Origin of the sequence: Mesorhizobium sp. UC74_2, assembly GCF_042701485.1 — a bacterium.
In the GTDB taxonomy this organism is placed as follows: Bacteria; Pseudomonadota; Alphaproteobacteria; order Rhizobiales; family Rhizobiaceae; genus Mesorhizobium.
Window position 1 is genome coordinate 567,527 of the sequence record NZ_CP170562.1, and the last position, 57,671, is coordinate 625,197.

A 57,671-nucleotide genomic window follows, 5' to 3' on the forward strand; every position below is an offset into this window, starting at 1 on the left:
CCGGAACGCGGCCAACACGTGCAGCAGATGGTGCGCGGCGTCGGCGATGATGCGCAGCGTGCCGGCACGCAGGGCGCGCGACTCCGACAGCAGGTCATTGGCCTGCTGCTCGTTGTCGAACATGCGGTGTGTGATCTCGAGCAGCCGTTCGCCCTGGGCAGTCAGCGTGACCTGCTTCTTGTGGCGGTTGAAGAGCAGTACGTCATACTCTTCCTCCAGCTTGCGTACCTGGTCTGAAATCGCCGGCTGGGTCAGGAACAGGGCCTCGGCCGCGCGCGAGAAACCGCCGCAGACGGCGACATGGTGAAAGGCCCGCAACTGCACGTACCGCATGGCATCATTCCATAAATAGAGACGATGCAACCATAGAAACTAACGAATTGACTTATGTAAAGGCCGCGCCGATGTTTTTTCGACGAGAGGATGCCGGCCATGCATTTTTCCCTTCTCCTGCTCCATCTCGCGGGAGCGACGCTGTTGCTGCTCTATGCCGTGCACATGGTGCGCACGGGCATGGAGCGCGCCTATGCCGGACTGCTGCGCCGGCTGTTCGGCGAGGCGAAAGGCGGCACCATCCGCGCGGCCGCCGGTGGTGCCGCGATGGCGGTGATGCTGCAGAGCTCGACCGCTGTGGCGATGATCGCCTGCGGCTTCGTTGCCAGCGGCCTGCTCGCCGTGCCGGTTGGACTGGCGCTGCTGCTCGGCGCCGATTTCGGCTCGGCGCTGGTCGTGCGCATCCTGTCCTTTGACCTTGGCTGGCTGGTTCCGGTCTGCCTCCTTATGGGCGGCATCATGCATTTGAAACTCTCCGCTGAGAGGCTGCGTGAAACCGGGCGCATGGTGCTCGGCATCGGCTTCATCCTGTTGTCGTTGAGGTTCATCGGCGAAGCGACCGGGCCGCTGCGCCATGCTGAATTGCTGCCGGTGATCTCCGGCTACCTTGCCGACGACGCCGTGATGGCCGTGCTGCTCGGCGCGCTGTTCACCTGGCTGATCCACTCAAGCATCGCGGCAATTCTCATGATCTCCGCCTTTGCCGCCCAGGGCGTTATTCCGCTCGAAGCCGGCCTGCCGCTGATCCTTGGCGCCAATCTGGGCAGCGGGCTGATCGCCTTCTGGCTGTCACGCGGTATGGACAGGGTGGCGCAGCGGCTGCCGCTGGGCAATCTGCTGTTTCGCGCAGCTGCTGCCGCGATCATGCTTGTGGCAGTGGAGACCTTCGGCGTGCCTGCAGTCCTGCGCGCGCTGGATCCCGCAACGGCCCTGGTTGATTTCCATCTTGCCTTCAACGCCGTGCTCGCTCTGTCGTGCCTGCCCTTTGTCAAGCTGGTCGCTCGACTGGCGGCGCGCGTGACGCAGGAACCGGGGGGCGAAGGGGAGGCGGACACCGCCCGGCAGCGGCTCAGCGCGCTCGACCGCTTGGTGATCAGCAGTCCGACCTTGGCGCTGGCCAGCGCGACACGCGAACTGCTGCGCATGGGCGAACTGGTCGAGCAGATGTTTCGGCCGGTCATGGACATGTTCCGCTCAGGAACACCCGAACAGATCGCCCGGCTGCGCGGCATCGACGATGAGATCAACGACACGCATACCGGCATCAAGCTCTACATCGCCGAGGTCAATCGTGGTGAGCTGACGGCGGACGAAGCGCGGCGTGGCATCGAGCTCACCGACGTTGCCATCAATTTCGAATATGCCGGCGATATCGTCGCCAAGAACCTTCTGTTGCTGGCATCCGAGCGAGCCGAGAAGGGGCTGCAGTTTTCCACCGAAGGCTGGCGCGAGCTCGACGAGCTGCACGCCCGCGTTGTCGAGAACACGCAGCTCGCTCTGAATGTGCTGATTTCCAGCGATGTCGCCTCCGCGCGCCAGCTGGTCGCCGAGAAGGAGCGTATCCGCGCCATGCAGCGCGAGAGCCATGAGCGTCACCTGCGTCGGCTCCAGTCGGGCAAGATCGAGAGTATCGAGACCAGCGACATCCATCTGGAAGCCGTGCGTGCCTTCAAGGAGATCAATTCGCTGCTGGTGGCGACGGCCTATCCACTGCTGACCCGTACCGGCGACCTCGCCAGTAGCCGTCTCGTGCATACAGGTTGATCATAAGCCTAGATTATCTTCGGATACAAAATAACGATTTTTCAGATATCTGCTTCTCTGCAACAATCCTCACATCGAAGCGCCATATCGTAGCGCGGTGGAGGACAGTCGATGCGAGCCGAATTTTCGCCTGTAGAAGGTTTCGATCCACCGGCCCTGGGTGAGCCCTACCTGCTGACGCCGGGTCCGCTGACGACATCCTATGCCGTCAAGCAGGCGATGCTGCGCGACTGGGGTTCCTGGGACGGCGATTTCCGGGCGATGACCGCGGATCTGCGCCGACGCCTGCTTGCGCTGATCGGTGATGGCAGGGGCGAATATGACTGCGTGCCGATCCAGGGTTCTGGTTCCTTCTGCGTCGAGGCGATGCTTGGCTCCTTCGTGCCGAAGGATGGCAAGGTCCTGGTTCTCGCCAATGGTGCCTATGGGCTGCGCGCCGCGCAGACCATGCAGTATCTCGGCCGCGCCTGCACCTTGATCGACAAGGGCGACTATCTGCCACCACGCGGCGACGAGGTGGGTGCTGCCCTCGATGCCGATCCCGCCATTACCCATGTTCTCGCCATCCATTGCGAGACGAGTTCCGGTATCCTCAACCCGGTCGCCGAGATTTCCGAAGTCGTCTATGCCAGGGGCCGCAAGCTGCTGATCGATTCCATGAGCGCGTTCGGCGCCATCCCGCTAGAAGTCGGCAGGATCCGCTACGAGGCGATGGTCTCCTCGGCCAACAAATGCATCGAGGGCGTGCCGGGCTTCGGTTTCGTCATCGCCAAAAAGAGCGAATTGGAAAACGCCAAGGGTAACAGCCACTCGTTGTCGCTCGATATCCATGCGCAATGGGCGGCGATGGAAAAGACCGGCCAGTGGCGGTTTACCCCGCCCACGCATGTGGTGGCGGCTTTCCTCGAAGCCTTGCGCATGCATGAGGCGGAAGGCGGGGTTGCCGCCCGCGGCGCGCGCTACAGGAAGAACCGTGACGTCATGGTCGAGGGCATGCGCGGACTCGGCTTCGAAACCCTGCTGTCCGATCGCTGGCTGTCGCCGATCATCGTCACCTTCTTCTGCCCGGCTGACGGCAATTTCGTCTTCGAGCGCTTCTACGAGCTGATGAAGGACAAGGGCTTCATCATCTATCCGGGCAAGCTGACGGTGGTCGATTCCTTCCGGGTCGGCTGTATCGGCCGGATGGATGAAAACGTCATGCGCCGCGTTGTCGAGGCCGCCCGCCAGTCGCTGGCGGAAATGGGCGTCGCCAGTGCCGCACCACCTCAGGCCGCCTTGGCCGAACGCGCCAAGCTTGCCGCCTGATCGAAACAGCAAAAACCCAAGGACCCCTCCCAATGAACCAGATGTCCCCCGTCACCGTCTCCGCCAATGGGCGCGACTATGCCTGGCCGCGGGTGCCGGCCATCGCCATCTGCCTGGACGGCTGCGAGCCCGCCTATCTCGATGAAGCCATCAAGGCCGGGCTGATGCCGGCGCTGGAGCGCATCAAGCAGCGAGGCACCGTGCGCACCGCGCATTCGGTGATCCCGAGCTTCACCAACCCCAACAACCTCTCCATCGCCACCGGTCGCCCGCCGGCCGTGCACGGCATCTGCGGCAATTATCTCTACAACCCGGAAACGGGCGAGGAGGTGATGATGAACGATCCGAAGTTCCTGCGTGCGCCGACCGTGTTCAAGGCCTTCTACGACGCCGGGGCAAAGGTTGCGGTGGTGACGGCGAAGGACAAGCTGCGCGCGCTGCTCGGCCACGGCCTGGCCTATGACGACAACCGCGCGATCTGCTTCTCCTCCGAGAAGTCGGACACCACGACGAAGGCCGCCAACGGCATCGACAATGCGTCGGCCTGGCTCGGCCGGCCGGTGCCGGAAGTCTATTCCGCCGAACTTTCCGAATTCGTCTTCGCGGCCGGCGTCAAACTGCTCAGAGAATTCCGGCCGGACGTCATGTACCTGACCACCACCGACTACGTGCAGCACAAATATGCGCCGGGGGTGAAGCAGGCGAATGATTTCTACGCCATGTTCGACCGCTATCTCGCCGAGCTCGATGCGCTGGGTGCCGCCATCGTCGTCACCGCCGACCACGGCATGAAACCGAAGCATCATCCCGACGGCACGCCCAACGTCGTCTATGTCCAGGACCTGCTAGACGAATGGCTGGGCAAGGATGCCGCCCGCGTTATCCTGCCGATCACCGACCCGTATGTCGTGCATCATGGCGCGCTCGGCTCCTTCGCCACCGCCTATCTGCCGAAGGGCGCCGACCGCGCCGACATCATGGCCAGGCTCGCCAAGGTGGAAGGCATCACCGTCGTGCTCGGCCGCGAGGAAGGCTGCGCCCGTTTCGAACTGCCCGAGGACCGCATGGGCGATATCATCATGGTCTCCGGCGAGAACAAGACCATCGGCACCAGCGCACACCGCCATGATCTGGCAGCACTCGACGAGCCGCTGCGTTCGCATGGCGGCCTTACCGAGCAGGCCGTGCCTTTCATCACAAACCGGGTGCTGCCCAACCAGCCCGAAGCGCCGGCGCTGCGGAATTTCGATGCCTTCTATTATGCGGTGATGGCAGCCGGCGCAGTGAGGACAATGCCATGACCAAGGCAGAAACCTCCATCAAGGTCCGCCACGAGCCGATGCGCATCGCAGGCCGCAAGGTCGATGCCGACGACGTCATCGAAGTGCGCTACCCATGGGACGATACGGTGGCCGGCACGGTGCCGGCCGGTGGCGCGGCGCATGCCAGGGAAGCCTTCCAGATCGCGGCCGAATACCAGTCAAAACTGACGCGATACGAACGCCAGAAGATCCTCTTGAAGACAGCCGAATTGCTTGACGTCCGCAAGGACGAGATTTCCGATCTCGTCACGCTGGAGCTCGGCATTTCCAAGCAGGACTCTCTCTATGAGGTCGGCCGCGCCTATGACGTGTTCACGCTGGCCGGCCAGATGGCGATCCAGGATGACGGCCAGATCTTCTCCTGCGATCTCACCCCGCACGGCAAGCAGCGCAAGATCTTCACGCTGCGCGAGCCGCTCAAGGCGATCTCGGCGATCACACCGTTCAACCACCCGCTCAACATGGTGGCGCACAAGGTGGCGCCGGCGATCGCCACCAACAACTGTGTCGTCGTCAAGCCGACCGAGCTCACGCCGATGACGGCGCTGGTACTGGCCGACATACTCTACGAGGCCGGCCTGCCGCCGCAGATGCTGTCGGTCGTCACTGGCTGGCCGAAGGATATCGGCGACGAGATGATCACCAATCCCAACATTGAGCTGATCACCTTCACTGGCGGTGTGCCGGTCGGCAAGCTGATCGCCTCCAAGGCGGGCTACCGGCGCCAGGTGCTGGAGCTCGGCGGCAACGATCCGCTGATCATCCTCAACGATCTCTCCGACGACGATCTCGCCAAAGCGGCCGACCTTGCCGTCGCTGGCGCCACCAAGAATTCCGGCCAGCGCTGCACGGCAGTGAAGCGCATCCTGGTACAGGAAAAAGTGGCCGACCGTTTCGTGCCCATGGTGCTGGAACGCGCCAAAAAGATCGTCTTCGGCGATCCGATGGATCTTGCGACTCAACTCGGCACGGTCGTGCATGACAAGGCAGCCGCGCTGTTCGAGCGCCGGGTCCATATGGCGGCCGAGCAGGGTGCGGAAGTGCTCTACAATCCAGGGCGCAAGGGCGCGCTGTTACCGCCGATCGTCGTCGACCACGTGCCGCATGCCTCCGAACTGGTGATGGAAGAAACCTTCGGCCCGATCGTGCCGATCATCCGCGCACCGGACGATGACGATGCCCTGATCGCGCTGTCCAACTCTACTGCCTTCGGCCTGTCGTCGGGCGTGTGCACCAATGATTTCCGCCGCATGCAGAAATACATTTCCGGCCTTCAGGTCGGCACCGTCAACATCTGGGAAGTTCCGGGCTACCGCATCGAGATGAGTCCGTTCGGCGGCATCAAGGATTCCGGCAATGGCTACAAGGAAGGCGTCATCGAGGCGATGAAGTCCTTCACCAACGTCAAGACCTTCTCGCTGCCCTGGTAGCAACAATCGGGGCAGGGGCACGGGCCGCTGCTCCACATGCAATCGAAGAAAGCTGCCATGGCGATCGTGCACACCGAAGGGGAGTCCAACAAAGCACCCGCCCGCAAGGACTGGGACGCGCGCCAGGACCATGCACCGTCGCGCGCGCTACTGCGGCGCGACGCCGATGCCTTCCTGCACCAGTCGCTGTCCAGCCCCTGCGTGTCGACCATTGCCAAAGCCGAGGGCATCTGGATCGAGGACCTGGCCGGCCGGCGCTACATGGATTTCCATGGCAACAGCGTCCACCATATCGGCTATGCGCATCCACGCCTCATCGCCACGATCAAGCAGCAGCTCGACGAACTCTCCTTCGCGCCGCGCCGTTTCGCCAACGAGCCGGCTGTCGAACTTGCGGAAAAGCTCGGTCAGCTGGCGCCGGCCGACCTGTCGAAAGTGCTGTTCACCACCGGTGGCTCTGACGCCATCGAAGTGGCGCTGAAGATCGCCCGTGCCGCCACCGGGCGTTTCAAGACGCTGTCCTTCTGGGACGCTTTCCATGGCGCCGGTTTCGGCGCGGCTTCTGTCGGCGGCGAGGCGACGTTCCGTTCGCAGATCGCCGGACCGTTGATGACGGGCGCCGAGCATGTCGCGCCCTGGGCAAGCCGCAACTGCGCCTATGGTCATGACAGCCTCGAGGCTTCGGCCAGGGCTTGCGCCAACATGATCTCCTATGTGCTCGGCCGCGAGGGCGACTTCGCCGCCGTCATCGCCGAACCGATGCGGGCGACGCCGCTGGCGCCTGCGCCAGGTTTCTGGAAGGCGGTGCGCGAAGCCTGCAACCGGCACGGCACACTGTTGATCTTCGACGAAATCCCGACGGGGTTGGCCAAGACCGGCAAGTTCTTCTCGCACCAGCATGACGACGTCACGCCAGACATCCTGGTGCTGGGCAAGGCGCTGGGTGGCGGCGTGCTGCCGATCGCCTCGGTCATTGCCCGGCGCGCGCTCGACGTCGCAGGCGATTTCGCGATCGGCCACTACACCCACGAGAAGAACCCGGTAACGGCGCGCGCCGCGCTCACCACCATCGCCATCATCGAGGAGGAGGGGCTGGCCGAGCGTGCTGCCGAACTCGGCGCCTATGCCATGGGGAGGCTTTCCGAGCTGATCGGCCGTTCCGCACATGTCGGAGAGGTGCGAGGCCGTGGCCTGATGATGGGAGTCGAACTGGTCGAGGACCGCGCCGGCTATCGGCCCGCGCGGGAGCTGGCGGAACGTGTCTATTACCGCTGCCTGGAAGAAGGCCTGAGCTTCAAGATCAGCGCCGGCAACGTGCTGACCCTGTCGCCGCCGCTGGTCATCGGCAAGGCAGATCTCGAACGGGCGCTTGCCATCGTCGAAGATGCCGTGATGGCTGGATGACCCGGTCGGCTCGCGAACAAAAAAGCAGGAAAGTGGGAGACGACTGTGACACAGTATGACTTGGCGGTGGTCGGGGCTGGTATCGTGGGGCTCGCCCATGCGCTCGCCGCTGCACGGCGTGGCCTGCGCGTGGTTGTCATCGACCGCGATGCCCAGGCCAACGGCGCCTCGATCCGCAATTTCGGGCTGGTCGTGGTCAGTGGGCAGGAGCCCGGAATTTCGCGTTCACGCGCCGAACGCACACGCGCCATCTGGCTGGATCTTGCCGCAGAGGCGGAGCTCGATGTCCTGCATCGCGGTAAGCTTGTCGTCGCGCGCAGGCCGGAGGCGCTTGCCGTGTTGCAGGCCTTCGCCGCAACCCCGGACGGCGCTGAATGCACGCTGCTGTCGCCGGCCGATGTCATCGGCCGCTTGCCGGCCCTGCGCGGCGCCAAGATTGCCGGGGGCCTCCACAGCCCGTTTGAATTGCGCGTGGAATCGCGCGAGGTGCTGCCGAAGCTGACCGCTTATCTCGCCGAACAGCTGGGCGTCGAATTCCGCTTCGGCGTCGCTGTCACCGCGATCGAAAAAGGCCTGGTCGTGACCAGTGCTGGAACTGTCCATGCCGCCAAGGTAGCGGTGTGCCCGGGCGACGACCTGACCAGCCTCTTTCCCGAGCGCATCGGTCAATATGGCGTGCGCCGCTGCAAGCTGCAGATGCTGCGGCTCGCCGATCCTGGTTTCCGGCTGGATTCGGCGCTGGTCTCGGATCTCAGCCTGCTGCGTTATGAAGGCTATGCGGGGCTGCCGGAGGCTGCGGCATTGCGGCAGCGTCTCGAAAGCGAGCAAGCCGGTGAACTTGCCAATGGTGTCCATCTCATCGTCACTCAGAGTGCCGACGGCTCGCTGGTGATCGGCGATTCCCACCACTACGGCACCACGCCCGATCCATTCGGCTCGGAAGAGGTCGACCGGCTCATATTGGGCGAATTCGTCCGGCTGTTTCCGGCCGCCCAACCGACCGTGACCGCACGCTGGACCGGAACCTATTCCTCCGCCCGCCACGCAGCATTTCGCGATGCCCCGCACGAGGACATAAGGCTGGTCATGGTCACCTCCGGCACCGGTGCCAGCACCGGCTTCGCGCTGGGCGAGGAGACGGTGGCGGAGTTGTTTGATTGAAGCCGGGTGTCGGACCCGCCCTTGCGAAGGCGAGGCGCTGGTATCTCCCCCTTGCGGGGAAGAAATCCAAGAGAGGGGATATTCAGCTGAGACCTCTCGCAGTCATCGTTACGGTCAAACTGATCCCGGCTTTCAAATGAAGGGCTGCTTGGAGCAGTCCTTGTCGACGTTGCGGCTGAAAATCCCCTCTCTTGCGATTGCTAGCACTTAGCCTGCGCCGCCCTAAAGGGCGTGCTCGTCTAAGATGCTGAAATCGCTTTCGCCCCCGAAAGGGGGACATAGAGACGCTGCGCTTCAGACCCCCAAACCCTCCATGACAACCTCATGACAAACATCAGCTAAACCTATTCCACCATAGAATAAATAGATTTTCCTTATCGTACGACCCTAATCTAATGTGGCTCATGGACGTCGCGTGCCGGCATCTCTGGGCCGGCACAGATGCCAGACCGGCGTCCCAATACATCGAAGAATGTGTCACCAGACGGGGAACCTAGCCATGAAATTGCGCATAACATCCGTGCTTGCAGCGCTTGCTGCAACCTTTGCCGCTTCGGCAGCGATCGCCGAGACCAATCTGACGGTCTACACCGCGATCGAGGCCGTCGACCTCGACCGCTACAAGGCGACTTTCGAAAAGGCCTATCCCGATATCAAGATCAACTGGGTGCGCGATTCCACCGGTGTGATGACGGCGAAGCTGCTTGCCGAGAAAGACAATCCGCAGGCCGATGTCGTCTGGGGCCTTGCCGCCACCTCGCTGCTGCTGTTGAAAAGCGAGGGCATGCTGGAGCCCTATGCGCCGGCCGGCCTCGACAAGCTCGACAAGCGTTTTGTCGACAGCGCCAATCCGCCGTCCTGGACCGGCATGGATGCTTATGTCGCCGCCATCTGCTTCAACACCGTTGAGGCCAAGAAGCTCGGCATTGCCGCGCCGAAAAGCTGGAAGGACCTGACCAAGCCCGAATACAAGGGCCATGTCGTGATGCCGAACCCGAACTCCTCGGGCACCGGCTTCCTCGATGTCTCGGCCTGGCTGCAGATGTTCGGCGAGAAGGATGCCTGGACCTTCATGGATGGCCTGCATCAGAACATCTCCGCCTATACCCATTCCGGCTCCAAGCCCTGCAAGATGGCCGGCGCCGGCGAGACGGTGATCGGCGTTTCGTTCGAGTTCCCCGGTGCCAAGGCCAAGTCCGCCGGCGCGCCGATCGACATCATCTTCCCCGAGGAAGGTTCCGGCTGGGAGGCCGAAGCCACGGCCATCGTTGCGGGCACCGCCAACCTCGAAGCGGCCAAGAAACTGGTCGACTTCTCGGTCTCGAAAGAGGCCAACGAGATGTACAATGAAGGTTATGCCGTGCTGGCCTTCCCGGGCATTGCCAAGCCGGTCGAACATTTGCCTGCCAATGTCGCCGACCACATGATCAAGAACGATTTCGAGTGGGCGGCCAACAACCGCAAGGCGATCCTGGCGGAGTGGGCCAAGCGCTACGACGCCAAGTCCGAGCCGAAAAGCTGAGCAATCCAGCCGGGCGCCGCCGAAAGCGGCGCCCGTTCTGCTTGAACACCAGTCGTTTCCGCTTGCACCAAAGATGGGCCACGAGATGAAACACGAGACCGTCACCGGAGCGGGTGCCGCTCCGCTGCGCCTTGAGCCACAGGCGTCTGCCGGTTCCAGCTATCTGGTCATCGGCCAGGTCTGGAAGACGTTCGGAGACTTCGTCGCGCTGAAGGGCGTGTCGCTGGATATCAGGGAGGGTGAGTTCGTCTGCTTCCTCGGGCCCTCCGGCTGCGGCAAGACAACCTTGCTGCGCGCTATCGCCGGACTCGACCTGCAGACGCGTGGCTCGATCCACCAGGCGGGCAGGGACATCTCCAACCTGCCGCCGTCGAAGCGCGACTACGGCATCGTGTTCCAGTCCTATGCGCTGTTCCCGAACCTGACGATCGAGAAGAACATCGCCTTCGGCCTGGAAAATGCCCGACGGCCGAAAGCGGAGATCCGGGCGCGCGTTGCAGAACTGCTTGCCCTGGTCGGCCTGTCCGAACAGGCGAAAAAATACCCAGCCCAGCTCTCCGGCGGCCAGCAGCAACGCATCGCTCTGGCCCGTGCCATGGCGGTTTCGCCGGGCTTGCTTTTGCTCGACGAGCCGCTGTCGGCGCTCGACGCCAAGGTGCGTGTCCATCTGCGCCACGAGATCAAGGAATTGCAGCGCAAGCTCGGCGTCACCACCATCATGGTCACCCACGACCAGGAGGAAGCGCTGTCGATGGCCGACCGCATCGTTGTGATGAACCACGGCGTTATCGAACAGGTCGGAACGCCGAGCGAGGTCTATCGCCATCCCAACACCTTGTTCGTCGCCGACTTCATCGGCGAGACGAACCAGTTCCCGGCCCGGATGATCGACAGTGAGACGGTCGGGCTCGTCGGGACGGAACTCGTTTGCGCATCCTGCGAAGTAACCCCGGGCAGCGATGTGACCGCGGTGATCCGCCCGGTCGATATCATTCCCCATTCGCTCGACGGGCGCGAAGACATCAAGACCCCGCAGAATCTGATCGATGTCACGGTGCTGGAGATGGAATTCCTCGGTGCCTTCTGGCGCTGCCGCCTGTCGTCGCCGCGCTTCGGCGAGCGTGTGCTGGTCGCCGACTTCTCGATCAATGCGGTCCGCCGTCTTGGCATCGAGACAGGCCGCGCCATGCGTGTCGAGCTGCCGCAGAACCGCGTGCTCGTTTTTCCGAAGGCGAGCTGAGATGAGCGCGGCAGCCCTCGACCTTCCCGCCGGCAGCACGCCGCGCCTGTTGTTGTCGTCCGACGATATCGTCAAGCGTGGCCTGATGCTGGTCATCGCGCTCTATCTGGTACTGGCGCTGGCCGCCCCACTCTATGTGCTGTTGTCGAAGTCGATGTCGACCTACCGTTTCGACCTCGACGTCTTCGAGATTGCACGCAGCGACGACAGCGGCACCGCCTTCGGTCCGGCGCGCACGGTCGCCGCGCTCAACGCCGATGCCAAGGCGATCACCGAGGCGCAGCTTGCCACCGGTTCTGACGGGAGGCTGTCGGTCACCGGCCTGTTCAAGGACTTCAGTTTCCGCAGCCCGCTCAAATACCGCATCCGCGGCACCACCGGGCAGTCCGCCTTCCTGGTCGGTTCGGACCTGAAGCGCGGCACCGACTGGGTGGAGGTCGATTCCAACACTTTCCGCCGCGTGATGCTCCGCCCGGCCCGCACCGTCGGCTTCGACAATTTCGTCGCCTATGTCTCGACGCCCTCGCTGGCGCAGGCGATCTGGAACTCGGTCTTGATGGGGGTCATCAGTACCGTGCTGGTCATCGGCATCGCTTTCGGCCTTGCCTATGCGCTCAATCGCAGCCGCATGCGCTTAAAGGGCTTGTTCCGGCTCATCATGACCGTGCCGATCCTGGTGCCGTCGCTGTTGCCCGGCATCGCGCTGGTCTATCTGTTCGGCAATCAGGGCCTGCTCAAAAGCTGGATGATGGGCAACTCGATCTATGGACCGATCGGCATCGTCATCGGCTCCGTCTTCTTCACGTTGCCGCATGCGCTGCTGATCATCTCGACGTCGCTCAGCGTCGCCGATGCGCGCCACTACGAGGCAGCGGCGGCTTTGCGCGCCACCAGATGGCGCACCTTCTGGACGGTGACTGTACCCGGCGCGCGCTACGGCATCGTATCGGCCGCCTTCGTGGTATTCACCATGGTTATCACCGATTTCGGCCTGCCCAAGGTCATTGGCGGCCAGTACAACATGCTCGCCGTCGACATCTACAAACAGGTCATCGGCCAGCAGAATTTCGAGATGGGCGCGGTGGTATCCGTGCTGCTCATCATTCCGGCTATTGCCGCCTTCTTTGTCGACCGCACCATCCAGAAGAAACAGGTGGCGCTGCTGTCGGCCCGCTCTGTGCCTTACGAGCCGAAACCGAATCGCGGCTTCGACTGGGGCTGCTTTGCCTATTGCGCGCTGATCGGGGCATTCATCCTGACGATGATCGGCGTGTGCCAGCTGGCGGCGATGGTGAAGTTCTGGCCTTATGACCTGACGCCGAGCCTGAAGAACTTCCGCTTCGACCTGATGGATGGCGGGGGCTGGGCCGCCTACCACAATTCCATCAAGATGGCGCTGCTGACCGCCTTCTTCGGTACCATCATTGTCTTCATCGGCGCCTACATGGTGGAAAAAAGTGACGGCTTCCGAGCCGGGCGTTCGCTGTTCCAGTTCCTAGCCATGCTGCCGATGGCGGTGCCCGGCATGGTGCTCGGCCTTGCCTACATCTTCTTCTTCAACAACCCGGCCAACCCGCTGCACGCCATCTATGGGTCGATGACCATTCTGGTGATCTGCACGATCACCCATTTCTACACCGTCTCGCATCTCACCGCGCTGACGGCGCTGAAACAGATGGACCGCGAGTTCGAGCCGGTGGCGGCTTCGCTGAAGCAGCCGTTCCACAAACTGTTTTTCCGCGTCACGCTGCCCGTTTGCCTGCCGGCGATCCTCGACATCTCGATCTATCTGTTCGTCAACGCCATGACGACGGTTTCGGCTGTGGTGTTCCTCTATTCGACGCAGACGCAGCTTGCCTCGGTGGCCGTGCTCAACATGGACGATGCTGGCGACGTCGCGCCGGCTGCCGCCATGGGCATGATGATCTTCTACACCAACATCGCCGCTCGTCTGATCCACGCGGCTGTGTCGCGCTTCCTGCTGTCGCGGACGCAGGTCTGGCGGGCGAGATAAGAGCCAGAGATTGCCTGCGGTTGCAGCGTGGAGGTTTTGTTTGGCGGTCTGCTAGTTCAGTCGTGAAGAGGGCTTCCTGATCCAAATCGGCATTCAATTCCCTCTGATCAATCCTGTGGATATGTTTACTCGCTCAACACCACCGTCATTTGCGCATTGGTGATTCTGGCTAGCGTCGGCTCAACCGGACACGGAGGGGCTGATGAGTCGGTTGCTGCTTGGCGCGACGTTTGTAGTCGCGGGGGTTCTCGGTGCGTGCAATCCTGGCTTTCCGGGCTGGTCCGATAGCGGACAGGCCTTTGCGCAATCCACTCTGGCTGGAACAGCGGGCGGTGGCTCCACGACGCCGGGCAGCACCGGCTTCAGCAATGGTGGTGCCGGCATTGGAGCAGGCGGCAAGTCTCAAGACAGCAAGCCGAATGGTGCGGCTTCGACATCCGCCAAGGATGAGAGCAGCGGCATAGCGAAGCCAAACAGCCAGGGTGATGCCAGGGGTGCCACCGCTCAGGATCGCGATCCTGATGCAGCGGCCAAGATCGGCAATGGCACCAGTAAGACCGCCGACAAGGACAAAGCCGAAAACAAGGATGCAGCCAAGGCCAAGGCGGAACAGAAGGCGGCTCCTGAGGCAGCGGCGATGGCCGCGGCTACCTCGGGTAGCGGTACGATCGGCAAGGATCCGGAGGCGATCGGCGCGCCGGCCAAGGTTGATCTGCCGAGCAGGGCCTCGAATGGCAGTCTTGGCTATTCCGTTGACATCGACGTCCCGGCCTTCCGTGGCCTCGAGCCGAAGCTGTCGCTGACCTACGATTCCTCGCGCAAGACGAAGCTTGGCGGGCTCTACCAGGGCTGGCTTGGTTATGGCTGGGGGCTGGACGGCATCGATGTCATTGAGCGGGCGAGCCCCGGCTACGGCATGCCGGTGTTCGACAGCTCCGACGTATTCCTGCTCAATGGCATGCCGCTGGTGCCCTGTGGCTCCGGCGTGTCGTCGCCTTCGTGTACGGCCGGCGGCACTCATGCCACCGAGAATGAATCCTATCGACGCATCAAGCAGCTTGGCTCGGAATACTCCAGATATTGGGAGATCACCGATCGTGATGGCACGGTCTCGACCTTCAGTTCGGTTGTCGCCGTATGGGGCAGCGCTCCAACCAACAACCTTGGCTATGCGTATCGCTGGCTGTTGACCTCGGTTCGAGATGTCCACGGAAACACGGTCAACTACAGCTACAGCTGTCCAGATTCACCAGTCTGCTATCTCAATGCCATTTCCTACAACGGCACTACAGTCACGTTTTACCGCGAGGCACGACCCGACCCCATCCTGATGGGTAGTGGCGAGGGCATTTCGGAGACAAACACTCGCATCAAATCGATCGCGGTGCGGGTATCCGGACAGCTACGTGGCGCCTATGCGCTGGCTTATGATCAAGCGCCGTTTTCCATCGCTTCGCGACTGGTACGCGTCACCCGTCATGGTTCGGATGCCAGTATCGACAGCTCCGGCACCATATCTGGAGGTGCTTCCAAGCCCATTGCTATCATGAACTACCAGGATGCGGGAGCTGAGTTCAACACGCGCAACATTGCCCTGTTCGGCAATGCCGTTTCCGGCGTTTCAATCCCGACCCAGGTCGGCGATCTCAATTTCGACGGCCGTGATGAAATTTTCGGCGATAGCATCACATCGAGAACCGTAAATAGTGGGGGACATGAAGGCAGTACCACCACCTATCACGACCGTACCAAGATCATCCATCAGTTCGCTACGGATGGTTCGCTTGCAGCGACAAAGTCACTGGACCTGGGTTCCGTTTCGCAGCCGGGATCCGGTTCGGGAATTCCGGTGCCTGGCTATAACTCGGAAGCCGGTCGTTTCATCCCCGGCAAGGCAACGATGGATTTTGCCGATGCGGTCATGCAGTACTACACCGATGGTCATTCCGGGCGCACCAGCTATTCAGCCGCGCGATCGATCCTGCAGACAGATGCACAGCTCAATCTAGTCAAAATCGCTTGTGGCAACGCGCTGCCTCCGGTGCCAATGCCGACAGGCTACGAGGCAACTTGCGGAACTCTTCCTCAGGGTGCCATGAACAATGCATCGGCTCCCTACAATTTCGTCGCCGACCATGACGGAGATGGCGTCGATACACTCTATAGCCAGGAAACCAGTCTTCCTGTTTTGGGCGTAGGTGACTTCCTGGGTAACGGCAGACAGGCGCCGCTCTTCATAGCTGGCGTCACAACGCGCAAGGGCGTGCTGTCGGGCGGCACCTGGCAAGTCGGAGACACAATTCCAGTGTCATGCTCTTCCACGCCCTATGCGGGGGCTGGAACCTGCGTGCTGGGTGACATCAATGGCGACGGCGCAACAGATATCCTTGGCTACAACGGCAACACTGGCGCCATTCAAATTCTGCTGTCGACCGGCAATGGCTTCAAATCCTTCAGTGTCAATTCCGCGGCTGGCCGCTCTGCGGTCCTGCGCGACTTCGACAATGACGGACGCATGGACCTGATCACTGTCGAGACGCCGGTGGCGCCTCCGACTGGGCCGGTCCTCTCCAACGGTCAGATGCGAGTGTTCTCGCTGCAGCCAGGCGGCGGAGCGTACTATCCGACGCCGTTCAATTCGTTTTCGCTTACTGGTACGACACTGATCGGCGATCTCAATGGCGATGGCTTGCCCGACTTCGTCAATCGCAATGGCGCCGGTGGTTTTGTCGATCTCGTCTATCTTTCCAGCGCGGGTGCCGGTACACCCAATCTGTTGCGCACCGTCACCACAGAGCTAGGCGGCACTGTAATCGCGAATTTCGCGCCGTCGACGCAGTGGCAGAACGACTACCTGCCGCAGGTCGTTCATGCGGTGACCAAGCTGAAGGTTTACGACGGCCGCGGGCAGGTGGCGGAAACGGACTATGCCTATTCCGGCGGCAGATACGATCCTGTCGCGCGGCGCTTCCTCGGCTTCGCCAGCGTGATCGAAACCAGGCCGGCGGGTAATGGCGAGATCAACCGCCCGACCGTCGAGACGACCTACCGCCAGGATCTGGCCAGCTATGGCCTGCCGTCGCTGGCCGTCTACAAGGACGGTTCCGGCGTCGAGCGTAAACGTGTCACAGAGGCCTACACTGTCAACGCCGTAACCAAACCCTACTGGGTGCAGAACACCGGCACGACGACCACCGAAACGGATGGTCCCATCGCGTTGACCCGCACGCTCGATCGCATTTTCGACGCGTGGGGCAACATCACAGAGATCAAGGACTACGGTCGTAACGATGTCAGCGGGGACGAGGCGTGGACGGTCTATGCCTACGCGCCGACACTTAGCTCCTACATCGTCTCCAAGTCGCGCTATGAGGCGATCCGGGATTCTTTTGATCCCAACGCGTTCCCGATCAAATACGACCTGTTCTACTACGATGGTTCGACAGACAATCTGGCGCAGCCGACCAAGGGCGACCTGACGTCGATCATCCATCGGGTGCGGGCCGATTCCAATCAGCCACTCTACCAGACCACCGAGACCTTCACCTACGACAGCTACGGCAACAAGGCATCGCACCTCGACGGTGTCGCCAACCGCACGGAATGGGATTACGATACGGCATATCGCCTCTATCCGGTGGCAGAGCGGGCGCCGAAATACTTTGCCAACGGCGCGTTGGCTGCCGACACGCGTTTCGTCTCGACGGCCACCTACAATCCTGTCTGCGGCTTGCCGGCGAGCAAAACGGACTGGAACGGCATCGTCACAACCTACAGCTATGATGCCTATTGCCGGCCCTCGGAAATCCGCAACACGGCCACCGGCTACTATGACAGGGTCCGCTACATCAACGAGGGCAATCCATCGGGTCAGCATCTCGTCACGTATTCGCCGCTGCCCAATGCCTCAGGTGAATATTACAGGCAGGCCTTTTACGACGGACTTGGCCGCGTCTGGCACGAAGACATGCCGGGATGTGATGCGCCGGGCGTCTGGACAATGGTCAATACGGAATACGACCAGCGTTCCAACGTGGCGCGCAAGTCATTGCCGCGTTGTTCGAACGAAACCGATCAATGGACAACCACGCGCTACGACTGGGCGGATCGGCCGACATCGATCGTCAATCCTGACAACTCCGAGCGGAGCTACACCTACTATCTATACTATTCGCCGCTGGTCCATTCGACGAATGTTACCTACGGCCTCGTCATCCAGAAAGACGAGCTCGGGCGCCTGAGCCACAATTTTACGAACAGCCGTGGCGATACGATCCGCCTGACAAATGTCATGGCCGATGGTTCCTATATCTCCGAGCATCGCAACTATGACGCCTTGCACCGGCTGACCAGGCTTGTCGATGACAGCCTCGCTACCTGGACCTACAGCTACGACATGGTCGGCAACCGGCTGACAGCCTCTGATCCCGATCTCGGCTCCTGGACCTACAGATACGATGCTGCCAATCGCCTGGTCGAACAGACTGATGCGCGCGGTGCAGCCACCACTTTGTCTTACGACCAAATGGGACGACTGCTGACCAAAACCGCAACCGCCGCGGGCGGCGCACCTGCCACGCTCACGCAGAACAGCTACGACCAGGTCGAGCCCGATTACTACAACATCGGCCAACTGACCCGATCAGTGAATGGTGCCGCGACACAAGCCTACAACTATGATGGTTTCGGCAAGATACGGTGGCAGACCACCAGCATCGATGGGTTGAGCCATTCCACCTACATGGCGCGCGACCGGTCCGGTCTTGTCGTCTTCCAGAACTATTCGCCTTCTCCGATGGATTTCGGAACCAATGCCGATCGTCTCGGCTACACCGGCGGCAACCTGTTGTATTCGGCTCCCGGCTACATCAATTCGATCAGCTACGAGGCCGACAACCAGACGCGGCAGATCGTCTACGCCAACGGCGTGAAGACGAACTTCAGCTATTCGCCGACACGACGCTGGCTGACCAGGGTGGTGACGACCGGGCCAAGCGGTTCGGTGTTGATGGACAACACCTATACGCGTGACCTTGCGGGGCGCATCATCGCCATCAACGGCGCGCCGACGGCGCTCGATCCCGCAGGCACCATCGAGGATTGGACCTACACCTACAACAACCTCGACTGGCTGATGACGGCCACTAACGTCGGTTATGTCAGCCTCGGCGAGACGTTTGCCTACAGCACCAGCGGCAACATGCTCTCGCGCAGCCGGGTTTCGGGCAACTATGTCTACCCCGACCCTGCAGCTCCGCGCCCGCACGCGCCGCTGACGATCGGTTCGCGTGGCTTCGCCTATGACGCCAACGGCAACACCATCTCGGATGGCACCCGCACGCTGGCCTGGGACGAAGCCAATCGGCTGAAGACGGTCACGCAGGGCTCTGCCATCACGAGCTTTGCCTACGGTCCAGACGGCGCGCGGGTGAAGAAGGCGTCCGCCTTCGGCACCACGCTCTACCCGAGCGCCGATGTCGAGATCGATCCGGCAACGCCCGGAGCGGAAAAGTACACCCGCTATCCGCATCCCGACATCAAGGTGGTGAACGGCGCCAAGTTCTTCCTGCATCGCGATCATCTGGCTTCCGTGCGCATTGTCACCGATGCCGCTGGTGCGGTTGTCGAAAGCACCGGCTATGCCGCCTATGGCGAGCGCCTGAACTCGGGCTTCCAGACGCAGAAGGGCTACATAGGCGAGCGTTTCGATCCCGAGACCGGGCTGCTCTATCTCAACGCCCGCTACATGGACCCGGTGCTGGGGCGGTTCATCTCGCCTGACGACTGGGATCCGACGCTGCCAGGGGTGGGCACCAACAGATATGCTTATGCGAAGAATGATCCGATCAACAAGTCAGATCCTAATGGACACCAAACTTTTGATGACGATCCGTACGGGATTGGAGCCGGTGAGAGAACGGCAATAGGTACAACGCTGCTTGACCAGGCTTCCAAGTTGGATGCAGCTGGCAAACCTGAAGCGGCGGCTGCGCTTCGGGCACAAGCATATGAGGCGCTTGGTACGGATCCGTCTGTGGCAAAAGCCGCAAAAGCTCCGTCCGCACCGAAAGCCGTAGACCAATCAACAAAAAAGGTGACCAATCCCTATGGCAGATTGGGGAAACCTGATCATCAGGCCAAGGTGAAAGACTTGGCTGCGAAGGCTCAAGCGGAGATTGCTGCAGGACTCCATCCCCCAGGTTCAAAGGTCGTTCAAGAAAGAGCTATAGTAGGATATAAGGACGTAACACGCATCCCAGACGTCCAAATTTTGGACGAGACCGGCAAAACGCGGAAGGTTTTCGAGGCTGAACGAAACCCGAATGGAAGCAGAAACAAAAAGCGCGAAGCGCAATATGATCAGAATGGTATAGAAAACGAAACGCACGGCGTCGGAATAGGCGAAGGTAAAGGTAAGTCGGACGGCAAGAAGGGGGGTGAATCGAAAAAGGCCTCTCAATAGGTTGTCGAACCTATCTTGCTTGGCATCCAGTTAACCGGAGACATGGTGGCTTACTCAGAGTATATTTTGACGAGAGCCGAGTGTGATGAAGCTTTGGAATGGCTTCTGCGTCAGGGCGGCAGGGTGGCGTATGACCTAGATGCAGACGGCCGCATATTATATTTGGTTCCAAATGCCATTCCTGACCTCTTGGCCGGGGATTCGGTTCAAGCTGCTGTCAAGCATGTGTCATTCGCTTCGGATGAGCCGACTGTAATCCGCTACAACAGCGGGGGCGTCTCTTGGTTTCAATTTCATGAACTGGAAGGGGATGGGCACTTAAAGGTTGAAATTCGTCGAATAAAACACGAAAGCCTCGACTGGTATCTTGTTTTTCTGGGCTATAGTTCATTTTACGCAAAGGAAAATGGAGAGAATTTGAGGCCGCATCCTGCGTTGGTCGGGCTCTATAAAAAAATATCAAGCATGCTGAAGAAAAAAGGCAAGAAAGAAACTTTTAGCGGTAGGGGTCTCTTTGTTTCCAGGCAAATTTCTGAAGATGCCGGAAATGACTACTACAATGTCATTGATCGTTTCCTTTACCCGTAGATACGTCATTCCTCTTCTAAATTTCACCGTTGAGCGCGATCATCTCCCTGGTACCTTCATCACGTCGCCATCGTGCACGGCCACAAACCTTTCAGCCACACGCTGCAGCTCCGCTTCCTGCCGTGCATCGAGGTGAACGATCCGGTCCATCGCGAACCTCCTAGAAGAGCGACCCTTGCGCCGCTGCCTGCGGGTATTTGATCTGGGTCGCAGGCTTGTCGACGATGATCAATGCATCATCGGCCGCCGTCTTCTGTAGCCCCTTGGCTTCCGACCACGGCGCGTTCGTCTAGACGCAGGCTTCTTCCTGCGTGGTGATGATGACCGGCAGAGCCTTTTCATGGGTCGGCTTGATAAGCGTATTCGGGCTCGTGTTAAGGAAACCTCCAGGCTCCTGCAGTGGTTTGCAAATGAACGCCGGCGAAGTCGGATTTGCCAAACAATCCCCGACTGCCTTCGATCGCGCAGTCTTCTCGTACCATCTGCCATTTTCCACATTCCCTGTGGAAAGCGCCTTCCTTCCCCCCTCAATTCAGCGCCCATCGACAAGAAGGGATAGCATGGTCCAATAGGGGAATCGGGTAAGCGAATGGCATGGGGCAGCCGGATCGTTTTATGCGTGGCGCTGTTTGCCGCGGGCTGTACGTCGCCGACCGGTGGCGACTTCTTTGCCGAGACGGTTGAAAGTCTTCATGCAAAGGATTCTCCCTTGCGTCCGGCAGGAGGCGGCAGCCAGCGGCTGGCGTCGTCCATCGGCTCGGGCAAGCGCTTTTCGGGCGCCCAGTACCAGGGATCCGGCAATTTCGTTTCCTATGGCGCGCCGGTTGCCAAGGTAACGGGTGACGGCAGTGGGCAGTTCGAGCTCAACCTCGTCAATGCGCCGATCACACAGGCAGCCAAGGCCGTGCTCGGCGATGCGCTGCAGGTGAACTACGTCGTCGACCCGAGGGTACAGGGCACCGTCACCTTGCAGACATCCAAGCCCGTCTCGCGTGACGCCCTGGTCGATATCCTGGAATCGGCGCTTGCGGTGAACGGGGCCGGCATCGTCAAGCGGGCCAATTCCTACCAGATCATGCCGATGGCCGAGACGCTGGCCAGCACGCCGTCGGTCAGCGTGCCATCGGTCACGCCTTCGGGGCCGGGGGTCAAGGTCCAGGTCCTGCAGCTGCAATACATCGCCGCCGACGAAATGAAGACGATCCTGGAGCCGATCACCCGGCAAGGCACTGTGCTGCGGGTCGACAGCACGCGCAACCTCATCACCGTTGCCGGCAACAATTCCGATCTCGAAGCAATCCGCGAGGCCGTCTCGGTGTTCGACGTCGACTGGATGAGGGGCATGTCGGTCGCGCTGCATCCGCTGAAGGCTTCCAAGCCCGACGCCGTCGCGTCCGAGCTGGAATCGATCTTCGGAACCAAGGGCGGTGCCGGCGGGAAGGTCATCCAGTTCATACCGAACAACCGGCTGAACTCGGTCCTGGTCATCACCTCGCGACCGGCCTATCTCGCCCGCGCGGCGAGCTGGATCGCCAAGCTCGACACGCTGGCCGAGACCAATGAAGAGCAGCTTTTCGTCTACCAGATCCAGAACAGGCCGGCGAAGGAGCTTGCCGAGGTGCTGAGTTCGATCCTCGGTGCGCAGAATGGCGGGGCTCGCAAGGCTGCGGCCGACAACGTATCTCCCGAGATGGCGCCCATCGCCATGTCCTCGGACGGCATCACCCCGGCGCCGTTGACCGGAGGCAGCGAACCGGTGCCGCAACTGGTCGCGGAGGAAGGTTCCGCGGGCGGGCGCATCAAGGTCGTCGCCGATACCGACAACAATGCGCTGCTCATCCAAACCACCGCGCGTGAATATCATCGCATCGAGCAGATCCTGGCCAAGGTCGACGTGCTGCCGACGCAGGTCATGCTCGAGGCGGTGATCGCGGAAGTGACGCTGAATGATGAACTGAAGTTCGGCCTGCGCTGGTTCTTTCGAGAACAACGGCATGAAGATTTCACTTTCCGACGTCGCCAGTGGCTTCGCCGGCGCATCGTTCCCAGGTTTTGCCTGGACCTATGCCAGCAACAATATCCAGGTGACCCTCAATGCACTGGCCAGCATCACCGACGTGAACATCGTTTCGGCGCCGACGGTCATGGCGCTCAACAACCAGAAAGCCATCCTGCAGGTCGGCGACCAGGTGCCGATCGTCACTCAGCAGTCTACCGGAACTGCGGGAGGCAACGCACCGATCATCAATTCGGTCGAGATGAAGGATACCGGCGTTATCCTGACGGTGACACCACGCATCAACAACGCCGGCCGGGTCCAGTTGGATATTGGCCAGGAAGTCAGCAATGCGGTTGAAACAACGTCATCCGGCATCGACTCGCCGACGATCCAGCAGCGGAAAATCCAGACCAGGGTGCTGGTCAATGATGGTGAGAGCCTCGCGCTCGGTGGCCTGATACAGGAAACCAATTCCATCAAACGCGCGCAGGTTCCGTTACTCGGGGATATTCCACTCCTGGGCAACGCCTTCAAGAACAAGACCGACGGCATCAAGCGCACGGAACTGATCATCTTCATCAGGCCTCGCGTCGTTCGCGATATCAAGGAAGCCCGCGATGTCACCGAGGAGTTCCGCGGCAAGATCAGCCTGCAGACCCCGATCCAGAAAAGGCGCGGCGGAAAAACCAAGGTCGAGCAGGACCTGAAGAGGCTCGCCTACTGATGGCTTTGCTGTCGCCCGCACTGCTTGCCCAGGGGCTTGTCCTTGCCGTGCTGCTCGCGGCGATCGCGGTGGTCGACGCGCGCCACATGATCATCCCGGATGCGCTCAATCTTGCTCTCGCCTTGACCGGCATCGCCTTCCACCTGCCGAACGGGTTCGTCGCCGTGAGCGGACAGCTTGCCTGTGCCGTTCTGGTCTTCGCCCTGATCTACGGCATTCGCTACGCGCACGGCCGAATGACCGGTCGGATCGGGCTAGGGCTGGGCGACGTGAAGATGATGTCGGCCGCCGCATGCTGGATCGGGCCGATGCTGCTGCCGATGCTGCTGTTCATCGCAAGCGCGGCTGCATTGGTCGTCGTCGGTTGCCAGGCCGTCGCGGGATTCACAACGGACCGCAACAGGCGCATCCCGTTTGGCCCCTTCATCGCCCTTGGCCTGGCCTGCACATGGGCATATGAACAGTTTTCCGCAATAGAGATCGGATCATGAGAACGGATCGAAAGCGCGTGACGTCGTGGATGGGGCGGTTTTCAAAGGGAACACGCGCCGAAGCCGGTTTCACACTCGTCGAACTGCTGGTGGTGCTCGCCATCATCGCGCTGATTGCAACGCTGGCGGCGCCGCAGGTGCTCAAATATCTCGGTTCTGCCCGGACCAGCGCCTCGAAAGCACAAATCCGCAATCTCGAAAGCGCGATGGAACTCTATTACCTCGACAACAGTCGGTACCCCAGCGACGAAGAGGGCCTGGGGGCGCTGGTTGCGGCCCCGCAAGGTGCAACCCGCTGGAATGGGCCTTATCTCAAGGGCAGTACCGGACTGAAGGACCCCTGGGGCCGCCCCTATCTCTATGCCTTGAAACAGGATGGCAGCGGCATCAGCATCAAATCGCTGGGGCGCGACGGCAAGCCGGACGGGACCGGCGAAGACCAGGATATCGGCAACTGATCCGGCTGGCGCGATGCCGGACAACCGTGCCGCGACTTGTGTCCAGAATTGCGCAAGAGGAGCCGGAGCGTTTCCGAAACAACCGGAACACTCTACAGTTCGGGCGATGAGCCTGAGTTTTCCGAACGCTGCGGGTCCGTCGTGGCCAGGTCGAGGCGTACCAGTCCATTGGACGAATAGGCCTTGCCGCCACGCAGGATTTCCAGCCTGATCCGGACGGCAAGGGGCAGACGCCGGAGGCTCTGCCAGGTCGGCAGCCAGTTCAGCCCGTCAGGGGTGTTTTCCAGATATTCGAATGACAGGCCGGTGACGTCGGCCAGGAGCAGGACCTCCTTCTTCGGATCCTCGGCCTGGACGCGTCTCGTTCTGTTCGCAAGCACGAGATCATAGCGCGTGCCCGTTGCGGTGTTCACGGGTTTTCGCAGGCCGATGGCGATCTGGCGCAATGCGTTGGTGCCGAAGCCGACGGGTTGGATGGCGTTGAGCTGAATCTCGGACACAGCGCCCTGAAGATAATGGACCTGGTCCGGATTGGATGGCAGCAACGGCAGGGGTTCCGCGTTTGCGATCGTTGTTTCGAGAAAGCGGACGGCGGCATTCACTTCCGTTTCGGCCTCCGATGCGCTGTCGATCCGCACGAGGGCGCCGGCCTGACCGATGAAAACGACCATCAGCGACGACATCACCGCGACGAGGATCAGCGCGACCAGCACCTCGACGAGCGTGAATCCCGCCGTTGCCGTTTCGTGACGCGGGTCGGGCGTGGCGGTGGCGCAGGCCTCACTCACGATGGTCATTCCGCGACGGGATGAAGGTCAGGAACGAAGCGCCGCTCCCGGCGATCCGGACCGCCGCCAGCTTCTTGCCGCCGACATCGATCTCCTGCAGGCTCCAGCCTTCGCCGGACTGCGCCGACGCCAGGGGGCCAGACGTCTCGAGGCCGGTCAGTTGTCCTCTTATTCGCAGCATCGCGTTGGTCTGGTTTCGGGCGGCAGCGAGGCTGCGCGCCGCCAGCACGATCGACTGGCTTGCGATCGCCAGGGTCAGGGCAAGTATGGTCATGGCGACAAGCGTCTCCAGCACGGTGAAGCCGGCTTCGCCATCCCTGGTCATGGCGCTTCCACGAGGCTGGTGGTGCCGGTCAGCCAGTTGACTTCAACCCTCGGATTTCTTGCCCGTCAGTTCTAGATCGATCACCATGCCCGATGAACTTCCGTTCGGAAGGAAGGTCAGCGTCGCGCCTTGCTCCGATGTCGTGGTCTCCAGGCCAGTCGTCAGTGTCATCCTGGTTCCGGCAGGCAGAATACGCCTGTCACCGTCCAGAAAACGGATGATGCGTGTTTGCGGGTTGAAGTCGATCCGCTGCGGCTTGCCGGCGGCGATCGCCAGGGTATGCGCGACCCGCAAGCGAGCGGCCAGTTCCTTCGACAGATGGTGCAGATCCGGCTCGTTTGACCGCCGCGACAGCGCCGGTACGGCAATGACCGCCATCAATGCAATGATCGCCAGCACGACCATGAGCTCGATCAGGCTGAAGCCGTCCTGCCGGCCATGTTCTGCACACATGGCGTTGGTCATTTGAGCGCCAGGTCGTTGATGGAAAGGATCGTCGTCATCACCGAGATGACAAGGCTGCCGACGAGCATGCCGAGAACGATGGTCAGGGTTGGCGTCAGGAGCTTCAGGAGCGTCTCGATACGTTTGGAAACTTCAGCCTGCTGCATTCGGGCAGCGCGCTCCAGCATCAGGGGCAGCGCGTTGGCATCTTCGCCGAGCGCCACCAGGGAAACGACCGCGTCACGGAACATCTTCGACCTGCCCAGGGCCTCGTTGAGGCGGGCGCCGTTGCCGACATCGTTTTCCAAACGGGCAAGGTCCGGCGCCAGCGGGCTGTTGCCAACGGTTCCGGTTGAAAGGCGCAGCGCTTCGGTCATGGCGACGCCATTGGCCAGTAGCAGCGCCAGCGCCTCCAGATAACGCGCGGTGGTGGCTTCCTTGAGCAGAGGGCCGATCCACGGAATACCCACATACCAGCCAAACAGCCTTTTCTTGAGATTGGCCGAGCGGCTTGCGGCGAGAATTGTCAGCAGGACAATGATCGCGATCAGAGGAAAGATGAACGGATAGTCGCTGACGACCGCGCCAAGCCCGGCCAGCAGGCGCATGGTCAGGGGCGGCGGCGTCGAAGCTCCTTCGAAGATCGGTTCAAGCGCCGGCACGAGAACGAAAGCCAGGACAAGCACGGCCCCTGCCATCACCATCAGCAGGAAGATCGGGTAGGCAAGGGCGCTGACAATCGCCGAACGCCGTTTTGCCCTTGCTTCATGGATCTCGGCCAGCCGCTCGCAGACCACAGGCAGCTTGCCGCTGCGTTCGCCGCTCGCCAGCAACGCGATCACGTCGGCCGGCGCATTGTCCAGGCTGGAGAATGCTTCGGCAACCGATCGTCCCGCTGTCGTCAGATCGAGGATGCCTTGCAGGCTCCTGCGCCGCGAAACGTTGGTTTCACTGGCGATGATCGCCGCGATGGCCCGGTCAATGGTGAAACCGGCATTGAGCAGGACCGACAGGTCGGAAAAGAGCTTGCCGAGGTCGACGGGGCGCGAGAAGAGCGACTTGGAAGATGACCGTCCGAGCGTCTGCCTGTCGCCGACTGCCGTCAGTTGGTAGGGCCTCAGACCTCGCCGCGCCAGTTCGCGTGCCGCCTCCTGCGCGGTGCCGGCGTCCAGTGTTCCGGCGTCGTGCTTTCCGTTGGCGAAATAGGCCCGGTAGGCAAATGCCGGCATCAACTGTCTCCACGAAGATCGATGACGCGCCGAATTTCCTCCTCGGTGGTGATGCCGCCTTCCACGAGGGCCTGTGCATGGCTACGCATGGGAACCAGCCCCTGCTCGACCGCCAGGTTCTGGATGTCGAGTTCGCTGCCCTCAGTCTCGATCAGCGCCGCGATCTCCTGTGAGACGCGCAGGATTTCATGGGCAACGGTTCGACCGCGATATCCGGTTCCGTTGCAATGCGGGCAGGATTTGGCGGCTGTCTCATCATGCGTGCATGCCTTGCAGACCCGTCTCAGCAACCGCTGCGCGACGACGCCCCGGATGGTGGCGCCGAGCAGATAGCCGTCGAGCCCCATGTCGCGCAGGCGCGTCAAGGCGCCGGCTGCGCTGTTGGTGTGAAGGGTCGAAAACACCAGATGCCCCGTCAACGCCGCCTGGATGGCAATCTGGGCGGTTTCGCGATCCCGGATTTCACCGACCAGGATGATGTCCGGGTCCTGGCGCAGGATCGATCGCAGCGCAGTGGCGAAATCGAGGTCGATCGCCGGATTGACCTGAAGCTGGGTGATCCCGGCCATGCGATACTCGACGGGATCCTCTACGGTGAAGATCTTGACGTCGGCTCGCGAGCATTCCGCGAGAATGGAATAAAGCGTCGTCGTCTTGCCGCTGCCCGTCGGGCCGGTGACCAGAATGATGCCGTTGGGTGCCTGCGAGAGGCTGCGTATCTGCGCCTGTGCGCGATCGTTGAATCCCAGGCGATCCAGCTTGAGTTCCACACCGCTGCGGTCGAGAATTCGAAGCACGATGGTTTCGCCGTAGATGGACGGAACGATCGAGACACGCAGGTCGATGTCGCGCCCGCGCACGGCAAGCCGCATGCGGCCGTCCTGCGGCAGCCGTCGCTCGGCGATGTTGAGCCGTGCCAGGATCTTCACGCGCGTGGTGATGCCTGCCAGCATCGAGGCGGCCGTCGTGCCGACGACAGACAGGATGCCATCGCGACGGAACCTTATCTGGACATGGTCTTCCAGCGGTTCGATGTGGATGTCTGTCGCGTTGGTGTCGACCGCCTGGTGTATGGTTTCCGCCACGAAGCGCACGATCGGTGCCTCTCGCGCGAAATCCTTCAAGCGCTCCAGGTCGTCCATGCCCACGTCGAGGCTGTATCCGTTGCCGGGATCCTGTTCCACACTCTCTTCGATGCTTGCCTGCAAGCGTTCGATGTGGAGGCCGATCGTGCGGCGCGGCAGGATCCTCAGGACCACCGGTTTGTCGAAATGGAAACCGACAGCGGCGATCGTGGCAGCGGCGAACGGATCCGCCACGGCAAGCAGGACCCGTTGCTGGTCGATCTCGAGCGGGAGGAGCGCATGTTCGTGCAGGTAGCCCGGTGTCATGGCCGAGAATATGTCCTTGCCGACCAGTTCCGGCACTTCGCTCACCTGGGGCACATCAAGAAACTGCGACAGCTGGACGGCCAGTTCCTGCTCCCCCAGGAGACCGAGTTCCGTCATCACGGTGTCGAACGGATGGGCGGAGGTTTTCGACGCGCTGAGCGCGCGTTGGGAGGCGTGAACGGTCAGGATGCCGTTCCGTTCAAGGAAGGCGAGGAATTCCTCGACGCGAGGCAGACTATTCATCGCCCCATTTCCTGATCATGTTCGAGACCGGTGTGCCGAAAAACACGTCGCAGTCCTGCGCGATCGGCTGTCGCGGCGGGATAATGCCGGATTGCCGCTGCAACACCTGGGACAAGCGCCTGAAACCTCCAGGCTGCGAAGGCGTGGCTTCGACGACATAGCCGGCATGGCCAGCGGTTCCCGATCCGTCACGACCGACCGTGACCTCAATGGTATAGACGGAAATCCTCGCACCCTCATAGACGGCGGTGTCGACGAGAGACCTTCCCCCAAAAGCCGCGCGAAGGCGAACCGGCGCACGCTCCGGTGCGGGAATGCCACGAAAGGATTTGATCGTGAAAACACTCAGCAGGTCGCGCAGATCGAGCCGCGCCAAAGCCCGAAAATCCTGCAGCTCGGACACCGACTCGAAGGCGGCGTGCTTGGAAGTTGCTGGACCGACCCCGGCGATGGCCTCTTCGGAAAATACACTTGTAGATGCGCCGCGATAACTCGCGACAGATGTCGCCAGCAACTTAGCTTTGGCCTCATCGAAACCAAGCGAGCGGAACCCGAGCGAGAGCGTTTCGTCGTCGGCCGCATTGAGGTCGATCAGGCCGGCGTGGTCCTGGACGACGATTTCGAAATTGAACGGGCCGATGCGGCATTGCGCCGGCTCGGAATTGATCTTCAGCGCGGGCGGCGGCTTTTCGCCGGTCAACTCAGCGGCCAGGACATTTGAAAGTCCGTCAGCGAGCAGTGACAGCCTCTGATGCTCGGTTTCGTTGCGGGCGATCATCAGGCGTGTTCGTGCGGTGATGGCGAAAGGAGTGATGATGGCTGAGACGATCAGCAGGAATGCCAGTACCACGAGCAGTGCAAATCCCGCACTGCCGCTTTTGCCCGAGCTGGTCCTATCGAGCATTGCTGCCTGTCTCCGGGAAGGGCGCATTCGTGCTCGGCGGATAGAGGGAAAGGCGGATCGACTGCTCGCCGCGCTGCAAGGTGACCTCATCCCTGGTGATGGCGGCTATCGTCCAATCATCGATGGCTTCGCCGTTCCGGAACCAGCTAGCATCCTGCTTTCCTGAGGCAAGAAGCAGCGCTTTCGGAATTGTCTGTGTCACGCTGACGCCCAGCAACTGCGGTGGCGGCGATTGTGACGGAACAGCTTCCGCGGGAGCCGCGAGCGGCTCGGCCAGTGGTGGCTGTTCATCGGTTGCGACGGGGACTGGTTTTCGCCGTGTCGAATTGAACAGCGGCCGCTCGAAGGTTTCAGAAAAGCCATCGAGGCTGGAGAGCGATACAGGCTGCGCCTTGTCGCCCGTCCGTGGCTTGCCCGGATCCGACCGGTCATCTGTCGCGATGGGACTGGTTCCGGCGGGGCGCTCATAGAGACTGAAGTTGACCGCTCCCAATGTCACCAGGACCGTGCCGAACAAAAGGGTGAGCGCGAACTTGTTCATGGCTTGCTCTCGGCGTTGTTCGTCGGCGCGCCTGTCTGCAGCACGCCGTAAAACAGCAGTTGAGCCGATATTTCGTTCGCATTGGCCTGAGGCATATCAGGATTGCCTCCAGTCGCGGTCAACGTCGCCTCGCGGATAAAGAGCACCGGCATGGTGGTTTCAAGATTACGCAGAAGCCCGTGGATGTTTTCCAAGGCGCCCGAGATGTTGGCGCGCAGCCCGACATAGACGACACCCTGTTCGTTGAGGGTGGGAGCATTGCCGGCCGAAAGAACAGTCACGTTCGCGGCACTTGCCGCCTCGCTCAATCTTTTCTGCAGGCCGCTTCTGGCCGCCGCTTCATTTTCCCCCGGCAGGAATTCAGCCTGGGACGCCTTCTCGGCAGTGTCTGTAGTCTTGATCGATTTTTCGAGAGCGACGATTGAAAGCAGACGACCAAGTTCCACACGCTTTTCATACACTTCGCTCCTGGCAGACATGACGGAGCCATAGAGCCCGGCCACGATCGCGCAGGCCACTGCGAGCAAGATCAGCCCAAAGACAATCGCCGCACCACGTCGGACGAGGAGAGGAGCGTTAAGGAGCCGAACGGACAACATCAGACGTCGCCGGTCGTCGCGGAGATGGTGAAGCGTTCGCCGGATTGCCCCGGTACCTTTGTCACCGGCGCCGAGAATTCGGGAGAAGTGAGCAAAGGAGAGCCTTCGAGCGGAGCGATCAGTTCGGACGCCGAGGCTGCATAGCCGGTAATGGTCAGCGTATTGCCTTTCGAGGAAAAGTCGGTCACCCAGGCGCTGTCCGGCAAGACATGGGTCACCTCCGCCAGAAGCTTGACGACGGACACCGAGCCGCTTTTTTCCTTGCGGATCTTTTCGACCTGATCGAGTTGCGTCTGCCGCTGCCGAAGCATGGTCCGCGCAGCCCTGGCCTCGGTCTCGACCGATGCGATCTTTTCGTCGAGCTCCGATGACGCCTGCCAATAGCGCCATTGGACGTGGCCATAGGTGGCAAGCACGACAACAGCGGTGAGGCAGGCCATCGTCAAAGCCGTTTTGCGAAGAACCTCCCCAACTGCGCCAGGCTCTGCAACTTCAGCCATGCTCAAGCGATCTATGGGCACGGCTGCTTCGCGACCGCCAATGCGGATTGTGCGAATGGATATGCCGTGCGTCGCGACCGCTTCGACAACTGGGCCCAGCGTCCCTTTTTTAACCAGGTAATAAGTGCTGTCGCTGCCGGCCGGGGTGGCGAAAAACAGATGCACCTGGGCAATGTCTATCGGTGTCGTGGCCATGACATCCAACTCGGCCATGGCCCGCGCCTGTCTTCGTGGCAGCCGATAGGGGGCAAGCGATCGCTTCAGGCAGATCGCGCCGTCGAGGCGGATGTCGCACGAACGGGCTTTCGCCGATGGTGTTCCGAGTTTTTCGGCGATCTCTCGCGCCGAAGCCTTGAGGTCCAGCGGCAGGGACTGGAACTCTGCCTCGTCTCGTCCGTGAACACGAATGCCGTCTTCAGCAAGGTCGACAGTCCAGTCCGGCGCGCGGTCTGGCATTCGGGGCCTGTTGCGCGATACAAGGTCCCGGATTTCTTCGGACCACCAGTCGAAGAAATCGAGAGCCTGCGTCATCCATGGTTTCATGAGAGGTCGCCCCCCAAGACGACGACCGAATCCTACCTTTTTATGAACTTACAATCAGCAGCGCTGCGAAACACCCTTCACCCGACTTGCGTAGCAGAACCCACAGGTTTCTTTGGAACTAAATATCGATGTGCATGGCCATCTCACATGGCCTCCTTCAGGAAAAACCTGAGAGCGTTGGGAAGAAAATTGCCAGGGCATCCTATCCTGGTCTCCCTGTGGTTTTGGAAGGATCCAACCGGCGACGCATCGCGCACAGGATCAGCGGCAGCCGTCTGCGACCACCACCTTTTGCCGGAGCTTGTTCAACTTGAAACGTGTTTGGCATTGCCAAGGTGAACGGTGACGATCGCCATCACCAATGGACCATGCATGCGGGCGTTCTGGGAATCTTGCCCCCAACCGGAGGCACCGGAAAGTACTGGGTCGTCACCTGGACTTCGGTTGCGGTCTTGTCGTTGAAAAGCCGCGCGATGAGATGCAGCGCCTCGTCGAGGCCCGAAGATATGCCGCCGCCGGTAAGCCGGTTGCCCGACTCGACGAAGCGTGGATGGCCCCTGGCTACCTTGATTGCAGGAAAGCGGCGCAGGCAGTCGACAAACGCCCAATGTGTGGTGGCCTTGTGGCCGTCCAGCAGCCCGGCTCGAGCCAGCAGCAGCGCACCTTCGCAGACGGAGCAGACCCATTTCGCATTGACCGCGATCTGTCGCAGGTAAGCGAGATAGGGTGATGCCGGGTCACTCATGATTGCTCCGAGTGCATCCGGAGCTCCGCCCGGCACCCACAGGATGTCCAGCCTTGGCGTCGCTGCAAAGCTGGCCTGGGCGTCGAAGCGCACGCCGTTCAGCGAGGTGACGGGGTTGCCGTCGATCGACAGGAGAACAGTCTCCAATCCCTTTTTCTTGTCGACCCAGGAGAACATCTCCAGGGGGCCAGCCACATCAAGCAGGTTGACGCCTTCGTAGACCGGTATGCCGAGTTTCATGTGACCCATCCTCTCCGCCCGAAATGCGAATGACCTGCCCTTGCCGTCGCGGTTTCCTTCAAAGGAAGGCGGCGCTGCCAGAAAGGGGTGTCCCATCGTGCTGCTGCCGCATAATGAGCTGCGAGCGCGGGGACGTAATCGTTGAAGCCTTGCGTTGCGATCATCGAATACCGTGCACGGGCAAGGTCTTCGCGCCCCTCCAGCATGTCCGACGCGGCGTAGGCAGCCAGAATACCCGAGCGCAGTGCGTGCACGATTCCGCGCGACGACAGCGGGTCGGCGGCAAACAGACAGTCCCCTGCCGCGACCCAACGCTCGCCTGCGGCCGGATCGACCGACGCAGTTCCGGCAGGCTTGACCAGGCTTACGGTTTCGCGCGCTTCGGCCGGCAGGAGTCGCGCGATGAATTGCGTTTTCGCCAGGGCGCGGTACCAGTGGTCGGCTTTGCGGAGTCCGCCGCCCAGATCGGGATCGGTAAGGCACGCCACCACACGGCGATGGTCCGGCAGATCGGCGCTGTACCACCAGCCTTCGGGACGAGCCTCGACGATCATCCGGCAGTCGCCGGGGGAGCGATCGAAGAAGCGGGCATAGGCGGCAAGATGTCCATGCACGATAACCTTCGCGCCGAAGTGCCGCGCCAGCCCCCAGCTGCGGCCGGCCGCCCAGATCACCGCCTGTGCGGTGATGTCTGCATCGGCCAGTTTGAGCCGCCAGCCGCGATTTTCGCGCGTTGCCGAGCACACCGCCGATCCAAGCCGTACCTCGCTGCCGACCGTTTCTGCTGCCTGCAGCATCAGCCGGTCGAAGCGTGCCCTGTCGAGATGCCAGCCCGCGCCGTGGGCAGAGAAGATACTGTGCTTTTCGCTGAGCTGTTCCTTGGTCCAGGCAGAAACCAGCGTGCGATTTTCAACGAAGCCCGCTTCCGCAAAAAGCGCCCAGGCGCCAAGCTGACGCAACAGGCCTCGCGCCACCGCTGGCAGCACTTCCCCAGGTTTTGGTCGATCGTGCCGCCCTGCCTCGAGCAGTATCACGCGCCGCCCGGGCACGTGACGGCGTAGCATCAGTGCAGCCGCTGCCCCGGCCGGGCCACCGCCGATGACGACGAAATCAGCTTGCTCTGACGGCATAAAAAGACGCCACGACTCCGGCTGGATTGGTGCTGCCGCCGTCGCCCGAATGCGGAATGGTGCGCACTACCGAGCCGACAATGGCAGGCACTTCCAGGCGATCGGTGCTGTTTGGCCAGACAGGCACGAGCCAGCCGATATAGTCGTAGATCCACTCCTCCCCGCCGACCACGCCCTTTCCCTGGAAGCGAACCTGCATGGGTGAGCCGTAACCGAAGCTGCCGCGCAGATCGAGCGACCATCCCGGCCCGCCGATAGTCCCGGCAAGCTCCGTTTCGGATTTCTCCACGATGGCCAGCGTGCCTTCGCCAAACAGGAGGTCGTTGGCTGCCTTGCTAATATCGGGGTCGTTGAGGAAACTGCGATAGGTCCAGTTGCCGACAAAGGGATTGCTCATCCTCACTCTCCGGAGTCTTCGACGCAGATGTATTTTTCCGCGGGCGAAGGCTGGTCTAGCCCGCCAGCGGGATTGCGAACGATGAAGCCGAGCTTGGACCACTCGGTCACCATCTTGAGGTCGCCGGCAAGCGTCTGCGGAATGCCACGCGCCCAGTTGCGGAACTGCAGGCCATCGTTTGTGGGATAGTAGGTCTGCATTGGCCGATGTGCCGGCCACCACAGCGTCTCCCATACCCGTCTTTCACGTTCGAGCAGCGTGTCGCCGACGCTGTCGGGATAGAGCACGTTCCACTCCTCATAGGTGACGTCGATGGTCTGGGTGGAACATTCGTTGAAATCGGCTTGCCAGGGCAGGCCGCTGAGTTTGGTAAGGTCGCCCGGCTGCAGGCCGACATCGAAGCCGCTGCCAAGCGACAGCGGGTCGGATGCATAGGCGATATAGCCTTCCTCACTCACTCCCGCTCCCCAGCGGTTGGCATTCTCTTGCGCCGCGGTCAGCGCGAAGCTGTACCATTCAGGGTCGGCCTTGATCCTATAGGGCTCGCGCCAGATCGCTGGATTGCGGATGATCCACGTCACTTCGCCGCCTGGGCAGAACGCGCCGCCGAGGCCATTCGACAGAACGCCGCGGTCCAGGCCGCGACCGCCGGGCATATTCCAGTCCGCATAGGGCTGCCACGGGTCGATCGCCGGAGCGAAGCCCGCCTCCACCTCGTCGATGAAGATGCCGTCCGCCCATTGCCGCAGCAGGAACAGTTGCGTGTCGGTCAGCCGCAGGAATTTGCTCACCGTCTTGTTGGTGATCGGATTGTCGCCGGCGAGCAAAGGCATCAACGGCAGGTGATAGGTCCGCGTCGCCGGATTGGCTTCCAGCCGGAACAGGTTTTCCTCGCCGGGTTTGCGCAACAGATTGAAGAGATACTGCCGGGCAGGGCGGCCAGGGTCGGTGGTGGCATCCTTGTTTGCCGCGACAAGCGCGCGTTCAAGCAGCTGTCCGGATCGATACTCGAATGCCAATCGGCGCAGCGCGGCGGCGATCGGCTCGTAGGGGTCCGTCGTGCGGTCCGGCGTGGCTGGCTCCTGCCGCGACGAGGGACGGGCGACCGCCAGCAGCCGCTTCCGGGGCGGCGCTGCGGCAGCGGCAATGCGTTCGATGACATCGGTCACTGCCGCGTCACAAGCATCGCGCGCTGTCGCATAGGCGTCGTCCGCCGTAGTGTCGTTCTCGCTGAATGTCCGATGCCAGCGCATGACATAGGCGCGCGGTGTTTCGCCATCCGCCGGGGCACATACGGCAGCAGTGAAAGCAGCTGCGGCCGCCTTGAGCGTCGCACCTGCATCGCCCACCACTGCGTCATTTGCCGCGCCCGGTGCCTGGGTCGCGTCGAGCAGCATCAGGCTCGGTTCAACCGCGCTCTCGAGCAGACGGCCACCAACATGATCGGCCTGCGCGCGCGCTTCCTTCTGCGCCAGCGCGCGCGGCGCGATCCGTGGCGGAATGCACAGGCGATAAGGGTCGAACGTGCCACGGCTGGTCTGGTTGTGCGGGAAATTCGACTGCTGAAGGATGTTGGCGAAATAGGAGAATTCGTCGGCGCGGAAGATGATCGGCCAGATATCGCGCCAGAACCAGGGACGATAGGCAGGGTTCCACTCGATGGGGCCCGCCTTCCAATGCAGCAGGGCGGCCGTGTCGGTCGGGTCGATTTTCTGGGGTGCATCGAAGGTTCCGGCGGTGCCGTACATGTCGGTGCGGTAAGCGAATTCGCGGATGGACATATCCTCGACCACGTCTTCGAGCGTGATCATGTCGAGGATTTCCGGCGCGTAGCGTGGGTAGCCAACCAGCACCCAGGCGGGATATTCGACATCGATGTAGCGCAGTGCCTGGACGCGCTCCTCCATCATCACCAGCCGCGCCATCACCGGCCCGTCGGAGATATCGTCGAACCAGCCATCGCTGTTGGCGTAAGTCTCGATGCGGGGATGGCCGAACCCACTCAGGAACGAACCGCTGTTGCCGTGGCCGCCAAGCACCAGCAGCCGGCCGTCGTCATCCGTCATCATGTCGCCAAGCGTGTCGATTTCGTTGGGCGCCATTCCCGCGGGAGGGAAGGTGACGGCATAGGCCGGATTGGTGTCACGGCCAAAGCTTGCCTTGCGGCGCGAGGTGCAGTCGATGGCTTGCGGGCCGGCGTCGATGATCAGTTTCTGCCGCTCGACCGGATCGGTGATGGCGGCATTGCGCAGCGGTGTGCCATCAGGGTAACCGGCCTCGCCACGCAGGCCGTCAAAGGTGAACCATGCCGCCTTCTTGTTGGCCAGTTGGACGCGCCATTGGATATCGACCAGCTTGCCGCGATTGCCGCCGCCCTCGACATGGTCGCCAATCCTGAGCGCAATGCCGTCAGGGTTGGCCTCGTCATAGGCAAAGATCTGGAAACGCGCGGCCTGGCGCTTGATACGGCCCTTGCTGTCCTTGAAATGTTTGATCGGTGCGTCGCCCTTGGCGGCGTTGCCGTTGGCGTCGCATTCGATCGGCATCTGCGCCGGCTTTTCCGGGGTGATGCAGAAGGCTTCCGGGCTATCGCCAAGCCGGGCGATGCCGACCGCCGGATGAATGCGATAGGTTTTTGGCTCGGCCATTGATGTCCCCCTGCGCCTGTGCCGGCCGCATCGTGTTCAGTCGAGAAAGTTGAGTGAGACGCCATCAAGCCTCAAAAGCTCGCGGTCCTCTTCATAGGAAGCGCCGATCACGACCAGGCTCACTGTCAGGCTTTTGGCGCCGGTGGCGATCAGGCGCCGCGCAGCCCGGCTCACGTCGATGCGATGGTTGCGGGGTGTGTTCATGCTGCGCTCGCGCAGGTCGAACTTGCGGTTCTCGGCCGGCGGAATTTCGCAATGGCCAGGCCCGCCGTAACATTCGCCATGTCCGAACACGGCGGCGTAGCCGCCATAGCCTGGCACGTCGAGCGGTGTCGTGGCGTCGGCATCCGGGGTGTTCAGGAACACGCGGATGAAGCAGGAACGTGGCAGCTGCGGCACCCGGTGCAACCGGACTTCGGCCGAACGGAAACTCTTGCTCGCGTCAGGCACTGTGATCGGTGCGGAGACGAAGCGCCCGACCGGACTGGTCAATCCGACAGACATGAGGCATCCGCCACGCACATACTCATAACCGAAGCGGCTCATGTCGAGCGTGTCGCGCACCGCATAGCTCCACGGCGTCAGCGCTGAATCGAGATCGGCCGGCAACCCATCCGGATGATCCTGCTGCCAACGCCACCACAGCCGGTCTATGCTGGCGTGCACGGGCCAGAAGATCGGATCATACGACGCCGTCAGGTTCGAGAACATGTCGCCGAACTGCGGCTCGGAATAGAGATCGTCTCTCTGGTGGAATTTGCGGCCGGCGACGCGCACCGCGCTGTTGCGGTCGGCAGGCGCGTCCGTCTTGAATGCCGGGTTCATGCCGCCGGTCCAGATGTGCATCGTGTTGTGCGGGTTCTGGTCGAGGAAACCGAAGCTGTCGACGTAGAGGCTACCGCCACCGAAGTCGCGGAAGGTGCGCAGCGAAAGGATCTCATCGATATCCTCCTGCGCCGGGTAGTGATAGTGGATGACGGTGTTGATCGTGCCCTTGCCGAACTGGCCGGAATAGCGCAGCGGATACCAGAGCGAATTGGCGTCGAGCAGCGCGTCGATCAGGCGTTTGCGGTTTTCGCCTGTTACGTACTCCTTGCCGCACGCCAAGCTGACGGCATCGTAGATTTGTGTCGGGTTGGCCCAGAACTGGCCGACCAGTGTATCGATGCTGGCCGGGAAACCGTGGTCGCGCAGGAAGCGCGCGGATGTCTCTATCAGGAAGCCCTTGAAGGCGTCGGGAAGGATCGCGCCGTTGGCCGGGTCCTGCGGCTTGTAGCGCTGCGCCGGGAAATCCCACCACGGCATCGTCACGTCCGGGCAGAAGTCCTGCAGCGCCTGTTCGAATTCATAGAGATAGACGCGATGCCATGGCAGGAATCGCTCCCAACCATGCTGGCAGTGGTTTTGATGGATGAGAGCCAGATTGTTGTAGGAGCGCTTGTCGCCGACCCATTTGTTCAGCTTGTAGAGTTCGCGGAAGGCATGGCGCAGCCGCTCCTTCTGCGGTTCGCTCAGGACGTCGACATCCATGCGCTGCCGCAATTCGCCCTTGGCGTAGCGCCATGCGGCCGGATCCGACGCGGGGCCGAAAACCGGACCGGGGAGGCCCTTCACCTCGACGCGGGCTTCGGCCGCGACACTGACCTCACCGGCAAGCGCAACGGTTTCGATAAGATCGCCGGGACAGCCTTCCTCGATCCAGTTCTCGATGCGGTCGATATCCTCGTCAGGGACTGGTGAACCGCCCCAGGGCAGGCGAGGGAATTGCTTGCCATCGAAAGGCGGCAGGCCGCGCAAGCCGCGGATCAGCGCCGAGCGCGCGCCGCGGCCGCTCGCATCGCTCGTGCCGCAGCACGTGGTTGTGAGCGGCGCGATGAGCGGCATGCCATGCAGTTGCAGTCCCAGGAACTCCGGCAGGGCCAGCCCCGTCAGGCTGCCGGGGCCATCGGCGCCGCCAGCTGCGAGAAGGATTGCCTCGACATCACTCCAGGTGAATGGTGTTGTCGGTTCAGATTGGGGCGCGCTACTTGTGGCCATCGTGACCACCTATCTGGCCGTCCATCTGCATCGACATGGCGCTGCCCTGCGGACCAGCCACCTGATCGGGCAGCACAACCGCGACGTTCTGCATCATGCCCTGGTCCTCGTGGTCGAGGATATGGCAGTGCAGTACATATTCGCCGATATAGCGTTCGTAGCGCGTGCGCAGTGTGATCGTATAGATGCCGGAGAAACCGGCCGGCAGCGATTGCGGGATCAGGCTCTTGATCCACAGCGTATCCTTCCAGACCCCCTTCAGCCCGGGATACTGCGGATCGTAGGGCTCGCCGCCGGCATCGTCGATCGCACCCGCCGCGCTGACGTCCTTGCCGTTGGGATCGATGATCGAGACGATCTGGAACGGATTGACGTGAATGTGGAACGGATGGCTGACGAAATGAGACTGCAGCACCCATTCCTGCGCCTTGCCAAGCGGCAACTGGCGGTCGATGCGGGTTGGGTCATAAGGCCTTACATCGGCTGTCTTGAGCGTGTTGCCGACTTCGAACTTGACGTCCGGTCCGGTCGTATCGATGAAGAAAGTCAGCTCCTGCGTGCCATTGCCCTTGACCTCCTCGTCGGTGACATCGGGGTGCGGCGTGAAGCGCGTCAGCCTTGTTCCCGACTTGAGGTCGGTGACCACGGCCGCCTTGACGTCGGCCGGCATGTTGGCCTCTGCAAGTGCGACCAGCTTGCTGTTGAGGTAGCTTTCGACATTGTCGACCGGCGTCCCTGCCGCGACATCCACGATCGACAGCAGCTGGGGTTCGACATTGAGCCCGTTGACGACCCCCGACTTCGGCGCCGACGCGTCGATCACGCAGTAGCGCCCGGCTTCCGGAAATACGACGAGCGCATCGAAGCGGTAGCCTGGCTGGAAGGTTGCGACCCGGGTCATCTGCCCCGCTGCCATTGTCAGGCCGTCCGCGGCGACCAGCATGTAGGGCACAGGCTTCGTGTCGCATGTATCCTTGATGAAGGCCGCGGCGGCGCCAGCCCTCAGCAGTGTCCTGGTGCCGGGCTTCAGCTTGTCATCGCGGACCTTGAAGAACTGGAGGCTGATGGTATCGCGCACACCCGCGTGGATCATGCGCCAGCGTTCGATCTGCCCCTGTTTCGCGGTCAGCGGATTGTTGGGATCGAACACCCTGCCGTTGAGCGAAGTGTAGCGCCCCGAGGCCGGCCAGGTGCCGGGTCCGAACTGATCATAGCCTTCGATGCCGCCGACATCGCCGGCATCGCAGATGTAGCGGCCGTTGATGTCCTGTTTGATCGGGCCGAGTTCGCCGGGCTTTGCCGCGGGACCACGGCAAGCATACTGGATCTGCTGCATCACCAGCAAACGTTCGGGAACGGCCGAGGTCGGGATCAGCGTATCGAGGTCGCCATGCGCGGAAGGCGTCGGCGGACGGTTACCACGAATGATCAGTGCGCCGGCCATGCCGCTCGACACCTGCAAGGCGGTCGAACCGTGGCGGTGCGTATGGTACCAGAAAGTGCCGGAAGGGTGGTCAGAAGGGATGTTGTATTCGTAGGTGAATTTGGTCTGCGGATTGATCGACAAAAGCACGTTGTCGCTGTTGCCGGATGGGCTGACCCAGAGACCGTGTGTGTGCAGGTTGGTACCGTTGAAGCAGTGTGGGGTGTCGGGCATTTGCCCTCCATGCAGGCATCCGGGGTCGCCGGGCTGGGGACCTGCCGGCAACTGGTTGTCGAGCGTGATGCGCACAGTGTCGCCGGGTATCGCCTCGATCGTGGGTGAGACGTAAGGCGCTTTGGGATCGACACCCTTGCCGGTGTAGCCGCGCAGATGCACGGGGTCGTATCCGCCCGTTGAAGGATTGTAGATCTGGTTGTCGATATACTGGATCTTGAGATCGAGCAGGCGATCCCCGCGCACCGGCGCCGTGTTGCCGGGAAGTGGTGCAGCCGGTGCAAGCTCCTTCAACATCGGCTTGGCGACCGGTTCTCGCACGTCCTGCAGTACCGGGGGATTGATGATCTCTGCGGTCGCCGGCAGGGCCGTGAGAGGCCCCATGCCGCTGATCAAAACACCCGCGAAAAACCACGCACGCGCCATCGATCCACCATGCAGCATGGAGGTCCCCTCATGTCTGATATATTATTATCTGCTAACATACTGCGCTGGAACTTTTGGTATGTCCAGCTTCATGCGTTGTAGAAATTGAAATTTTACTTGGTCGAAGACTTGGTTCCGATTTTGAAGAGCGCGCTTATACGGCTCATAATCAGTTGGGTTTGAATTTCGTTCTATTTGTAACAAGTTTAGGTGGATACTTATCCGCCAAGGCGGCAGATCCCGCACTGGTCCAGCTCTTCACGATACCGGCTCTCATCGTCGCGGCCCGCCAGCGAGAAGAGAAACGGCGAGGCCAGGACCCTGGCCCCGCTGGTCAGAACTTCTTGCCCAGGTTGATCAGGAAGCCGTTGTCGGTGCCGCCATCGCTGCCGAACAGGCCGCGATATTCGAGCCGGACTGCAAAATCCTGTGTCGTCTGGATGTTCATTCCCAGACCGAGCATGAAACGGTCCTTTGCCGATCCATCGATGGACGTGTGATAGAATGGTCCGCCGAACATGTCCGCGTAGTTCATCGTGATTGCGCTGTCGCCTTGGAAATCATGCTGATACTCCAGCCTGAGCTGCGGCGTGATCACGCCAAAGCTGACAGGGAGCTTGTAGGCCAGCCTGAGGCCAAGGTTTCCGGTAACGGTGTCGATGTCCTGCTCGCCATAGTGCAGCGCCAGTGACGGGTCGCCTTTTTCGGTGAAGGCATCCAGTGTGGCGCGTGCCACGTCCAGGCGTGCATAAGGCGAAATCAGCCAGCTTTCGACCTGATATTTGGCGCCTGCCGATACCGAGGCGAACCATTGGCCGCCATCACGCTCGCCGGTGACGAAGCCACCGCCCGATGTCAGATAGCGCTTCGAGTCGAATGACAGCCATTGATAGCCAAGCAGCCCATCGATGAAGAAGTTCTGGCCCGGGTGATAGCTGGCATAGAGACCTGCCGTATAGGCTTTGCCGGTGCTCCGGCTGCCGTTGTCGCCGATATCGCTGACATCGCGGCCATAACCCACGCCCAGCCCAAGTGCGAAGGCGCGGTTGAAACGGTAATCGATGCCGCCGCTGAGCCCTGTCGTCTCGAATTTGTAGCCGTCATTGCCTTCGCGGTCGCCGACATTGATGGAACCGCCTGTCCAGATCGTCACCTTGCTGTGGCCGAAGCTGCCGGTACCGAAGCCGCCGGGCGTGCTCGCCGTGGTGTTGTCGTCCAGATATGATTTGAATGGCGAGTCCTTATCAGCCTTGGCCTGGTGGCTGCCGCAGGATTCGCCATGCGGAACCAGATCGTCCTTGCCGCAGGTGCTGTCGAAGGACAGCACGATGCCCTGGACAAAGGCCAGGGTGTCGGTGGGTTCCTGGCCGTCGTCACTGTCATGCAGACCCTCCAGCCGCTGCTGGAAATTGCCGATCTGGGAATTCGCGAAACGGCGCGTTGCAGCTGTCTGGGCATTGAGGATGCCCATGACTTCGCTGTCTCGCGTCGGATCGGGGCGGGCCTGGACATTGATCGTGATGGCCGTCACCGTCGACGTTGCATAGGCGTTGCTCAGCGTGAACGTCACTGTCGCGGTACCTTCGAATGTCGCCGCCGGCGTGAAGGTCATCTGGTAGCCATTGAGCGATGTCGCGCCTGATGACGATGGAGGCACCGAAACCAGATTTGCGCTGGTGAAGGGGCCGCCGCTGGCGTCCTTGGTCAGATCGACGACCACGGCTTTGCCCGACACCGTGGTGACATTCTGCGCGACAGCAACCGGATGCGGTCTGACATTGATGGTGACCAGGGCCGGTGCCGTGGTTCCGCCCGGACCGGTCGCCGTATACTGCAGGCTGTCCGAGCCAACGAAGGATGCTGCAGGCGTATAGACGATGTCGGTGCCGCTCACTGTGGCGGTGCCGTGCGCCGGCGCGCTGGCGATCACGATCGAGGTGATCGTCCCGGTATCGTTGGCGAGGACGTTGATGGTAACGGGCTGGCCATCAAGCGTCTCGGCTGTATCGGGGTTTGCGATCGGAGGGTTGTTGGCGATCACCAGCGTATAGGCTGCCGAACCGGTGAAGCCGAGGTTGTCCGTTGCAGTCACCGTGAAGCTGGACGAACCGACAACCGTCGGGGTGCCCGAGAAAGCGCCGGTCGATGAGAGCGACAGTCCGGGTGGCAGAGCGCCGGCTGTCACCGCGAAGTTGTAGGGGCTGGTGCCACCGCTTGCCGCCAGTGCCTGGGTGTAAGGGATGCCATACTGGCCGGCCGGGAGAGTGGCTGGGGCCAGTGTGATGGTCGGCGCGGCGATCGTCAGCGTGTAGGCCATGCTTGCGCTGCCGGGAGTCCCTGTCGTGCTGTCAGTCGCAGTCACGGTGAAGTTGAAGTTTCCGCTGACGGTTGGCGTGCCTGAGAGCGCGCCTGCTGCGGAGAGCATCAGGCCGGCGGGCAGCGCGCCCGCGGTCACCGCAAAGCTGTAGGGCGCGTTGCCACCGCTTGCCGACAGCGCCTGGCTGTAGGCGGTTCCAGCCGTCCCGGACGGGATAGTGGTCGGAGAAACGGTCAGGGTGGGGACATCGACAGTCAAGGTATAGGGACGCGAGCCTGTCTGGCTGTTGGCATCGCTTGCCGTGACCGTGAATGAGAAATTGCCGGATGCAGTCGGCGTGCCGGACAATGCACCGGTGGGAGCAAGCGACAGGCCCGCCGGCAGCGCACCTGCGGTCACCGAGAAACTGTAGGGAGCCACCGCGCCTGTCGCCGTAATGGTGTCCGAATAGGCCAAACCCGCTGTCGCGTTCGGCAGCGTTGTCGGATCGACAACGACGGTCGGGGCCGCGACCTGCAGGGTGTAGTTGTTGGAGGTCGAGAAGGGCGCCCCGGTCCCGGTGCTGCCATCCGTGGCTGTGACCGTGATATTATAGGAGCCGGGTGCGGTGGCGGTTCCCGAAAGAAGTCCGCTTGTGTCGAGGGTCAGGCCTGCGGGAGGTGTGCCAGCCGAAACGGTGTAGCTGTATGGCGTCGTACCGCCGGATGCCGAGAACTGCTGACTGAACGGCGCGCCATACGGCACGGCAAGATTGCCCGACGGTGGCGTCAGCGCAAGCGTCGGGGCTCCAACGATGAGCGTGAACGGCTGGGATATCGAAACCGGGCCGGTGCCGGTGCTGCTGTCGGTGCCGGTGACGTTCAGGTTGAAGCTGCCCGCCGCTGTCGGTGTCCCTGAGATGGTTACGCTGTTGGATGTTGTTGCGGTGGCGGAAAGTCCGGCTGGCAGGCCATTCACCGCCAGTGTGTAGGGGGCCGTGCCGCCGGACGCCGTGAAGGTCTGTGTGTAGGCAGCTCCGACCGCAGCCGTCAGCGGATTGGACGCACTGACGACGATCGTCGGATCGCCCACGGTGACACTGACCGTCGCCGGAGCGGACGTTCCACCGCTGTTTGTCGCCGTGTAGGTGAACGTGTCGGGGCCACGGTATCCGGGATTGGGAGTGTAGCTGATCGAGATGCCAGTGGCAGTGGCGGTGCCGTGGTCGGCTGCAGTGGCAATGGCGACGGACAACGCAGTCCCGCCGGTTATGTTCAGCGTGACCGAATTTGCATTGCTGTCATAGCCAACACTGGCCGAAACCGGATTGGCGACCGGTGGAATGTCGATGATCTGGACCGTGTAGGCCGTACTGCCTGTGGCAGCGGTGCCTGCGGTGCTGTCCGTGGCCGTCACGGTAAAGTTGAAAGTGCCGGGAGCGGTCGGGGTGCCGGTGAGTGCGCCCGTCGGAGACAATGTCAGGCCGGTGGGCTGCGTGCCTGAGGTGATCGCAAAGGTGTAGGGCGCATTGCCGCCGCTCGCCGACAGCGTCTGGTTGTAGCCGCTCGCGACCCCGCCGTCCGGAAGGCTGGGGGGCAATACCGTCAGGTTGGGCAGGCCAACTGTCAGATTGTAGGGCCGCGACCCGGTCTGGCCGTGAGCGTCGGTCGCTGTCACCGTGAACGCGAAAGCGCCGGATTGTGTCGGTGTACCTGTAAGCTGGCCGTCCGAGGCCAGCGACAGGCCGGTCGGGAGCGCGGCCGGAGTGGAGAACGTATAGGGACCAACGCCACCGGATGCGGTGAAGGTGGCCGAGTAGCTCGACGCTGCCGTGGCGTTTGTTAGCGTCGTCGGTGAAACCACGATGGTGGGCGCAGCCACCTGCATCACGTAGTTCTGGGTCCGTGCAAACGGCGCGCCGGTCCCCATGCTGCTATCCGTGGCTCGCACCGAAAAGGTGAACAGTCCTGTGACTGTCGGTGTCCCGGCGAGTTCGCCGGATGCAGAGTTCAGTGCCAGACCTGCCGGCAGCGCCCCGGCGCTGACAGTGTAGGTGTAAGGTGCTGTGCCGCCGGACGCCGTATATTGCTGGCTGTACGCCGCGGCGTAGGTCGCCGCGAGTGTTCCCGCTGCCGGCGTCAAGCCAAGCGTTGGCGCGCTGACGGATAAGTTGAAGGTCTGGGAAATCGCAACAGGGCCGGTCCCGGTGCTGCTGTCGGCACCCGTGACCGCGAGATTGAAACTGCCGGCCGCGGTCGGTGTTCCGGATATGGTGACGCTGCTGGAGGTCGTTCCAGTGGTGGACAGTCCGGCCGGAAAGCCGCTTACCGCCAGGGTATATGGCGCCGCACCGCCGGAGGCGGTGAAGGTTTGGGTATAGGCAACGCCGATCTGCGTCGTGAGAGGGCCGGAAGCAACGACGGTGATCGTTGGGTTGCTGACGGTAACGGTCACGGTGGCCGCAGCAGAAGTGCCTGCGGAATTGGTCGCCGTATAGGTGAACGAATCCGACCCGCGGAAGCCCGGATTCGGTTGATAGGTGATCGATGTTCCGCTCGCGATGGCCGTACCGTTGGCGGGCGCGGTCCCGATGGCGACGGAAGCCGGAACGCCGCCCGTGATGTTGAGTGTGATCGGGTTGACGCCGCTGTTGTAGGCAACGGTGGCGGAAACCGAGTTGGCGACCGGCGGAATGTTGACGATCGTCAGAGCGTAGCTGCGCGGCGCACTGGAATATGGGCCGCTGCCAGTGCTGCTGTCGGTCGCGGTGACCGAGAAATTGAAATTGCCGGCAGCGCTCGGTGTGCCGGACAAAGTGCCGGTTGACGGTGATAGGGCAAGACCGGGCGGGAGGGCGCCGCCGGTGACTGCATAGGTATAGGGCGAGGTTCCGCCGCTCGCTGGATTGAGCGTAGCCGAATAGGTCGCGCCCATCGTGCCGTTGGCCAACGCCGTGGCGGGAAGCGTGATCGTCGGCGCAGCGACCGACAGGGTATAGGCCTGGGTTCCACTGAATGGCCCCGGCGCGCCACTGGCGTCCGTGGCCCTGACGGTGAAGTTGAAAGTCCCGCCCGCGGTAGGTGTACCGGACAGCCCGCCTCCGGGAGACAATGTCAGCCCGGCCGGTAGCGCTCCGGCGCTGACGGCGAATGTGTAAGGGGAAGTGCCGCCGCTGGCGGTGATGGTGGTGCTATAAGCTGACCCGACAGCCGCGCCACCGGGCAGTGTCGTCGGGGATACGACGATGGTCGGTGCGGCATTGATGACGACCGTTACGGTGTGAAGTTTCAGCCAGACGCCGCCGGTCGAGATCGTGGTGCTGTCCTGCGATTTTATCGTGAAGGTGAAGCTGCCGAGGGTCGTCGGTGTGCCGGAGAGCAGGCCGGTGGCGGATATATTCAATCCAGGCGGCAGGGTGCCCGATTCATAAGCATAGGTATAGGGTGCGGTGCCTCCACTTGTTGTGAACTGCTGGCTGTACGGGATGCCTTGAGCGCCCGCGGCCGGGCTCGACGGCGAGACGACCAATGTCGGTCCAGGAATGGTGACGCTATAGGATTTGTTGACCGTAAGCGGTGTCCCTGGCGTCGAATCCGTCACGCCAACCGTGAATGTGTAAGGGCCTGATCCCGTCGACGTGCCGGAAACAACACCGCCGGAAGAGACAGTGATGCCCGGCGGTGGCGTGCCGGACGACGAATAGGTGTAAGGCGCAACGCCGCCGGACGTCGACAGCGTCTGCGTGTAAGGAACCCCCACCGCGGGCGTGGGCAGGTTTGCCGGGGTGACGATAAGGGAAGAGGCGGCTCCGACGGTGACGGTGAAAGTCGTCGGGGTGCCGTCGTCCTGGGTCATGACGAAGGTGTCGGACAGCGCGCCGTCGCCATTGTTGGTGTAGTTGACCCAGTTGTTGTTGACGCCGTTCTGGGTGACCAGGCCGTGCGTCGTCGCAAGTGGGCCGGGCCTTACTTCGCGAAAGCCGAAGTCACCACATGTGATGACGAAGGTGGCACCTGACGCGACCGCAAAGCTTTGCGAGGAGCCGCAGACTGCCCATGCGGGAGCGGCCCAACTCAAGGCAACAAACAGGATTGCCAGAAAATTCAGTCGGTAAAATAACTCGCGGCACGTTCTGAAAGACAAGAGCGCGCGAAACTTGAAACCCCAGTGCAATGCACGCCCCCATGCTTACCGATCGCCACGAGTTGTTTAATCGGCATAATATCTTAGCATAATAAGCTCAGATATTACACAAGAATAGCTGAATCACCCCAGAAATGGTCTATGGCAAAAGTAAACCATACAGTCTTGGTCATGTCTACATGAGATGGAAAAACGGCCTTGCAGAATCCCTATTCTGTGCGCAAAGATAATGATCTGGGGCAATAAAAACTGGGGAAAGTAAATGGCGGAGTTTTTCCTGGGTCAGATAATGATGACCGGCTTCCCTTACCCTCCAAAGGGCTTTGCTTTCTGTAACGGTGCCATCGTGGCCATCGCACAGAACCAGGCGCTGTTTTCGCTGCTGGGTACAGTCTATGGCGGCAATGGCGTGACGACCTTTGCTCTGCCGAACCTGCAGAGCCGCACGCCGGCGGGCTTTGGAACGTCTTCGGATTCAAGCTGGCAGCCGTCGCCTTACAATTTGGGCGAGACAGGCGGTGTTGAAAACGTCACGCTGCTCAGCCAGCACCTGCCGATGCATCTTCATGTCGGGCAGGGAACAACTTCGAGCGGGGGACAGCGAAGTGCCGACGGTGCCCTCTACGGTACCAACACGAACGCCATCTATGCGGTGCCGAATGGCCGGCTGGTGCCTTTGTCGCCTCAAACCGTCATCCCTGTCGGCGGCAACCAGGCGCATTCCAATCTGCAGCCCTACGAAACCATCAACTTCAACATCGCGATGACCGGGATATTCCCGTCGCGCAACTGACGCCTGCCCTACAGCACCAGATCCCTGCACGGAGATTTGCCAATGAGCACGCCCTATGTCGGAGAGATCCGCATGTTCGGTTTTCCGCGCGTACCGGTTGGATGGCTGCCTTGCAGCGGGGGGCTGTATTCCATTGCCGAGTATGAAGTGCTGTATCAGTTGATCGGCACCACTTACGGCGGGGACGGTCAGGCTACCTTCGCCGTCCCCCAGCTTTCCGGTCGGGTGCCCATACACCAGGGCAGGGGCACAGGGCTCTCGACTTATGTCATCGGGCAGATGAGCGGGAGCGAAAATGTCACTCTGCTTTCGCTGCAGATGCCGCAGCATACGCACCCGATGAGCGCGACCACTTCGAACGCCGATGCCAAAACCGTCGGGCAGACGGTCGAGCTCGGCGCGCTTACGGGCGACAACATGTATGCGACCGATATCAGTGGTGCGACTCCGTTGATCTCCTCCGTGGCTTCAACCCAGCAAGCTGGGGCAAGCAACCCGCACGACAACATGATGCCAACACTGACCGTGCAATTCTGCATCGCCTATGCGGGGATCTATCCTTCCCAGGGCTGAATTACGCGCTTCAACAATTCATGGAACCGGTCCGCCACATAGTTTGAAAGGATACTGCAATGACCGAGCCCTTTCTCGGCGAGATACAGCTTTTCGGCTTCAACTTCCCTCCACGCGGCTGGGCGTTCTGCACCGGGGCCACTGTCGCGGTCCAGCAGAATTCGGCGCTGTATGCATTGATCGGCACCCTCTACGGCGGCAATGGCACGACGACTTTCCAGTTGCCCAATTTCGTCAATCGGGCCGGCTGCAACCAGGGCGCTGGACCAGGCACGACGCGGCGTGCCGCCGGCGATACGTTTGGCGAAAGCAGCGTAACTTTGACGGCGGCCGAGATGCCGGCGCACATCCATCAGTTCACGATCTATAATCAGGGAACGACGTCCAAGTTGGCACCATCACCCAGTGCGGGCAACTCACTCGCCCTGCCGGGGCAAAGCACTCCATTCGTCAAAACCACGACGGCAAACGCGCAATTTTCGCCCAACATGATCGGCATGACAGGGAGCAGCCAGCCGCACGAGAACCGACAACCCTATATTGCGCTGAACTACTGCATAGCGATGGCGGGCGTGTTCCCGGCCTTTGGGTGATGACGTCTATCGGCACCGAGCAATTGCCGGTGTTCCCGTCAGGCGAGAATTCCCGGCTCAAATTGCCGCGTGGCATATCTCGCGCCGCCACGCTTGAGGACACCGTGTTCCTGCGCCAGCTCTACTGGTCTTTTCGCATGGAGGAAATGGAACCGGTTTCCTGGCCGCAGGAAATGAAACGGGCATTCATCGATCGACAGTTCGACCTGCAGCATCGCCACTATGTGGCGCGGTTCGCAGAGGCTGATTTCCTGGTGTTGCTGCACGGAACCGAGCCGATTGGCAGGCTCTATGTGGATGCCAGCGTCGAGCGCTGGCACATCATCGATATCGGGTTCTTGCCGCAGTGGCGCAATCTCGGCAATGGGCAAGCGTTGCTGAAAGCGATCCAGCATCGGGCCAGAGCCTGTTCGGCGTCCGGCATCCTGCTGCACGTCGAGCGTCACAATGCCAGGGCTCAGGCGCTTTATCGCAGCCTGCATTTTTGTGAGACCGAAGCTGGCGATACACATATCCAGATGCAGTGGGCGGCGTCCCGGGCTTCCGCCGCGACAGCAGGACCCGCTAGTTGAAGATCGCCTGATAGACGATACCGTCCTTATCCCTGGCGATGGGAACGAGGAAGATCTCCATCTGGCCGAGGGTGGTGTTTTTCAGCTTGTAGAGTTTTTGCGGCAGCACCACCTGCGAACCGCTCCGGAATATCAGCGAAAAGGGAGATCGTCGCATTCCGGGAAAGCCGGTTTCCGGCAACGGGCGAGCCTCCGCCAAGGTAAGCGCTACCGAACTCTCTCCAAGCTCGATGTCGAACGCGCTGCCGACACAGCCGGTGAAATGACTGAGTGCTACGATTTCCATGATTTATCCGCCCCATCGGATCGTTCTCAAAGCGCAAGTCATGTGCTTTGTGCAAGCCTTTTCGAGAATAACGTGCGCACCGGCTTTCCGACATCGTATTTTATCGAAGCATACCAAAGTTTTGGTGTAGTTTTCCCGAAGACAAGACGGAATACTCCGTCGGATTTCAGCGATTGCTTGTCGGCGAAGTGAAGCCGCCAGCTTGCCGTCAACGGCTCTATAATGCCTCCAAACTTATCGTCGGCGGCGCCGTCATCAGCTTTGATGGCTGGTTTGCAATCGATCCGCTGCCAAAAAAAGCGACGAACAGGATCGACGCTCCCCAGTTGAAGTCGAATGAATAGCTGTTGCCTCCGGCCGTTGCGTAGTAGCCGGCGGGGGCCGGCGTGGGGTGGCCGGGGCCGGTATCGCCATACTGCGAGTTCAGCGCGATGGCATAAGCATTGTTGCCACTTGTATCCTGAGGTCCGCCAATAATGGCGAACAGGCACAGGTTGGCCGAATTGGCCTGGAAGCCAAGCTGCATGTATTGCGGCTCGGTGATCGCCTGCAGTGTACCGTTGACGGGAACTGGAATGGGTTCGCCCGTGGTCGGCAGCGTCACGGGCAGTGCCCCGATGCCGGGGCCATACGCGGCGATCCAGATCGGCGTGTTGTTGTTCGCGCTGATGTTGGTCACATTCAGATTGTTGGCCTGCCAGTTGCTGATCAGGATTGTCGGCTGCAGCGCAAGCGCTGGTGCCAGCAGGAACTGCGGCTGGCCGCCGCCACTGGTCAGCGCCAGCTTGCCGGCATTGTTCATCGGGGAGCTGTTCTGGAAAGCCAGGATCATCGACCCGGCCGGCGTCTGCGTCATCGTTGCGCCCTGACGCACCGCCAAGGTCACTGGCAAGCCATTCCAATCCGTCGCCGCCGGTGGTTGATCGAATATGTTGAATTCCGAAGGCGGCATGGTTTCCGTTCGAGCCGAGGCGCATCTGCAAAATGATCAAAGGCTCAATCTACAAGGATTGCAGCAGGGCTGTCACAGGAGTTGCCGTCTGCGGCGACAGATTGACCACATAGACAGATGCCGCTCCCCAGTTGAAAGGCAGTGCGTATTTGTTGCCGGCGGCGGTTGCAAAGAAGCCGGCTGGCGGAGCCGGCAGGGGTGGCGGGCCGGTGTCGCCACCCGGTGCATTGAGGGCAATCACATAGGCGTTGTTGCCGGACTGATCCTGGGGACCGCCCACGACGGCGACAACCTCGAGATTGCTCGTGCTCGAACTGAACCCGAGTTGCATCCAGTTCGGTGTCGTTATCCCTTGCACGGCCTGACGCATGGCCAACTGGACCGGCGTGCCGATCGTCAGCGGCCCGGGTTGCATGCCGGGAATGCCGGGACCAAAAGCCTGAACCAGGATCGGGGTCGCGGCATTGACGCTGATGTTCGTGAGCGTGAGGTTGTTGGCCTGCCAGTTTGCAGTCAAGACGCTGATCATCCGGGCCAGTGCCGGAACCGGTAGGATCGTCGGATCGCTGCCACCCGAGGTGATGGCGAGCTTTCCGGCATTGTTCTGCTGCGACTGGTTGAAATAACCGACGACGAGTGAACCGTTCGGCGTCTGCGGCATCGTCACGCTGCCGCGCACGGCGAGCGTCTGAGGCAGGCCGTTCCAGGCCGCATTGACGGTGCCTTGCGGGACGATGTCGCGCATGTCGGAAGTCCTCTTTTGCCGGCGTTGCTGCGGGAGCCGGCGTGTGCCGCCGACTCCCGCGTTTCGATCACAGAGACAGAAGCTCCGCCGTCAGGGACGAGGCGGTCGACGGTGACATGTTCGCCACGTAGACAACCGAGGAGCCCCAGTTGAATTCGAACGAGTAGTTGTTGCCGCCTGTCGTCGCGTAGTAGCCCTGCGGAGCGGGTGTCCCCGTGCCGGGGCCTGTATTGCCGGAGGGCGAGTTCAGCGCGATGGCGTAGGCGTTGTTGCCCGACGCATCCTGCGGGCCGCCGACGACGGCAACGACGATCAGCTGGCCTGTGTTGGTTCCGAGCGTCAGCTGCATCCAGTTCGGGGTCGAGGTGCCTTGCGCAACCGTACCGGGCTTCATGGTCAGCGCGGTGTTGATGGCAAGGGATACGGGCTTCTGGCCCGGAAGGCCGGGGCCGAAGGCTTCGATCCAGATCGGCGTCGCGGCGGCGACACTGACATTGGTGATGTTGAGGTTGTTCGCCTGCCAGTTGTTGACGAGGATGCTCGGCTGCGAGAGCAGCGCCGGCGCGTTGAGGAATGATGGCTGCGAACCGCCCGAGGTCAGCGCCAGCTTGCCGGCATTGTTCAGCGAAGCGGTGTTCTGATAGGCGAAGACCATCGAGCCATTGGTCGTCTGCGGCATCGCCGCGCTTTCGCGGTAGGCCAGCGTCAGCGGCGAGCCGTCCCAGTTGGTGGTGGATGCGTTAGCACCAAGGATGTTGTATTTCGCGGTCGTTGCCATCGATTTGCCTCGCGGTTTGCGGTTTAAGACTATTTGGTCCTGCCAGTTGCCGAGCGGCGGATTTTGCCGTCGCTCTGTCGCTTGTCTCGTCATCGGAGGCCCAGCCAATTCTCCTGCTGGCGATCCGGTGCAATCAGGTTTCGAAAACGTCGGCCCTCCTTCCAGTCATGTTCCGCGACGCCGTCGCAAATGCCGCCAAAGGCGATCAGTTGGCGTCGACGTCCGTCAGTTTGAGTTGCAGGTTGCTGAAGCGCAGCACTGGCGTGTTGACGCCGCTCAGCGCAGCATAAAGCGTGATGTCGAACACCAGCCTCGACCCGGCCGGCTCTGCGTTGGCGCCGAAGACGATGCTGTTGCCGGAAGCCCAGCTGGCTATCGCTTCGGCGAACAGCGCCGCGAAATCGCCAAGCTGCGCCGGTTGCTGGCCATCGATCTCGAAGGAGCGCGCCAGCACGATCGGAACCAGCGGGCTGATCGACGCGCTGTCGAAGGCGCCACCAGCAACGGCAGGGAGCGGGAACTGGTAGGAACAGCCCACCTTCACTCGTCTTGTCGTCGCATCCGCGAGATTGGCAGCCGCATGCGCGCCGAGCAACGACTTTGCCTGTGTCGGGTCGGCCAGAAGGTCGGCCATGATGGTGTAGATACGCTGGCACAGGCTCGATGGCGACGATGGGCAGGTACTGCCGGCCCCTTGGCCCGGCAATGTCGTCACGTCGATTGGCGTCGCGTTGTCGATGAACGGCGTGACAGGCTGACTCGGCCGCACCTGCGGGGTTTTGTAGACAAACTCCGACACCACTTGCCATGCCGACTTGTCGGCGGCCTCGAGTGTGATCAGGTTGCGCTCGATTTGCACGGATGCCAGTGCGTTCTCGGCAGCGAGCACGTTGAGTGCATCGACCTCGATCGTATGTGCCACGCCGAAATTACCAGGCGCCGCATCGTCCACCTCGAACAGCAGGCCGTCCGGGGGTGATGGCTGGACCGCATGCTGTTTCGGATATGGCGTCAGGTTTGACGGATCGAGTGCGGTGACGGTCAACGCAACATTGGCAAAACTCGATTCGCCCTGTGCGGCCGGCCACTGCAACTCGATCAGCCGGGTGGTTCCGTCCGGCTGCAGCGCGTCGGTGACGACGTAGCTGTCGGTGACGTTGGCGAGGCGTTGCGCGCCGGCCAGGATCTGGCCGGGATTCCAGTCCTTGTTGGCGGTCACTTCGCCAACGGCGGTAGCGAAAGCGGTGACGGCATCGGCCCAGGCCGGATCGGCAGGGTTGCGCAGCAGCGGACCGATTGCGCCATAGACCGTCGACGTACGTGCCAGCGCGGTGAACAGGTCGTAAGGACCATCGGTGCCAGGAAGCTCGCCGACGCGGTTGGGTACGTTGTCTGACGCCGCGCTGAGATTGGTGTTGTAGGTGATCGCGGTGTTGATCTGGTCCTGGGCAACGAGGAACGCCTGATAGGTATAGAGGTAGCTCCAGTCCGCGCCGTCGGCGATCGGATTGCCGGAGCCCGATGCCGGTGTGTACTGCGACCATGTCTGGCTGATCATTGTCGGCGGTGTCGGATATTGGCGATATACCACCGGTATGCTCGTCAGCGTATCGGCCGGGCCGATGTGCGGCACACCCTTGGGGTAGGGATCGATCAATTGCAGCCAGATCGAAGGACGTGCTTCGCCCGGCGCACCCGCCGGAGCCAGGAAATACTGCAGGTTGGTTACAGCGAAGCGCAGGTCGAACGGTACCACCGCTGCGGCCGCGGCGTCGGGATCGCCATAGAGGAAGGTCAGCGGACTGGCGCCTGTGCTGCTGATGCCGACATGCGCGGTCGAAAGGCCGGAGTTTTGCCGTGTGGCTGAGAATGTGCCGGCGCCGGAGCCGCTGGTCGCCATGGTGATGGTAAAAGTCGTGTCCCCGGTGACGTCTACATCGTAGACACCGTTTGCCGGCAACTGGCCGGAACCTGCCTGGAACACCACCAGCACACGGCTGCCATCGGTCAGGCCATGCGGATTGCTGGTCGTCGCCGATAGTGTCGCCCCGCTCCAGCTGTAGCTTCCGGAAAGCACCGCCTCGATCTGGCCGAAAAGCTCGATGTTGCCGTCGGCGGCGGCCGACACGGACTGGTTCCAGGTCACGTCGTACTGCACGATCGTATCGACGGAGTAGGCCGTCATCAGGGCTGCGCGCATCTGCTGCTCGAACACGTCCTGAGCTACCGCCAGCGCCGCCGTTGTGCCGGTGAACGGCGATTGCGGACCGAACAGCCAATCCACCTCGTATTGCGCATATCTCTGCGCCAGCGTTTCCCGGCCGATGGCGATCGTATCGTAGGCGCCCGGCGCAAGCTCGAAGGCTTTCGCCGCCGAAGCTGGAGACAAGACGTCGTCGACCGCGCGGAAGAAAGTCCGGTTGAGCTGGTCGAGATCGGTATCGATGAACAGCTGCTGTGCCGGTAGTGCAGGCAGCTTCGCCGATAGCGTCGGCAGCGGCACAGTGGCGCTGTTGAGGACATTGTCGAGTGGCTTGGGCGAAAGGAAGCGCGGACCAGCGCCGGCCGCACCGATCGTGATGTCGAGCAGCGATGCTGCTGCGGCCCACAACGATTGCGAGCCCTGTTGCGCGCCACCGGTTCCGTCCTGCGCGAGCTTCAGGGCTTTGAGCCGCTTGCGTGCCAGCCCCGTGCTCGACAGTTTTTGTCCGGACGTGGCATTGGTGCCGTTCATGCCCACCGCGAGTTTCTGGGCTGGGAAGGCTGCGGTAAAGGCGGCAGCGAATTGCGACATGCTGCTGGCGCCGGCGATAGCCGGAACAAATCCCGTCGCGACGTTCTGGGCCGACGGCACCAGGATCGTGTCGAACTGGTCCTTCAGATAAGGCGAGATCAGGTTGGCGTTTCGCGTGATGCCGAACAGCACGACGATCTCGAAGAGTGGCGGCAGCGCGCCAACGCTGCTCACCGGCATCGAGATGGTCACAGCGCCCGGGAAATTCGTGCTGATGCCGGCCAGCCAGTTGATCAGGTCCGCGACCATGGTGGCGATCTTGCTGGTATCCGCGGCCGAGACAGTGAAGTTGGCGAAGCTGCTGCCGTCTGCCTGAAGCGCGAGGCTGGTCTCGACATAGAACGAGACGCCGGGGCCATTGATCTGGTCTTCGATGGTGCGGAAACTGGCGAGCGCGGCAGCCTTCTGGTCGGCCGACATGCCGCTGAAGGCGGCCTGGCTCGGCGTCAGCATGATCTCGATCGTGTTCGCCTTCGAGGCGTCGAAGCCGTAGGTCGACAGGATGCCTGGCCATTGGTCCACAGGCACGATCGGATCAAAATAGAGATTGGTGTCGGTGTAGCTGGCGGGTGTCGGCAACTGGTTGCCGAAAGCATCGTTGACGAAGAACGACAGCGCGAATTTGTCGTCGATCGAGGCGTAGCGATCGGGCGTCGACGAACCGATATTGGCGGTCGCCACATTGTAGAGCGGCGCGAAGACGCGGTATGTGCTGGTGGTCGCTGACGGATCGGGCTTCTGCGGCTGGATGGGCGCGGACAGATTGCTCAGGATGAAGCCTGTCGTCGCCTGGATCTGGTAGGTGATCAGGCTGTAGAGGGAATTCAGCGCTGCTGGCGCGGCGCCCGCTGCGGCGAGTGCTTCATGCAACTCGGTCTCGTCGGTGACGCCCGACAGGCGCAACGCCTCGATGACATCATCGCGTTCATGGTGGCTTGCCGCGCCGAGCTGCTTGCTCTTTGCCAGGCGGGGCGGCGTCTTGAGTTGCATGACGCTTTCCGGGCGAGTCAGCTCGACACCAAAGGTGCCGGCCGCGACCTTGACATAGCGCGTCTCCAGCGCCGGATCGGCGGTCTCGGCATAATAGACGAGGCCGTTCTGCGTCCCGGCCAGCACGACCGCGTTGTAATAGGGCTGGATTGCCAGTGGCGAACCGTTCTGGTTGCTGCCGCTGCCGGGTTTGTAGGTGACCAGCATGGTGAGCTGCGCCACGCCCTTGACGAAGAGCGCGGTCGGCAACGAGTTGCTGCTCTTGTCGATGAAGCGCAGGTAATAGCCTGGCGCGTTGGTGACGGTTGCCTGCTGGATGATCTGCAGGAACCCGTAACCGCCGTCATCGGTGACATCGGTGCTGGCTCCAACGGAGACACCTGCCGGCAGGTCGAACGCGAAACCCATCAGTCCCTGCGGCGGCTGCGATACCGTCGTGGCGTTGGTGCGCAGTGCGAACACGGCATCTGCGTCGACCGTGGCTGAGACCAGGCCGGGGGTGCCAGCTGCTGTCTGATAGAGGATCTGGATCGCGTCGACCGGCCGGTCGCCGGCCCGGAGGTCGTCGAGGATGCGGCCGAGCAGAGCCTCATCCGACTGGCTGGCGCCGGAGAGTGCGTACACATCCGGCAGCATGCTGCCTTGCGTGGCGCCTGGGATCTGCTTGACCGTCAAAGTGATTCTGGTGGCGAAGGTGATGTTGCCGGCAGGCAGTGGCGTGCCGTCCGGCATGTAGGCGCCTTGCGCCTGGCGCGATTTGATCAGCGCGGGAATGGCGGCGGTGCCTTCGTTTGTCTGCAGTTTCGCCAGGCTGGGCGCGAACGGCCGCAGGCTGAGGGCACTGGCGCCCGATGGCGTCCAGACGATGGCATTCTCCAGTGCGAAGGATTGTGGGCCCGTCGAACTGAGTGCGATCGGCGTCGGGGTGCCAGGTGCCGTAACGGATGCTTCGGTGAGGCCCTGATACTGGGCAAGGACGTTCTTGGTGAGCGAGAAAGAAGCGCTGGTGGTGAGCCAGCCTTGCGTCTTGTCGGGATTGCTCAGCGTGATGCTGTAGCTGTCATTCTTGGCGAAACCACCTGCGGGGAATTCCTGCCACAATAGCGCATATAGCGGATTGGTGATGGTCGAAGCCGCTCCGCCGGGCA

The 57,671-nt window shown here is 61.8% G+C and carries 40 protein-coding genes and 1 pseudogene (2 of these 41 running past the window's edge); 19 read left to right on the forward strand and 22 right to left on the reverse strand.

Annotated elements, in window-relative coordinates:
- A protein-coding gene (locus tag ACFJIU_RS02740; protein ID WP_379067276.1) for a LysR substrate-binding domain-containing protein crosses the window boundary here: on the reverse strand, positions 1–333 show its start. The gene continues 534 nt to the left of window position 1, outside the view; only the first 333 of its 867 coding nucleotides appear in the window; its start codon is at positions 331–333; its stop codon lies off the left edge, out of view.
- Between the two features lie 99 nt (positions 334–432).
- Here ACFJIU_RS02740 and ACFJIU_RS02745 point away from each other — a divergent pair, with 99 nt between their 5' ends.
- The 15 genes and pseudogenes from ACFJIU_RS02745 to gspG all read left to right on the forward strand — a co-directional run bounded on the left by ACFJIU_RS02745 (position 433) and on the right by gspG (position 24,221).
- A complete protein-coding gene (locus ACFJIU_RS02745) occupies positions 433–2,097 on the forward strand; it encodes a Na/Pi cotransporter family protein (RefSeq protein ID WP_379067278.1) in 1,665 nt (554 codons plus the stop codon).
- 111 nt (positions 2,098–2,208) lie between these two features.
- Positions 2,209–3,405: a 2-aminoethylphosphonate--pyruvate transaminase gene (locus ACFJIU_RS02750; protein WP_379067280.1), complete on the forward strand. Its 1,197-nt coding sequence runs from the start codon at positions 2,209–2,211 to the stop codon at positions 3,403–3,405.
- A gap of 32 nt (positions 3,406–3,437) precedes the next feature.
- Positions 3,438–4,706 carry a phosphonoacetate hydrolase gene (gene phnA / locus ACFJIU_RS02755; RefSeq protein ID WP_379067281.1) on the forward strand — a complete coding sequence of 423 codons (1,269 nt, stop codon included), beginning with the start codon at positions 3,438–3,440 and terminating at the stop codon, positions 4,704–4,706.
- On the forward strand, positions 4,703–6,157 hold the full coding sequence (gene phnY, locus ACFJIU_RS02760; RefSeq protein WP_379067283.1) for a phosphonoacetaldehyde dehydrogenase: 1,455 nt from the start codon (positions 4,703–4,705) through the stop codon (positions 6,155–6,157). The genes phnA and phnY overlap by 4 nt, the downstream gene beginning before the upstream one ends.
- Positions 6,158–6,214: 57 nt before the next feature.
- On the forward strand, positions 6,215–7,561 hold the full coding sequence (locus ACFJIU_RS02765) for an aspartate aminotransferase family protein (RefSeq protein WP_379067285.1): 1,347 nt from the start codon (positions 6,215–6,217) through the stop codon (positions 7,559–7,561).
- A gap of 45 nt (positions 7,562–7,606) precedes the next feature.
- Complete coding sequence (locus tag ACFJIU_RS02770; protein ID WP_379067287.1) at positions 7,607–8,722, forward strand: TIGR03364 family FAD-dependent oxidoreductase; 1,116 nt, start codon at positions 7,607–7,609, stop codon at positions 8,720–8,722.
- Positions 8,723–9,221: 499 nt separating this feature from the next.
- Positions 9,222–10,244 carry a putative 2-aminoethylphosphonate ABC transporter substrate-binding protein gene (locus ACFJIU_RS02775; RefSeq protein WP_379067289.1) on the forward strand — a complete coding sequence of 341 codons (1,023 nt, stop codon included), beginning with the start codon at positions 9,222–9,224 and terminating at the stop codon, positions 10,242–10,244.
- 85 nt (positions 10,245–10,329) lie between these two features.
- Complete coding sequence (locus ACFJIU_RS02780) at positions 10,330–11,484, forward strand: putative 2-aminoethylphosphonate ABC transporter ATP-binding protein (protein WP_379067291.1); 1,155 nt, start codon at positions 10,330–10,332, stop codon at positions 11,482–11,484.
- A 1-nt stretch (position 11,485) separates the two neighbouring features.
- Positions 11,486–13,498 carry a putative 2-aminoethylphosphonate ABC transporter permease subunit gene (locus ACFJIU_RS02785; protein ID WP_379067293.1) on the forward strand — a complete coding sequence of 671 codons (2,013 nt, stop codon included), beginning with the start codon at positions 11,486–11,488 and terminating at the stop codon, positions 13,496–13,498.
- A gap of 202 nt (positions 13,499–13,700) precedes the next feature.
- Positions 13,701–19,961, forward strand: a complete 6,261-nt coding sequence (locus ACFJIU_RS02790; protein ID WP_379067295.1) for an RHS repeat-associated core domain-containing protein — start codon at positions 13,701–13,703, stop codon at positions 19,959–19,961.
- Positions 19,962–19,976: 15 nt separating this feature from the next.
- Positions 19,977–20,549 carry a hypothetical protein gene (locus ACFJIU_RS02795; RefSeq protein ID WP_379067297.1) on the forward strand — a complete coding sequence of 191 codons (573 nt, stop codon included), beginning with the start codon at positions 19,977–19,979 and terminating at the stop codon, positions 20,547–20,549.
- Between the two features lie 589 nt (positions 20,550–21,138).
- Positions 21,139–22,398, forward strand: a pseudogene (locus ACFJIU_RS02800) (secretin N-terminal domain-containing protein); the annotation flags it as partial.
- 295 nt (positions 22,399–22,693) lie between these two features.
- The gene (locus tag ACFJIU_RS02805; protein WP_379067299.1) at positions 22,694–23,272 is read left to right on the forward strand and encodes a type II secretion system protein GspD; all 579 of its coding nucleotides are present in this window, start codon (positions 22,694–22,696) and stop codon (positions 23,270–23,272) included.
- Entirely contained in the window at positions 23,272–23,763 is a 492-nt protein-coding gene (locus tag ACFJIU_RS02810) for a prepilin peptidase (protein ID WP_379067301.1), read from the forward strand. The genes ACFJIU_RS02805 and ACFJIU_RS02810 overlap by 1 nt, the downstream gene beginning before the upstream one ends.
- A 29-nt stretch (positions 23,764–23,792) precedes the next feature.
- Positions 23,793–24,221 (forward strand): type II secretion system major pseudopilin GspG, encoded by a 429-nt coding sequence (gene gspG, locus ACFJIU_RS02815; protein ID WP_379072934.1) that lies wholly within the window; start codon positions 23,793–23,795, stop codon positions 24,219–24,221.
- Positions 24,222–24,313: 92 nt separating this feature from the next.
- On the opposite strand, the gene ACFJIU_RS02820 is transcribed toward gspG, so the two are convergent.
- The 16 genes from ACFJIU_RS02820 to ACFJIU_RS02895 all read right to left on the reverse strand — a co-directional run bounded on the left by ACFJIU_RS02820 (position 24,314) and on the right by ACFJIU_RS02895 (position 47,381).
- Positions 24,314–25,009, reverse strand: a complete 696-nt coding sequence (locus ACFJIU_RS02820) for a type II secretion system protein GspJ (RefSeq protein ID WP_379067303.1) — start codon at positions 25,007–25,009, stop codon at positions 24,314–24,316.
- Positions 25,002–25,334: a type II secretion system protein J gene (locus tag ACFJIU_RS02825; protein ID WP_379067305.1), complete on the reverse strand. Its 333-nt coding sequence runs from the start codon at positions 25,332–25,334 to the stop codon at positions 25,002–25,004. Before ACFJIU_RS02825 ends, ACFJIU_RS02820 begins: the two co-directional genes overlap by 8 nt.
- 42 nt (positions 25,335–25,376) lie before the next feature.
- Entirely contained in the window at positions 25,377–25,799 is a 423-nt protein-coding gene (locus ACFJIU_RS02830; protein ID WP_379067307.1) for a prepilin-type N-terminal cleavage/methylation domain-containing protein, read from the reverse strand.
- Positions 25,796–27,007, reverse strand: a complete 1,212-nt coding sequence (locus ACFJIU_RS02835) for a type II secretion system F family protein (RefSeq protein ID WP_379067309.1) — start codon at positions 27,005–27,007, stop codon at positions 25,796–25,798. Before ACFJIU_RS02835 ends, ACFJIU_RS02830 begins: the two co-directional genes overlap by 4 nt.
- Positions 27,007–28,641 (reverse strand): GspE/PulE family protein, encoded by a 1,635-nt coding sequence (locus ACFJIU_RS02840; protein WP_379067311.1) that lies wholly within the window; start codon positions 28,639–28,641, stop codon positions 27,007–27,009. The genes ACFJIU_RS02835 and ACFJIU_RS02840 overlap by 1 nt, the downstream gene beginning before the upstream one ends.
- Positions 28,634–29,545 (reverse strand): hypothetical protein, encoded by a 912-nt coding sequence (locus tag ACFJIU_RS02845; RefSeq protein ID WP_379067312.1) that lies wholly within the window; start codon positions 29,543–29,545, stop codon positions 28,634–28,636. Before ACFJIU_RS02845 ends, ACFJIU_RS02840 begins: the two co-directional genes overlap by 8 nt.
- A complete protein-coding gene (locus tag ACFJIU_RS02850; RefSeq protein WP_379067314.1) occupies positions 29,535–30,086 on the reverse strand; it encodes a hypothetical protein in 552 nt (183 codons plus the stop codon). The genes ACFJIU_RS02845 and ACFJIU_RS02850 overlap by 11 nt, the downstream gene beginning before the upstream one ends.
- Positions 30,083–30,685, reverse strand: coding sequence for a type II secretion system protein GspM (gene gspM / locus ACFJIU_RS02855; protein ID WP_379067316.1), 603 nt, complete (start codon positions 30,683–30,685; stop codon positions 30,083–30,085). Before gspM ends, ACFJIU_RS02850 begins: the two co-directional genes overlap by 4 nt.
- Positions 30,685–31,728, reverse strand: coding sequence for a PilN domain-containing protein (locus ACFJIU_RS02860; RefSeq protein ID WP_379067318.1), 1,044 nt, complete (start codon positions 31,726–31,728; stop codon positions 30,685–30,687). The genes gspM and ACFJIU_RS02860 overlap by 1 nt, the downstream gene beginning before the upstream one ends.
- Positions 31,729–32,083: 355 nt before the next feature.
- Complete coding sequence (locus ACFJIU_RS02865) at positions 32,084–32,713, reverse strand: DJ-1/PfpI family protein (protein WP_379067320.1); 630 nt, start codon at positions 32,711–32,713, stop codon at positions 32,084–32,086.
- Complete coding sequence (locus ACFJIU_RS02870) at positions 32,710–33,843, reverse strand: NAD(P)/FAD-dependent oxidoreductase (protein WP_379067322.1); 1,134 nt, start codon at positions 33,841–33,843, stop codon at positions 32,710–32,712. The genes ACFJIU_RS02865 and ACFJIU_RS02870 overlap by 4 nt, the downstream gene beginning before the upstream one ends.
- Positions 33,824–34,240 (reverse strand): hypothetical protein, encoded by a 417-nt coding sequence (locus tag ACFJIU_RS02875; protein WP_379067324.1) that lies wholly within the window; start codon positions 34,238–34,240, stop codon positions 33,824–33,826. Before ACFJIU_RS02875 ends, ACFJIU_RS02870 begins: the two co-directional genes overlap by 20 nt.
- A 2-nt stretch (positions 34,241–34,242) precedes the next feature.
- Positions 34,243–36,888 (reverse strand): LodA/GoxA family CTQ-dependent oxidase, encoded by a 2,646-nt coding sequence (locus tag ACFJIU_RS02880; protein WP_379067326.1) that lies wholly within the window; start codon positions 36,886–36,888, stop codon positions 34,243–34,245.
- 36 nt (positions 36,889–36,924) lie between these two features.
- Positions 36,925–38,925: a tyrosinase family protein gene (locus ACFJIU_RS02885; protein WP_379072936.1), complete on the reverse strand. Its 2,001-nt coding sequence runs from the start codon at positions 38,923–38,925 to the stop codon at positions 36,925–36,927.
- The gene (locus tag ACFJIU_RS02890) at positions 38,912–41,026 is read right to left on the reverse strand and encodes a multicopper oxidase family protein (RefSeq protein ID WP_379067328.1); all 2,115 of its coding nucleotides are present in this window, start codon (positions 41,024–41,026) and stop codon (positions 38,912–38,914) included. Before ACFJIU_RS02890 ends, ACFJIU_RS02885 begins: the two co-directional genes overlap by 14 nt.
- A gap of 316 nt (positions 41,027–41,342) precedes the next feature.
- Positions 41,343–47,381, reverse strand: coding sequence for a putative Ig domain-containing protein (locus ACFJIU_RS02895; RefSeq protein ID WP_379067330.1), 6,039 nt, complete (start codon positions 47,379–47,381; stop codon positions 41,343–41,345).
- Between the two features lie 328 nt (positions 47,382–47,709).
- On the opposite strand from ACFJIU_RS02895, the gene ACFJIU_RS02900 reads away from it, so the two are divergent.
- From ACFJIU_RS02900 to ACFJIU_RS02915, 4 genes are all read left to right on the forward strand, one after another.
- Positions 47,710–48,240: a phage tail protein gene (locus tag ACFJIU_RS02900; RefSeq protein ID WP_379067332.1), complete on the forward strand. Its 531-nt coding sequence runs from the start codon at positions 47,710–47,712 to the stop codon at positions 48,238–48,240.
- A 42-nt stretch (positions 48,241–48,282) separates the two neighbouring features.
- Positions 48,283–48,813 (forward strand): phage tail protein, encoded by a 531-nt coding sequence (locus tag ACFJIU_RS02905; protein ID WP_379067334.1) that lies wholly within the window; start codon positions 48,283–48,285, stop codon positions 48,811–48,813.
- A gap of 59 nt (positions 48,814–48,872) precedes the next feature.
- A complete protein-coding gene (locus tag ACFJIU_RS02910; RefSeq protein WP_379067336.1) occupies positions 48,873–49,406 on the forward strand; it encodes a phage tail protein in 534 nt (177 codons plus the stop codon).
- A 104-nt stretch (positions 49,407–49,510) separates the two neighbouring features.
- The gene (locus tag ACFJIU_RS02915) at positions 49,511–49,978 is read left to right on the forward strand and encodes a GNAT family N-acetyltransferase (protein WP_379067338.1); all 468 of its coding nucleotides are present in this window, start codon (positions 49,511–49,513) and stop codon (positions 49,976–49,978) included.
- Here ACFJIU_RS02915 and ACFJIU_RS02920 read toward each other — a convergent pair.
- The 5 genes from ACFJIU_RS02920 to ACFJIU_RS02940 all read right to left on the reverse strand — a co-directional run.
- Positions 49,971–50,264: a DUF6916 family protein gene (locus ACFJIU_RS02920; protein ID WP_379067340.1), complete on the reverse strand. Its 294-nt coding sequence runs from the start codon at positions 50,262–50,264 to the stop codon at positions 49,971–49,973. The genes ACFJIU_RS02915 and ACFJIU_RS02920 overlap by 8 nt on opposite strands.
- A 217-nt stretch (positions 50,265–50,481) precedes the next feature.
- Positions 50,482–51,120 (reverse strand): hypothetical protein, encoded by a 639-nt coding sequence (locus ACFJIU_RS02925; RefSeq protein WP_379067342.1) that lies wholly within the window; start codon positions 51,118–51,120, stop codon positions 50,482–50,484.
- 145 nt (positions 51,121–51,265) lie between these two features.
- Positions 51,266–51,961, reverse strand: a complete 696-nt coding sequence (locus ACFJIU_RS02930; protein ID WP_379067344.1) for a hypothetical protein — start codon at positions 51,959–51,961, stop codon at positions 51,266–51,268.
- Between the two features lie 67 nt (positions 51,962–52,028).
- Positions 52,029–52,739: a hypothetical protein gene (locus ACFJIU_RS02935; protein WP_379067346.1), complete on the reverse strand. Its 711-nt coding sequence runs from the start codon at positions 52,737–52,739 to the stop codon at positions 52,029–52,031.
- A gap of 205 nt (positions 52,740–52,944) precedes the next feature.
- A protein-coding gene (locus tag ACFJIU_RS02940; RefSeq protein WP_379067348.1) for a hypothetical protein crosses the window boundary here: on the reverse strand, positions 52,945–57,671 show its 3' portion. The gene runs 5,449 nt beyond the window's last position; only the last 4,727 of its 10,176 coding nucleotides appear in the window; the start codon falls outside the window, past its right edge; it ends in the stop codon at positions 52,945–52,947.

Bases quoted from the DNA above. Each gene is read 5' to 3' on its own strand.
- ACFJIU_RS02870 (WP_379067322.1), bottom strand. From the start codon at position 33,843: ATGCCGTCAGAGCAAGCTGATTTCGTCGTCATCGGCGGTGGCCCGGCC.
- ACFJIU_RS02840 (WP_379067311.1), bottom strand. From the start codon at position 28,641: ATGAATAGTCTGCCTCGCGTCGAGGAATTCCTCGCCTTCCTTGAACGG.
- ACFJIU_RS02745 (WP_379067278.1), top strand. From the start codon at position 433: ATGCATTTTTCCCTTCTCCTGCTCCATCTCGCGGGAGCGACGCTGTTG.
- ACFJIU_RS02875 (WP_379067324.1), bottom strand. From the start codon at position 34,240: ATGAGCAATCCCTTTGTCGGCAACTGGACCTATCGCAGTTTCCTCAAC.
- ACFJIU_RS02790 (WP_379067295.1), top strand. From the start codon at position 13,701: ATGAGTCGGTTGCTGCTTGGCGCGACGTTTGTAGTCGCGGGGGTTCTC.
- ACFJIU_RS02865 (WP_379067320.1), bottom strand. From the start codon at position 32,713: ATGAAACTCGGCATACCGGTCTACGAAGGCGTCAACCTGCTTGATGTG.
- ACFJIU_RS02910 (WP_379067336.1), top strand. From the start codon at position 48,873: ATGACCGAGCCCTTTCTCGGCGAGATACAGCTTTTCGGCTTCAACTTC.
- ACFJIU_RS02785 (WP_379067293.1), top strand. From the start codon at position 11,486: ATGAGCGCGGCAGCCCTCGACCTTCCCGCCGGCAGCACGCCGCGCCTG.
- ACFJIU_RS02830 (WP_379067307.1), bottom strand. From the start codon at position 25,799: ATGACCAACGCCATGTGTGCAGAACATGGCCGGCAGGACGGCTTCAGC.
- ACFJIU_RS02885 (WP_379072936.1), bottom strand. From the start codon at position 38,925: ATGGCCACAAGTAGCGCGCCCCAATCTGAACCGACAACACCATTCACC.
- ACFJIU_RS02890 (WP_379067328.1), bottom strand. From the start codon at position 41,026: ATGCTGCATGGTGGATCGATGGCGCGTGCGTGGTTTTTCGCGGGTGTT.
- phnA (WP_379067281.1), top strand. From the start codon at position 3,438: ATGAACCAGATGTCCCCCGTCACCGTCTCCGCCAATGGGCGCGACTAT.
- gspM (WP_379067316.1), bottom strand. From the start codon at position 30,685: ATGTTGTCCGTTCGGCTCCTTAACGCTCCTCTCCTCGTCCGACGTGGT.
- ACFJIU_RS02835 (WP_379067309.1), bottom strand. From the start codon at position 27,007: ATGCCGGCATTTGCCTACCGGGCCTATTTCGCCAACGGAAAGCACGAC.
- ACFJIU_RS02810 (WP_379067301.1), top strand. From the start codon at position 23,272: ATGGCTTTGCTGTCGCCCGCACTGCTTGCCCAGGGGCTTGTCCTTGCC.
- ACFJIU_RS02775 (WP_379067289.1), top strand. From the start codon at position 9,222: ATGAAATTGCGCATAACATCCGTGCTTGCAGCGCTTGCTGCAACCTTT.
- ACFJIU_RS02925 (WP_379067342.1), bottom strand. From the start codon at position 51,120: ATGACGCAGACGCCGGCCGGGTCGATGATCCTGGCTTTCCAGAACAGC.
- ACFJIU_RS02825 (WP_379067305.1), bottom strand. From the start codon at position 25,334: ATGACCAGGGATGGCGAAGCCGGCTTCACCGTGCTGGAGACGCTTGTC.
- ACFJIU_RS02780 (WP_379067291.1), top strand. From the start codon at position 10,330: ATGAAACACGAGACCGTCACCGGAGCGGGTGCCGCTCCGCTGCGCCTT.
- ACFJIU_RS02765 (WP_379067285.1), top strand. From the start codon at position 6,215: ATGGCGATCGTGCACACCGAAGGGGAGTCCAACAAAGCACCCGCCCGC.
- ACFJIU_RS02880 (WP_379067326.1), bottom strand. From the start codon at position 36,888: ATGGCCGAGCCAAAAACCTATCGCATTCATCCGGCGGTCGGCATCGCC.
- ACFJIU_RS02805 (WP_379067299.1), top strand. From the start codon at position 22,694: ATGGCGCTCAACAACCAGAAAGCCATCCTGCAGGTCGGCGACCAGGTG.
- ACFJIU_RS02845 (WP_379067312.1), bottom strand. From the start codon at position 29,545: ATGCTCGATAGGACCAGCTCGGGCAAAAGCGGCAGTGCGGGATTTGCA.
- ACFJIU_RS02750 (WP_379067280.1), top strand. From the start codon at position 2,209: ATGCGAGCCGAATTTTCGCCTGTAGAAGGTTTCGATCCACCGGCCCTG.
- ACFJIU_RS02920 (WP_379067340.1), bottom strand. From the start codon at position 50,264: ATGGAAATCGTAGCACTCAGTCATTTCACCGGCTGTGTCGGCAGCGCG.
- ACFJIU_RS02905 (WP_379067334.1), top strand. From the start codon at position 48,283: ATGAGCACGCCCTATGTCGGAGAGATCCGCATGTTCGGTTTTCCGCGC.
- ACFJIU_RS02900 (WP_379067332.1), top strand. From the start codon at position 47,710: ATGGCGGAGTTTTTCCTGGGTCAGATAATGATGACCGGCTTCCCTTAC.
- ACFJIU_RS02850 (WP_379067314.1), bottom strand. From the start codon at position 30,086: ATGAACAAGTTCGCGCTCACCCTTTTGTTCGGCACGGTCCTGGTGACA.
- gspG (WP_379072934.1), top strand. From the start codon at position 23,793: ATGGGGCGGTTTTCAAAGGGAACACGCGCCGAAGCCGGTTTCACACTC.
- ACFJIU_RS02935 (WP_379067346.1), bottom strand. From the start codon at position 52,739: ATGGCAACGACCGCGAAATACAACATCCTTGGTGCTAACGCATCCACC.
- ACFJIU_RS02930 (WP_379067344.1), bottom strand. From the start codon at position 51,961: ATGCGCGACATCGTCCCGCAAGGCACCGTCAATGCGGCCTGGAACGGC.
- ACFJIU_RS02860 (WP_379067318.1), bottom strand. From the start codon at position 31,728: ATGAAACCATGGATGACGCAGGCTCTCGATTTCTTCGACTGGTGGTCC.
- phnY (WP_379067283.1), top strand. From the start codon at position 4,703: ATGACCAAGGCAGAAACCTCCATCAAGGTCCGCCACGAGCCGATGCGC.